Annotated in this window: 55 protein-coding genes (1 of these 55 cut by a window edge); 3 read left to right on the top strand and 52 right to left on the bottom strand. The window is 45.3% G+C overall.

Annotated features, from left to right (window positions below):
- The 9 genes from rapZ to B9A22_RS03255 form a co-directional block, all read right to left on the bottom strand.
- Positions 1-137 carry the beginning of an RNase adapter RapZ gene (gene rapZ, locus B9A22_RS03295; RefSeq protein WP_084574361.1) on the bottom strand. It extends 739 nt beyond the left edge of the window, so the window shows 137 of its 876 coding nt (coding positions 1-137); its start codon is at positions 135-137; the stop codon falls past the left edge of the window.
- Positions 138-312: 175 nt separating this feature from the next.
- Positions 313-927: a hypothetical protein gene (locus B9A22_RS03290; RefSeq protein ID WP_139796142.1), complete on the bottom strand. Its 615-nt coding sequence runs from the start codon at positions 925-927 to the stop codon at positions 313-315.
- Between the two features lie 72 nt (positions 928-999).
- On the bottom strand, positions 1,000-2,736 hold the full coding sequence (locus tag B9A22_RS03285) for a methyl-accepting chemotaxis protein (protein WP_084574213.1): 1,737 nt from the start codon (positions 2,734-2,736) through the stop codon (positions 1,000-1,002).
- 219 nt (positions 2,737-2,955) lie between these two features.
- Complete coding sequence (locus B9A22_RS03280; protein WP_176215365.1) at positions 2,956-4,644, bottom strand: putative bifunctional diguanylate cyclase/phosphodiesterase; 1,689 nt, start codon at positions 4,642-4,644, stop codon at positions 2,956-2,958.
- A 15-nt stretch (positions 4,645-4,659) separates the two neighbouring features.
- Positions 4,660-5,085 carry a response regulator gene (locus B9A22_RS03275; protein WP_084574209.1) on the bottom strand — a complete coding sequence of 142 codons (426 nt, stop codon included), beginning with the start codon at positions 5,083-5,085 and terminating at the stop codon, positions 4,660-4,662.
- Between the two features lie 101 nt (positions 5,086-5,186).
- Positions 5,187-5,984: a Cof-type HAD-IIB family hydrolase gene (locus tag B9A22_RS03270; protein WP_084574207.1), complete on the bottom strand. Its 798-nt coding sequence runs from the start codon at positions 5,982-5,984 to the stop codon at positions 5,187-5,189.
- A gap of 65 nt (positions 5,985-6,049) precedes the next feature.
- Complete coding sequence (locus B9A22_RS03265) at positions 6,050-6,394, bottom strand: phage holin family protein (RefSeq protein WP_084574206.1); 345 nt, start codon at positions 6,392-6,394, stop codon at positions 6,050-6,052.
- Positions 6,395-6,496: 102 nt separating this feature from the next.
- Positions 6,497-7,018, bottom strand: coding sequence for a methylated-DNA--[protein]-cysteine S-methyltransferase (locus B9A22_RS03260; protein WP_084574204.1), 522 nt, complete (start codon positions 7,016-7,018; stop codon positions 6,497-6,499).
- A complete protein-coding gene (locus tag B9A22_RS03255) occupies positions 7,012-8,025 on the bottom strand; it encodes an alpha-hydroxy-acid oxidizing protein (RefSeq protein WP_084574202.1) in 1,014 nt (337 codons plus the stop codon). The genes B9A22_RS03260 and B9A22_RS03255 overlap by 7 nt, the downstream gene beginning before the upstream one ends.
- A 153-nt stretch (positions 8,026-8,178) precedes the next feature.
- Between B9A22_RS03255 and B9A22_RS03250 the strand changes: the two genes are divergently transcribed.
- Complete coding sequence (locus B9A22_RS03250; RefSeq protein ID WP_084574200.1) at positions 8,179-8,718, top strand: DUF3231 family protein; 540 nt, start codon at positions 8,179-8,181, stop codon at positions 8,716-8,718.
- Between the two features lie 95 nt (positions 8,719-8,813).
- Here B9A22_RS03250 and rd read toward each other — a convergent pair whose 3' ends face one another.
- The 21 genes from rd to B9A22_RS03145 form a co-directional block, all read right to left on the bottom strand.
- Positions 8,814-8,972: a rubredoxin gene (rd, locus tag B9A22_RS03245; RefSeq protein ID WP_084574198.1), complete on the bottom strand. Its 159-nt coding sequence runs from the start codon at positions 8,970-8,972 to the stop codon at positions 8,814-8,816.
- A 287-nt stretch (positions 8,973-9,259) separates the two neighbouring features.
- Positions 9,260-11,074 carry an excinuclease ABC subunit UvrC gene (gene uvrC, locus B9A22_RS03240; protein WP_084574196.1) on the bottom strand — a complete coding sequence of 605 codons (1,815 nt, stop codon included), beginning with the start codon at positions 11,072-11,074 and terminating at the stop codon, positions 9,260-9,262.
- A 15-nt stretch (positions 11,075-11,089) separates the two neighbouring features.
- Positions 11,090-13,924 (bottom strand): excinuclease ABC subunit UvrA, encoded by a 2,835-nt coding sequence (gene uvrA, locus B9A22_RS03235; RefSeq protein ID WP_084574194.1) that lies wholly within the window; start codon positions 13,922-13,924, stop codon positions 11,090-11,092.
- A 142-nt stretch (positions 13,925-14,066) separates the two neighbouring features.
- The gene (uvrB, locus tag B9A22_RS03230; protein ID WP_084574192.1) at positions 14,067-16,145 is read right to left on the bottom strand and encodes an excinuclease ABC subunit UvrB; all 2,079 of its coding nucleotides are present in this window, start codon (positions 16,143-16,145) and stop codon (positions 14,067-14,069) included.
- A 24-nt stretch (positions 16,146-16,169) separates the two neighbouring features.
- Positions 16,170-17,411, bottom strand: a complete 1,242-nt coding sequence (locus B9A22_RS03225; protein ID WP_084574190.1) for a PDZ domain-containing protein — start codon at positions 17,409-17,411, stop codon at positions 16,170-16,172.
- A gap of 77 nt (positions 17,412-17,488) precedes the next feature.
- Positions 17,489-18,625, bottom strand: a complete 1,137-nt coding sequence (locus B9A22_RS03220; RefSeq protein WP_084574188.1) for a S41 family peptidase — start codon at positions 18,623-18,625, stop codon at positions 17,489-17,491.
- Positions 18,626-18,726: 101 nt separating this feature from the next.
- The gene (locus B9A22_RS03215) at positions 18,727-19,863 is read right to left on the bottom strand and encodes a murein hydrolase activator EnvC family protein (RefSeq protein WP_084574186.1); all 1,137 of its coding nucleotides are present in this window, start codon (positions 19,861-19,863) and stop codon (positions 18,727-18,729) included.
- Positions 19,864-19,878: 15 nt separating this feature from the next.
- Complete coding sequence (gene ftsX, locus B9A22_RS03210; protein ID WP_084574184.1) at positions 19,879-20,766, bottom strand: permease-like cell division protein FtsX; 888 nt, start codon at positions 20,764-20,766, stop codon at positions 19,879-19,881.
- On the bottom strand, positions 20,756-21,442 hold the full coding sequence (gene ftsE, locus B9A22_RS03205) for a cell division ATP-binding protein FtsE (RefSeq protein WP_084574182.1): 687 nt from the start codon (positions 21,440-21,442) through the stop codon (positions 20,756-20,758). The genes ftsX and ftsE overlap by 11 nt, the downstream gene beginning before the upstream one ends.
- 127 nt (positions 21,443-21,569) lie before the next feature.
- The gene (locus tag B9A22_RS03200; RefSeq protein WP_084574181.1) at positions 21,570-22,310 is read right to left on the bottom strand and encodes a site-2 protease family protein; all 741 of its coding nucleotides are present in this window, start codon (positions 22,308-22,310) and stop codon (positions 21,570-21,572) included.
- 84 nt (positions 22,311-22,394) lie between these two features.
- Entirely contained in the window at positions 22,395-23,384 is a 990-nt protein-coding gene (locus tag B9A22_RS03195) for a transketolase family protein (protein ID WP_084574179.1), read from the bottom strand.
- 134 nt (positions 23,385-23,518) lie between these two features.
- Complete coding sequence (locus tag B9A22_RS03190) at positions 23,519-24,364, bottom strand: transketolase (RefSeq protein WP_084574177.1); 846 nt, start codon at positions 24,362-24,364, stop codon at positions 23,519-23,521.
- Positions 24,365-24,553: 189 nt separating this feature from the next.
- The gene (locus B9A22_RS03185; protein ID WP_084574175.1) at positions 24,554-25,399 is read right to left on the bottom strand and encodes a YitT family protein; all 846 of its coding nucleotides are present in this window, start codon (positions 25,397-25,399) and stop codon (positions 24,554-24,556) included.
- 10 nt (positions 25,400-25,409) lie between these two features.
- Positions 25,410-26,501, bottom strand: a complete 1,092-nt coding sequence (csaB, locus tag B9A22_RS03180; protein WP_084574173.1) for a polysaccharide pyruvyl transferase CsaB — start codon at positions 26,499-26,501, stop codon at positions 25,410-25,412.
- Positions 26,494-28,563 (bottom strand): DUF5693 family protein, encoded by a 2,070-nt coding sequence (locus tag B9A22_RS03175; RefSeq protein WP_084574171.1) that lies wholly within the window; start codon positions 28,561-28,563, stop codon positions 26,494-26,496. The genes csaB and B9A22_RS03175 overlap by 8 nt, the downstream gene beginning before the upstream one ends.
- A gap of 253 nt (positions 28,564-28,816) precedes the next feature.
- Positions 28,817-29,509, bottom strand: a complete 693-nt coding sequence (locus tag B9A22_RS03170) for an LmeA family phospholipid-binding protein (RefSeq protein ID WP_084574169.1) — start codon at positions 29,507-29,509, stop codon at positions 28,817-28,819.
- 13 nt (positions 29,510-29,522) lie between these two features.
- Positions 29,523-30,627 (bottom strand): peptide chain release factor 2 gene (gene prfB, locus B9A22_RS03165; protein ID WP_217805865.1). Its coding sequence is split into 2 segments (ribosomal slippage): positions 29,523-30,554 and positions 30,556-30,627, totalling 1,104 coding nucleotides; the frame shifts between segments, so codons are not numbered across the junction.
- 11 nt (positions 30,628-30,638) lie between these two features.
- Complete coding sequence (secA, locus tag B9A22_RS03160; RefSeq protein ID WP_084574166.1) at positions 30,639-33,161, bottom strand: preprotein translocase subunit SecA; 2,523 nt, start codon at positions 33,159-33,161, stop codon at positions 30,639-30,641.
- A 271-nt stretch (positions 33,162-33,432) separates the two neighbouring features.
- Positions 33,433-34,131 carry a cytochrome b/b6 domain-containing protein gene (locus B9A22_RS03155; RefSeq protein WP_084574164.1) on the bottom strand — a complete coding sequence of 233 codons (699 nt, stop codon included), beginning with the start codon at positions 34,129-34,131 and terminating at the stop codon, positions 33,433-33,435.
- Between the two features lie 14 nt (positions 34,132-34,145).
- The gene (locus tag B9A22_RS03150) at positions 34,146-34,457 is read right to left on the bottom strand and encodes an iron hydrogenase small subunit (protein WP_084574162.1); all 312 of its coding nucleotides are present in this window, start codon (positions 34,455-34,457) and stop codon (positions 34,146-34,148) included.
- A gap of 12 nt (positions 34,458-34,469) precedes the next feature.
- A complete protein-coding gene (locus tag B9A22_RS03145) occupies positions 34,470-35,729 on the bottom strand; it encodes a [FeFe] hydrogenase, group A (RefSeq protein ID WP_084574160.1) in 1,260 nt (419 codons plus the stop codon).
- A 284-nt stretch (positions 35,730-36,013) separates the two neighbouring features.
- On the opposite strand from B9A22_RS03145, the gene B9A22_RS03140 reads away from it, so the two are divergent.
- Positions 36,014-36,238 carry a hypothetical protein gene (locus B9A22_RS03140; protein ID WP_245823767.1) on the top strand — a complete coding sequence of 75 codons (225 nt, stop codon included), beginning with the start codon at positions 36,014-36,016 and terminating at the stop codon, positions 36,236-36,238.
- Positions 36,239-36,283: 45 nt separating this feature from the next.
- On the opposite strand, the gene hpf is transcribed toward B9A22_RS03140, so the two are convergent.
- The 7 genes from hpf to fliB all read right to left on the bottom strand — a co-directional run bounded on the left by hpf (position 36,284) and on the right by fliB (position 41,945).
- Positions 36,284-36,829: a ribosome hibernation-promoting factor, HPF/YfiA family gene (hpf, locus tag B9A22_RS03135; protein WP_084574158.1), complete on the bottom strand. Its 546-nt coding sequence runs from the start codon at positions 36,827-36,829 to the stop codon at positions 36,284-36,286.
- Positions 36,830-37,057: 228 nt separating this feature from the next.
- Entirely contained in the window at positions 37,058-37,258 is a 201-nt protein-coding gene (locus B9A22_RS03130; RefSeq protein ID WP_084574156.1) for a cold shock domain-containing protein, read from the bottom strand.
- A gap of 84 nt (positions 37,259-37,342) precedes the next feature.
- Positions 37,343-38,062 carry an amino acid ABC transporter ATP-binding protein gene (locus tag B9A22_RS03125; RefSeq protein ID WP_084574154.1) on the bottom strand — a complete coding sequence of 240 codons (720 nt, stop codon included), beginning with the start codon at positions 38,060-38,062 and terminating at the stop codon, positions 37,343-37,345.
- Positions 38,049-38,714 (bottom strand): amino acid ABC transporter permease, encoded by a 666-nt coding sequence (locus B9A22_RS03120; RefSeq protein ID WP_084574152.1) that lies wholly within the window; start codon positions 38,712-38,714, stop codon positions 38,049-38,051. The genes B9A22_RS03125 and B9A22_RS03120 overlap by 14 nt, the downstream gene beginning before the upstream one ends.
- 197 nt (positions 38,715-38,911) lie before the next feature.
- Positions 38,912-39,700, bottom strand: a complete 789-nt coding sequence (locus tag B9A22_RS03115; protein WP_084574151.1) for a basic amino acid ABC transporter substrate-binding protein — start codon at positions 39,698-39,700, stop codon at positions 38,912-38,914.
- 222 nt (positions 39,701-39,922) lie between these two features.
- Positions 39,923-40,216 (bottom strand): zinc-ribbon domain containing protein, encoded by a 294-nt coding sequence (locus tag B9A22_RS03110; RefSeq protein WP_084574149.1) that lies wholly within the window; start codon positions 40,214-40,216, stop codon positions 39,923-39,925.
- Positions 40,217-40,697: 481 nt separating this feature from the next.
- Positions 40,698-41,945 (bottom strand): flagellin lysine-N-methylase, encoded by a 1,248-nt coding sequence (gene fliB, locus B9A22_RS03105; RefSeq protein ID WP_084574147.1) that lies wholly within the window; start codon positions 41,943-41,945, stop codon positions 40,698-40,700.
- A gap of 174 nt (positions 41,946-42,119) precedes the next feature.
- On the opposite strand from fliB, the gene B9A22_RS03100 reads away from it, so the two are divergent.
- Positions 42,120-43,169, top strand: a complete 1,050-nt coding sequence (locus tag B9A22_RS03100; protein WP_084574146.1) for a glycosyltransferase — start codon at positions 42,120-42,122, stop codon at positions 43,167-43,169.
- Positions 43,170-43,291: 122 nt separating this feature from the next.
- Here the strand turns inward: B9A22_RS03100 and B9A22_RS03095 are convergent, their stop codons facing one another.
- From B9A22_RS03095 to B9A22_RS03025, 15 genes are all read right to left on the bottom strand, one after another.
- On the bottom strand, positions 43,292-44,239 hold the full coding sequence (locus tag B9A22_RS03095) for a dTDP-glucose 4,6-dehydratase (RefSeq protein WP_084574144.1): 948 nt from the start codon (positions 44,237-44,239) through the stop codon (positions 43,292-43,294).
- A 2-nt stretch (positions 44,240-44,241) separates the two neighbouring features.
- Positions 44,242-45,399, bottom strand: coding sequence for a UDP-4-amino-4,6-dideoxy-N-acetyl-beta-L-altrosamine transaminase (gene pseC, locus B9A22_RS03090; RefSeq protein ID WP_084574142.1), 1,158 nt, complete (start codon positions 45,397-45,399; stop codon positions 44,242-44,244).
- Between the two features lie 21 nt (positions 45,400-45,420).
- Positions 45,421-46,545, bottom strand: coding sequence for a UDP-2,4-diacetamido-2,4,6-trideoxy-beta-L-altropyranose hydrolase (gene pseG / locus B9A22_RS03085; RefSeq protein WP_084574140.1), 1,125 nt, complete (start codon positions 46,543-46,545; stop codon positions 45,421-45,423).
- The gene (gene pseI, locus B9A22_RS03080; protein WP_084574138.1) at positions 46,542-47,591 is read right to left on the bottom strand and encodes a pseudaminic acid synthase; all 1,050 of its coding nucleotides are present in this window, start codon (positions 47,589-47,591) and stop codon (positions 46,542-46,544) included. The genes pseG and pseI overlap by 4 nt, the downstream gene beginning before the upstream one ends.
- A 17-nt stretch (positions 47,592-47,608) precedes the next feature.
- Positions 47,609-48,376, bottom strand: coding sequence for a class I SAM-dependent methyltransferase (locus B9A22_RS03075; protein WP_084574136.1), 768 nt, complete (start codon positions 48,374-48,376; stop codon positions 47,609-47,611).
- Between the two features lie 36 nt (positions 48,377-48,412).
- Entirely contained in the window at positions 48,413-49,156 is a 744-nt protein-coding gene (locus B9A22_RS03070; RefSeq protein WP_084574135.1) for a cytidylyltransferase domain-containing protein, read from the bottom strand.
- A 16-nt stretch (positions 49,157-49,172) separates the two neighbouring features.
- Positions 49,173-49,775, bottom strand: a complete 603-nt coding sequence (locus B9A22_RS03065) for a hypothetical protein (RefSeq protein WP_176215364.1) — start codon at positions 49,773-49,775, stop codon at positions 49,173-49,175.
- A 77-nt stretch (positions 49,776-49,852) separates the two neighbouring features.
- Positions 49,853-50,863, bottom strand: coding sequence for a polysaccharide biosynthesis protein (locus B9A22_RS03060; protein ID WP_084574133.1), 1,011 nt, complete (start codon positions 50,861-50,863; stop codon positions 49,853-49,855).
- A gap of 13 nt (positions 50,864-50,876) precedes the next feature.
- Positions 50,877-51,614 carry a cytidylyltransferase domain-containing protein gene (locus tag B9A22_RS03055; RefSeq protein WP_084574132.1) on the bottom strand — a complete coding sequence of 246 codons (738 nt, stop codon included), beginning with the start codon at positions 51,612-51,614 and terminating at the stop codon, positions 50,877-50,879.
- On the bottom strand, positions 51,611-52,615 hold the full coding sequence (locus B9A22_RS03050; protein ID WP_084574131.1) for a hypothetical protein: 1,005 nt from the start codon (positions 52,613-52,615) through the stop codon (positions 51,611-51,613). The genes B9A22_RS03055 and B9A22_RS03050 overlap by 4 nt, the downstream gene beginning before the upstream one ends.
- Positions 52,587-53,885, bottom strand: a complete 1,299-nt coding sequence (locus tag B9A22_RS03045; RefSeq protein WP_084574130.1) for a DegT/DnrJ/EryC1/StrS family aminotransferase — start codon at positions 53,883-53,885, stop codon at positions 52,587-52,589. Before B9A22_RS03045 ends, B9A22_RS03050 begins: the two co-directional genes overlap by 29 nt.
- Positions 53,885-54,895: a Gfo/Idh/MocA family protein gene (locus B9A22_RS03040; RefSeq protein WP_084574129.1), complete on the bottom strand. Its 1,011-nt coding sequence runs from the start codon at positions 54,893-54,895 to the stop codon at positions 53,885-53,887. The genes B9A22_RS03045 and B9A22_RS03040 overlap by 1 nt, the downstream gene beginning before the upstream one ends.
- Positions 54,882-55,442 (bottom strand): GNAT family N-acetyltransferase, encoded by a 561-nt coding sequence (locus B9A22_RS03035; protein ID WP_084574128.1) that lies wholly within the window; start codon positions 55,440-55,442, stop codon positions 54,882-54,884. Before B9A22_RS03035 ends, B9A22_RS03040 begins: the two co-directional genes overlap by 14 nt.
- Positions 55,443-55,453: 11 nt before the next feature.
- On the bottom strand, positions 55,454-57,346 hold the full coding sequence (locus tag B9A22_RS03030) for a motility associated factor glycosyltransferase family protein (protein WP_084574127.1): 1,893 nt from the start codon (positions 57,344-57,346) through the stop codon (positions 55,454-55,456).
- Between the two features lie 202 nt (positions 57,347-57,548).
- Positions 57,549-57,671, bottom strand: a 123-nt coding sequence (locus tag B9A22_RS03025; RefSeq protein ID WP_281252341.1) for a flagellin, incomplete at its 5' end; no start/stop codon positions are given.

Here is a 57,671-nt window from a genome sequence, read left to right as displayed (position 1 = left end):
AACTCAGCAAATTTAGGGATTAACATCGGCGGCAGGTTATCAACACAAAAGTATCCCAAGTCCTCCATGGCCCGTATAACCTGTGACTTACCGGCGCCTGACATACCGGTAATAATTACCAGGCGAAAGTTATCTATCGTCATTGTGAACACCTCAACTTTTCCTAGCCTTATCTTACTAATAGCCTGTTACAGTCAAAAGCGAGATTGCTTCGCGCTGCTCGCAATGACAATCGCACAGACTATATATATATATTGCTTATTATAACTTAATTATAGGGTAGTATGGGAAAAAAAGCAAAAACAGTTCCCGTCATTTAGAGATCGGGAACTGGATGCCGCCGGCTGCCTTTTTTTTGTCGCCGTATACCCACCATGACACATTTTTGAAAAATGGGCCGTTCATCTGGACAGCCGGACCGTCTTTACTCCAGCCCACGCCCAGGTTAAGCGCCGGTTTTGGGGCAGTAATATTAATGCGCATTTCGCTTTGTTCGGTAACCATCAGCTTGCCGTTTTCAAACTTGCTTTCTTCCTTTACTTCAGCTGGGACAGCAAATTCTTTGCCATTTACTTTGACGAAGATAAGTCCCTGCTTCCGTTCTATTTCCACATCTGTCTTTTCTTGTTCTTTTTTTATCGTCCCGTCAGGCTGCTTTGTCTCAATTGTTTCTTTGGGAATATACACAATTTCTTTAGTGTGTGTATTCTCGCCTTTGACATAGACCACCTGTGTCTCACCAGATTTGGAGGGTTGACCGTTAGTATTTACCGTAATATTGGGGACTGCTGCGATAGGTTGGATATGCGTTATTTTTATGTATTGACGATATTCATAATAGGCAACGCCTAGAGCAACCACCAATACTGACAGCATTATGAAAAACTTCCATTCATGAAGAAAAAAGTCTGTGATTCTCCGTAGCATAGAGTCACCGCCCTTTGGTTTAACATAATTTTGTACTAATACATTATATGTAGAACCAAAGTTAAACGGCACCTATAGCTTAAACTTACTTACAGAGGTATGCAGTTCTTGTGACATCTGCTGGAGACCTTGGCCAGATGCCGCGATTTCCTGCATGGAGGCTGCCTGTTCCTGGCTGGCTGAGGCTACAGTCTGCGTCTGGCCGGCAATATCTTTACTACTGGCTGAGAACGACTCTACCGCAGTCACAATCCGCTGGCTGCCGCCTGCCATCTCCGATATAGCAGCTGATATTTCACGTACCTCTGCCGACATCTTATCAATATGGGTGCTAATTTCAGCAAAAACGCCGCCGGCCGTGCTTACCACCTCGGCTCCCAGCTTTACTTCCCGTGTTCCCGATTCCATAGCCTTAACTGCCAAACTAGTCTCTGCCTGTATCTCGCCGATCAGCCCAGCAATCTGCTTTGCAGACTGGCTGGCTTGTTCGGCAAGTCTGCGCACTTCCTCAGCAACAACGGCAAAACCCCGTCCCTGCTCCCCAGCCCGGGCTGCTTCAATAGCGGCATTCAGCGCTAATAGATTGGTTTGGCTGGCAATCCCGGAAATAGCGTTGACGATTTCACCAATCTGATTAGAGTGCCCGCTTAAATTGGTTATTACGTCGGCCAAACTGTTTACAGTTGCTTCAATATTTTCCATTTGGGTAACAGCCTTGCCAACTGCCTGACTACCAGACTCAGCAGCAGAAGCTGTATTCTGCGATGCGGCCACCACCGCACCGGCGTTGGCGGCTATCTGCTGAATCCCGGCTGCCATTTGTCCGGCAACAGCCAGCGCATCATTAGCCGCCGATAATTGAATCTCTGCGTCTGAGGCGACATGTGCAACTGACTCATCCACTTGACTGGCGGCACGAGCCGAATTTTCCACAACAGCAGCCAAGGTATCTGATGCCGCAGCCACCTGGCTGGCAGAGCCCAGGATTTCCCGAATGGCTGTTTTAAAACGATGCTGCATTGTGTTAAGCGCCGCCGCCAGCTTACTTAATTCATCACCATCATCTACCCGTTTGACGGGAATGCTCAAATCACCTTCGGCTAAACTATTCGCAACTGTCAGCATATTTTCAATTGGCCGGCAAACCATACGGGTGAGCAGTACGCTTAACCCAGCACCAGCAATGATGGCAAACAGAGCAACCAGGGCAGTGATGCCCAAACTTCTGTCCATACCTATATAAGAGCCGTTTACATGCTCATCAACAATGTCTTTATTATCTTGGACCACTTTTGTCAAGATACCGGCAATCTGCTCAGAATAAGGCATAATCCGGCCGGCAATGGCATAAGCTTCGGTCTTCAACAGTTGCGCCTCTACGGCATTTCCCGCAGCCAGCTGCTTATGATAGGCACGAACCACTGGTGCTAAATCGTTGACAATACCATCAGCATGTTTACTTGTCAACTGAATAAGCTTCTGCACATCTGGACGGGAGTTTTCGTCCACAACATCGATAAGCTGGTGTTCCAGCACTACAGTATTACTCATGGACTGCTCCTGCTGCTTGGCAAATTTCTCGTCCCCGTAAGCAATGAAACCACGGGTAGCAGCAACTCCGGTAACAAAGCTTCCCTCGATTTGCATAGCCAGCTGTAACCGCTTATTGGCAGCATCAATTGAGGCCAGGGTTTTACTGAGTGAGTTCAGGGACACGTAAGCTATGCCCCCCAACATAATAATCAAGCCAAGCATGATAGCAAACCCTAGGCTGATTTTAGTACCTATTCGCAATTTTCTAAGCATCATGTGACATCTCCCCCCCAGCCTGACATATACGTATATAAAAAAGACGCTTTTAAGCGAGCATTGCTGCTGCTATACAAAAAGCGTCTTTGCTATACGTATATGTGTTTATTATTTATATTACCAGGTTGTCTGTCACTTGACAAGATACACTTTAGAAATTAATGTCATTATTTTAATCTATTTGTACTATTATCGGATAAAGCAGACCGCCATATAAGTTCACCAACGGCGATCAAGCATATTTTCTACCTGGGCCGCTGGCAACGGACGACTGAATAAAAAACCCTGCATCATATTACAGTGCCTTTCCCGTAAAAACAGCCGTTGTTCAGCTGTTTCTACACCTTCTGCAATAACTTTCAGATTAAGGTTATGCGCTAAAATGATAATGGCTGATACAATTGCTGCATCCTGGGCATCTTGGGTAGCATCCTTAACAAAGATCCTGTCTATTTTGAGTGTGGTAATAGGAAAACGTTTCAAATAACTCAGCGACGAATACCCTGTACCAAAATCATCGATAGCGATCTTGATCCCCATTGCCCCCAGCTCTTTGAGAATAGCAATGGTGTAATCAACATCCTCCAGAGCAATGGTCTCGGTTATTTCCAGTTCTAAATACTCAGGAGCCAATCCAGTATCTATGAGCACTTGACTAACCATACCAGTAAAATTCGGCTGGCGAAATTGACGGCCGGACAGATTCACAGACACCACTACAGGCGGATAGCCGGCATCCTGCCACGCTTTATTCTGGGCGCATGCCGTCCTCAGCACCCACTCCCCAATCGGCACAATCAGACCGGTTTCCTCGGCCAGAGGAATGAAATCTAGTGGCGGCACCAGACCGCGCTTAGGGTGCTGCCAGCGTACAAGCGCCTCGATCCCGGCTGTGCAGCCAACAGTACCATCAATGAGCGGCTGATAATACACTACCAGCTCATTATGGCTAAGCGCCTGCCGCAGGCTGCTTTCCAGCATCATGCGTTCAAGCACGTTCGCGTTCATGCTTTTTGTGTAAAACTGATAACTGGCGCCCCCCTGTTCCTTTGACCGGTACATGGCAGACTCGGCATTTTTCAGCAGCATATCGGCATCCTGTCCATCATCGGGATAGACAGCAATACCTACACTGGCTGCAGGGTGCCAGCTATAGCCATCTAAATCAACAGGCTGACGAATTTCCTCAATCATGCTTTCGGCAATACTGGCAGCTGTTTTGGAACCAGCTAAACCAGGCAGCAGAATGCCAAAAACATCGCCGCCAACCCGCGTAACCACAGTTTGTTCGCCTACACACTTAGTTAGCCTTTCAGCAACAACACGGATAAGCTTATCTCCCAAGCTATGGCCTAATGTGTCATTTACCATTTTAAAGCGGTCAACGCCAACAAATAGCAGCGCCAACATACGGCTGCCCTGCTCGGCTGCCGACAGTGCCATAACAAGACGGTCAATCAATAGCAGCCTGTTAGGTAAACCAGTTGCCGCATCATAATAGGACAAATACTCAATCATTGCTTCGGCACGACCTAACCGGATGGCTGCCCGCAAACCCTGAGATAGGATTTCTGGCGTTAATTTACCTTTTACCAGATAATCGGTGGCACCAGCTTTCATTGAGTCAACAGCCAGTTGTTCGTCTCCCTGGCCTGTTAGAATAATAACAGGCGTTTTAACCCCTGCCGTACGGATAGCCGACAGCACGGCTAATCCACTGTCGCCCGGCAAGCAGTGATCAAGAAAAATGCAGGCATAATCACTTGACAGTGCCTTGCAGAGTCCCTCACAGCCATTGTCTGTTTCGTCAACAAAAATCTCAGCATGTGCAGCTTTAAGCGCTCGCCTGACCATAATCCGGTCAACTTCATCGTCATCTATTAAGAGTATCCGGAGGTCTTCAGCCATCCCCAACATCTCCCCTTATGGCATTTCGCTCAATGTCCAATAGTGATCAAGCGCAGCCATGGTTTCGACAAATTGTTCGAATGATACCGGTTTAATAATATAGCCAGCCACATTAAGCTGGTAAGCAGCAACAACATCGCGTTCTTCATTTGATGTTGTCAGAACAACAACGGTAATCATCTTACACTCCGGATCCTGTCTGATCTCATGCAAGAATTCAATCCCATTCATGCGCGGCATATTAATATCAAGGAGGATTAACCCAGGCCACGGCCTGCTTGACTGGCCGCTCTGCCCGCGCAGCATAGCTAACGCCTCAACACCATCACGGGCTATGTATAAAGGATTACTTAGGTTAATTCTTTTAAAGGCTCGTTTAACATTCATGATATCTACTTCATCATCTTCAACCAACAATATACTCATGGTTTTATCCCGCATAATGAGCCTCCATACCCTTTTGGTATTGAATTCTCAGCGGCGCGAGCAATTTCCTGCTGTATAGTATCGAATTATGCAAATTTAATTTTAGAAACTTCGGATTATCCTAGTACATATTTTTCAATGGCTTCAGCTACGCCATCCGCATCATTTGACAATGTTTCCAGCCGGGCAGCGGCCTTAACCGCAGCACTGGCGTTACCCATAGCAACACCCCAGCCTGCATATTTGACCATATCCAAATCATTGCCACTATCTCCCAGAGCCATGATTTCTTCTTGCTTTATTCTCAGTTTGTCAGCTAAAAATGCCAATGCCCGGCCCTTATTTGCCGCCGGGTCAGTAATTTCCATAAAAGTCGGTTTAGATATCGCTAAATTGAGTTTATTGCCAAATACAGCTTTAAAAGTGTTATATATTTCAATGATGCCTTCCTGCGTCGACATAGTCAGCATCTTTGTCGGCCGTTCTCCACCAGTAAAAAAGGCGTCACCAAGGGCTATAGCAGGAGCACCCGACAGTCTCGAATAGTAGTCAGCATATTGATCGATTTCTTTCACATAGAGTTCGTCGTTCACATATGTCTGGATATACCAGCCATGTTCCCGGCATAATTCAAGCGCCTGCCTGGCAAGTTCCTTGTCAACCGGCTGATGCAGTAGTGTCTCTCCAGATATACTGGATTTAATCAGCGCTCCGTTATAGGTAATAAGCGGTACATCAAGCCCCAGTTGTCTGGCATAAGGGAGGGCCGAGCAATACATCCGCCCTGTGGCGATGGTCACAGTTACCCCCTGCGCCACTGCCTTGCGGATGGCCTCACAGGCCCGTGGTGAAACGGCCAGCTTGCTATCTAATAAGGTATCGTCCAAATCCAAGGCTACCAGTTTTATCGTCATATGATTATCTCCTTTTCCTATAATTAAAAAGGGAATTTTGCTGTTTGCAAAATTCCCACAATTATTTACCTGTCATGTATCACTTTCGATAAAGTGAAACTGCATAACGTCATCAGCAAGATGCCTGTTAACAAGGTTACCGCACCAGAGATTTGAAAACCGGGCAGTGCCTTGACGACCATGAGCGGTGTAAAGATATTGGTCATGACAGTAATACTGCCCAGTGTCAGCATATCAAACGGTAGAGCAGCAATAGCTAACATCGGCCTGATGGCCGCATTAGCCAAGCCGACAATGGCCGCCCCGAGTAATGTCCCTCCCAAGGTATCCACAAAAACCCCTGGAAGTTCAGTTACCACCACAATCAAAATAACTGCATTGATTATAATCCTAAGCAAAAAACCACTCACTGAGTTTACTCCTCCTGCCGCCCTAGACAGTTTTCTAGCCTACAGCCGATAGTATTTATTATATCCCACAGGACAAAATTCCGGCAAGATTTTTTTTATCACTCACTCCGAAGACTCTAACAACAGCAGCGCCTTCTTCATCTCCACCCCGCCCCCAAAGCCAGTAAGACTGCCATTTGAGCCCACAACCCGGTGGCATGGTACAACCAGCGGCGTACGGTTGCTGTGCATGGCACCACCGACCGCCCTGGCGGCCTTGGGACTACCGACAGCCTGAGCAACAGCCTGATAGCTGACAGTGGTTCCATAAGGAATAGCTGCCGTATACTTAAGAACTGATGTCTGAAACAGGCTATAAAACCGCCAGTCGATAGGCACAGCAAAAGACGCAGGGAATCCCTGAAAATATAGTTTGAGTTCGTCAGCTAGTTGCTCTGACCACAGACAGGCGTCATGACCTGCCTCCAGTCGGGCAAACTCTTTAGCGCGAATGTCGGCAAAGGCCAGTTCCTCATCAGGTCGGGGAAAACCCAGCTCCCACAGACCAACATCAGACCATACGGCAGCCACCGGTCCCCATCCGGTAGTAATGATATTGCTATAAAGATTTATCGCTTTTACCATAGAATCTCCACAGGCACATCGTTCACCTGGGCTGTGCCTGTCAACGTCATGGCAGCGCTAAGTTCAGCCTTAAATTTATTTATAATAAACTCCACGCCGTCAATCCCACCGCCTACTGCCCCAATAGCCAGCGGCCGGCCAAGCAGCACGGCGTCAGCGCCCAGGGCTAACATTTTAAGAACGTCAGCACCACTGCGAATACCGCCATCAACCAGCACAGTCATTTTGCCTTTGACCGCCTCGGCAATATAGGGCAGCACTTCAGCCGTGCCAGGTGTATGATCAAGCGCCCGTCCGCCGTGATTGGAGACGACAATCGCGTCCACCCCTGCCTGCCAGCAGGATTCGGCATCGTCTGGGGTCATAATACCTTTGACAATAAACGGAATGGTTGTATTGTTTTTAATATATTCGAGCTCTTGAATCGTTTTGGGACCCACTGGCTGTCCGGCATTGGTCATATTGACAAGCGCAGCAGCGTCAATGTCCATGCCAAAGGCCGGAGCACCAGCAGCAGCAGCCTGTTTGGCCAGTTCAATGACCTTGTCAGTCTCTCGCGGCTTAACAATAGGTATACCCCAGCCCTGCTCACGGACGACAGCAGTCATGCCTGAGTCAAAAATCAAAGGCTTCGGACCGTCACCTGTCATGCCAATAGTACCTGCTTTGCGGCAGCCGCTAATGATGGCCTCGGTATATTCCTCTTCTGTCATGGCACCATTCATATTCATAGCAATGCCGCCGATGGCTGCGCCAATAACCGGCAGTGCCAAATCCAAGCCTAAGATACGACAGGATAAATCAGGATTTTTTACACTATGGACTGTTCTTAAGTTCAGCCGGCACTCAGCCAAGGCTTGTACATTGTGACGAAAGGCAGCACCTGTCCCCAAGCCGCCCATCCCTGGCACTTCACCGGCACAGGCCACTCCGTTACACACAGGACAAAGTCGGCATGCGCCGCAAAACTTTACTTTTGCTGCACCCTTAATGCTATTTATATCCACATTGAGTCCCTCCTGAGTTAGACATTCCTTACCTTTGTTGAATTCCTTTTTTTTATGCTAAAATCCTGCTGTCAGTGTCATAAGTCGAGTATAAAATTTGTCAACTTGCTCATATTACATCTATGCGATTTACTAAATACAGGAGGTAACAAGATGACGGTAATGGATAAAGTCAGCTCACAAACCCGCAACATTATGAATATGATGTTTGACAAAGAACCGCTTAATTACATTGAAGCAGCCGGATTATACGGCATGATCGCACAAGGGCGTTTTAATGTAGCTTTACTCCAGGTTTTGTATAATCATGCCAACGATCCTGAACTCAAAGGCCTCATCAAAGAAGCCATTAACGAGCACACCAAAATGACTGTCAATGAAGCCGAAGATAAGCTGACTGACAGCGACGGTCATACCCCTTCTCTACGTTTTGTCAAACGAAATCTGCATAGTCACCCGCTTACGATTCCTGACGACGCCCACCTGACTGACCAAGAGATAGCCATAGCAGTTGGTACTATGGCTAAAGGCTCGCAAATGGCCCTTCTAACCGCCCTGCACCAATCCTATCAGCTTGACGTAGCCCTGATGTTCCGTAAAGCCTTAGATGACGGCCTGGATTGGGACTACCGCCTCCTTCAACTTATGCTTAACCGCGGCTGGCTGCCACACCTCAAAAAAATAACCCATTAAAAAAAGTCGCGCTTAATCAATTACCCCCTCTTGTTAGTCAGCATGATCTACTGCAACTAACAAGAGGGGGGTAATTAACTGCGCGACTTTTTAGCTTATATCTTCTCGAACTGATCTTTGCCTACACCGCAGACTGGGCATTGCCAATCTTCTGATACAGCCTCAAATGGCGTTCCTGGCTTAACATCATGATCCATGTCGCCCTGATCTGGATCATATACATAACCGCATACCATACACTTGTATTTTTCCATTGACAATCACTCCTTTTTGATAATTGGACTGGATGTTTATATTTTACTATTTATGGAACAACAATGCAAACTAAAAAAATATCAATACTTAGAGACATAAATCATAACTTTAATGTAAAATAAAATTGAGCAGAGATCGCACGCTCTGCTCAATAACCGAATAGGGAGGTGAGATCCATGTGGATTTCCACTATTCTTAAACAAACGCTCTTGTTACCAGCAAGGGCGTTTGTCATGTAAAGCTTACTTTCATTATAACCGCTTTATACTTATTTTAACAATAGTATTTATATATTTTTGTTGCGGAAGAAACTGTACACGGCTTCAGCCGACGGCATATTCATACCTTCAACCTTGGCCAGCTCCGCCACTTCGGCGGCTTTTATTTTAGCCAAACTACCGAAGTGATCCCATAGCGCTTTGCGGCGTTTGGCACCAATGCCCGGAATATGGTCAAGCACTGAGACCAGGTTACGCTTGGAGCGCAGTTTGCGGTGATAGGTGATAGCAAAACGGTGGGCCTCATCACGAATGCGCTGGACCAGATAGAGTGACTGGGAGTGGCGCGGCAGGATGAGTGGTTCGCTGATCCCTTCGCGGAAAATGTGTTCAAATTCTTTGGCAAGGCCGACAACAGTCACATCACTGAGCCCGGCAGCCCGGATAATAGGCAGTGCCGAGCTAAGCTGGCCTTTGCCACCATCAATGATGATTAAGTCAGGGATCGGACCTTTTTCGATAGCTTCGCGGTAACGCCGCCCCACTACCTCCTGCATGGATTTAAAGTCGTCAGGCTTGCCCTCTACTGTCTTGAGCTTATAACGGCGATACTCATTTTTATTAGGCTGACCGCCCTCAAATACGACCATGGAAGCTACCGTTTCCGAGCCCTGAATATGTGAGATATCAAAACACTCAATCCGTTCAGGCGCAGCCGGCAAACCTAAATACTGCCCCAGCTCAGCAGCTGCGCCAGCTGTCTTACCGGCATCAGCCTCCAGCCGCGTAGCCTGCTCTTGTAGCACAGTAGCGGCATTACCTGCCGCCATATTCACTAAATCCTTTTTGGTGCCGCGTTTCGGTGTTTCAACCTGTACCCGGCCGCCTTTAATACTGCTCAGCCAATCGGCTAGCAGATACTGTTCCTCAAGTTCAAGCGGCAGCAGGATTTCCCGGGGAATAAAAGCTGCTTGGCTGTAGTACTGTTTGACAAACGCCTCCAGGATACTCTGATCAATCTCATCCTCACCACCTGTCAGCATAAAGTGGTCACGCCCCACCATTTTGCCGCTGCGGATGAAAAATACCTGGGCACAAATACCGGCAGCTGACCGGGCCAGACCGATGGCATCCTGGTCGCCGCTGCCTGTCACAATATTTTGCTTTTCGATGATCTTCTCAACAGCGGTGAGCTGGTCACGCAGCCTGGCCGCCTGCTCAAACTCCAGCTCCTCAGCCGCATCAGCCATGAGCCGCTTGAGATTTTTAACAACCGCATCGCTGCGTCCTTCGAGAAACAGACCTACAGCTTTAATCATCTCATCGTAGGTTTCTTTATCGATTTTGCCGGCACAAGGCGCCAAACACCGTTTGATATGGTGTTCGAGGCAAGGGCGCTTGGCATCAAGATTCCGGCAGGAACGCAGCGGAAACAGTGTTTTCAGCAGGCGCAATGTCTCGTGTACTGCCCCAGCGCTAGTGTAAGGCCCAAAGTAACGGGCGCCGTCTTTTATTACCTTACGGGTGGCATACACCCGGGGAAAGTCTTCATAGGTTACTTTAATATATGGATAGGTTTTATCGTCCCTGAGGCTGATATTGTACTTAGGTCGATGCTTTTTTATTAGGTTGCACTCTAATATCAGTGCCTCAATCTCAGATGCCGTAATGATATATTCTAAATCGGCAATCCGCGCCACCAATGCCTGAACTTTGGGCGAATGATTGCGGCTGGATTGAAAATATGAGCGTACGCGATTCTTTAGATTGATGGCTTTGCCAACATAGATAATCCGGCCTTTGTCATCTTTCATCAAATAGACGCCAGGCTTATCAGGCAAGAGTGCCAGTTTTTCCTCTATTTCAGGAGATAGTACAGACATGACCGGACACCTCCTTTATTGCCGCGGTCCGCGCGCTAAAATCGGAGCCAAATATTGTCCAGTGTATGACTCAGGTATGGTGACAACTTGTTCTGGTGTGCCTTGGGCAACGATTGTCCCGCCCCTGTGCCCGCCTTCAGGCCCTAAGTCGATAATATGGTCGGCTGTCTTAATGACGTCCAGGTTGTGTTCAATCACCACAACGGTATCGCCGCCATCAACCAGACGCTGCAATACCTCCAGCAGCCGGTGAATATCAGCCGTGTGCAGGCCGGTGGTGGGCTCATCCAGGATATACAGTGTCTTACCGGTGCTGCGGCGGGCCAACTCTGTCGCCAGTTTAATCCGCTGTGCCTCGCCACCTGACAATTGGGTAGCAGGTTGGCCAAGTTTGATATAGCCTAAACCCACATCCTGTAAGACTTGCAGCTTACGGTGAATCTTGGGGATATTCTGGAAAAACTCAACAGCCTCATCAACCACCATATCAAGCACATTGGCAATACTTTTCCCTTTGTAGCGAACCTCTAATGTCTCACGGTTGTACCGGGCGCCTTTGCATACCTCGCAGGGCACATATACGTCAGGTAAAAAATGCATCTCAATCTTGATAATACCGTCGCCTTTACAGGCTTCACAACGGCCGCCCTTGACATTAAAGCTAAACCGTCCAGGTTTATAGCCACGCATCTTGGATTCAGGTGTCTGGCTGAACACCTCCCTGATGTTGTCAAACAAGCTGGTATAGGTAGCCGGGTTAGAGCGCGGCGTGCGGCCAATGGGTGACTGGTCAATATCAATAATCTTATCAATATATTCAAGGCCGCGAAGACCGTCATGCGCTCCTGGCCGGGCGTGGCTGCCACGATACAGCTGACTGGCCAGACCTTTGTATAAAATTTCGTTGACCAAGGTACTTTTGCCTGAACCGGATACACCGGTGACAGCAGTAAATACCCCCAGCGGGAAACGGGCATTCAGCTTTTTGAGGTTGTTTTCCTTAGCCCCAATGACCTCCAGCCATTTGCCGTTAGGCTGACGACGCACAGCCGGTACCGGGATGGCTTTACGCCCGCTCAAATACTGTCCGGTCACTGAATCTTCACTGGCTTTAATTTCTTCCACTGTACCCTGGGCGACAATGGTTCCGCCGCCTGCACCGGCCACTGGGCCAATGTCAATAATATGGTCAGCCGCATACATAGTATCTTCGTCATGCTCAACCACTAAGAGCGTATTGCCAAGGTCTCTCATATGCTTTAGGGTATCTAAGAGCCGGTTGTTATCACGCTGATGGAGACCAATACTGGGCTCGTCCAGGATATAGAGCACCCCTACCAGGCCGGAGCCAATCTGGGTAGCCAGACGGATACGCTGGGCCTCGCCGCCAGAGAGTGTGCCGGCTGCCCGGTCCAGTGTCAGGTAATCTAGGCCGACATTGAGCAAGAAGCCCAGGCGGGCATTGATCTCCTTTAATATTTGATTGGCAATCACAGTCTCGCGCTCGGTAAGCTCAAGGCTGCTAAAGAATTCTTGGGAATCTGCCACAGTCATGCGAGTTACTTCATTAATGTTCTTACCGCCGATCTTAACAGCCAGCGCCTCTGGCTTAAGACGCGCTCCCTTACATGCTGGACATGGCTTTGAACTCATGTATTCTTCGATCTCTTCCCTGGACCAGTCAGAGGTGGATTCACGGTGCCGGCGGGAAAGCATGGGAATAACACCTTCAAAGGTCGAATGATAGGTCTTAGACTCGCCATACATATTTTCATAGCGGAAGGTAAATTTATCCTGGCCTGCGCCCCCGAGAATGATCTCTTTAAGGTTATCAGGCGTCTTTTCCCAGGTATCATACAGCGTGTGGCCATAGTGTTCGAGTACAGCCTCTAATTGACACATAAAATAGGTGTTTGAACTCTTGCTAAGCGGCGCGATTACGCCGTCAATGAAGGACTTGCCTGGATCTGGAATAACCAGTGCCGGGTCAAGCTCCAGATTATTGCCCAGACCGGTGCAGTCAGGGCATGCACCAAAGGGGCTATTAAACGAAAACATCCGTGGCGCAATCTCAGGCAGGCTGATGCCGCAATCAACACAGGCAAAGTTTTGGCTGAACATCATTTCCTTTGTGCCGCCAACATCCACAGTGAGAATGCCGCCGCCGAGATTGAGTGCTGTCTCGATTGAATCTGCCATACGGGCGGCTACGCCCTCACGCACCACAATCCGGTCAACAACTACCTCGATGGTGTGTTTTTTATTTTTCTCAAGCTTAATCTCATCGGTAATATCACGGATTTCGCCGTCCACCCGCACCCGGACATAGCCGTTCTTACGAATGTCTTCCAGAACCTTCTGATGCTCGCCTTTCTTACCCCGCACAACAGGAGCCATGATGCTCAATCGAGCACCATCACCTAAGGCCATTAGTTGGTCAACCATCTGTTCCACTGTCTGCTGACTGATCGGCTTGCCGCACTTCGGGCAAAATGGGCGGCCTGCGCGGGCAAATAATAGGCGAAGGTAGTCATAAATCTCAGTGACTGTACCTACCGTCGAACGTGGATTGCGGCTGGTCGTCTTCTGATCAATCGATATGGCAGGTGACAAGCCTTCGATATAGTCAACATCCGGTTTGTCCATCTGGCCCAAAAATTGGCGGGCATAGGCTGACAGTGACTCAACATAGCGGCGCTGCCCTTCGGCGTAAATGGTATCAAAGGCCAGCGAGGACTTGCCTGAACCGCTCAGACCGGTAATAACGACAAGCTGATCGCGCGGAATCGTTATGTCAATGTTTTTTAAATTGTGCTGTCTGGCACCTTTAACAATAATGCTATCTGTCATTTTTCGGTTCCCTTTCTCGAGGCTACTATATATTAATTGATATTGATTATTCGACTTTTATATTATACCAGTATTTATATTTCAGTGGTAGCATTTCACCGCAATAAAATTATACCCCTTGTCCTTCTCCATCTCAGGCACACTATTTCTTCTGCCGTTTGGCAGACTTGCTGCCTGAAGACGCTTTGGCCTTTGCCGGTCCGGTCCCGGCTTTCTGGCGGAGTTCGACAACCATGTCCCTTAACTCAGCAGCCCGCTCAAACTCAAGCAGTTTGGAGGCCTGACGCATTTCTTTCTCCAGGTTGGCTGCCAGTTCAAGCATGTCGTCGCGGCCCATGTTGCCAATGCGGTCGGCCTTGTAGGCAGCTGGAGTCTCAGCGACTTTGGTGGTTTCGATGAGTTCTTTCACCCGTTTTTCAATTGTCTTAGGGGTTATGCCATGTTTAGCATTATAGGCCATCTGTATCTCACGGCGGCGGTCAGTCTCGCTCATGGCCCGGCGCATAGAATCGGTGATTCTATCGGCATACATAATGACTTTGCCATGCGCGTTACGGGCAGCGCGGCCAATGGTCTGAATGAGCGATGTTTCCGAACGCAGGAAGCCTTCTTTATCTGCATCCAATATGGCCACAAGTGACACCTCTGGCATATCAAGCCCTTCCCGCAGCAGGTTTATACCAATAAGCACATCATGCACCCCAGCGCGCAAATCCCGGATAATCTCTACCCGTTCAATTGTCGCGATATCAGAGTGAAGATAGTTCACCTTGATCCCCATACCCTTCAGGTATTCTGTTAGGTTTTCAGCCATTTTCTTCGTCAGGGTGGTCACAAGCACCCGTTCATTCACTGCTGAACGAAGTTTGATCTCATCAAGCAAGTCATCCATCTGGCCTTTGATGGGTCGGATTTCAATCTCTGGATCGATCAGCCCTGTCGGCCGGATGACCTGCTGTGCTACCTGGTTGGCTAATTTTAACTCATAGGCGGACGGTGTAGCTGATACATAAACAATCTGATTGATCCTGCCATTAAATTCATCAAAGGTCAGCGGACGGTTATCAAACGCCGACGGCAAACGAAAACCATTTCCCACAAGTGATTCCTTGCGTGACCGGTCGCCAGCGTACATGGCTCTAACCTGAGGCAGCGTAACATGGGACTCATCAACTACAATAAGAAAGTCTTCGGGAAAGTAGTCAATTAGCGTAAATGGCGACTCGCCTGGCTGACGCTGAGTGAGATGCCTGGAATAGTTTTCAATGCCTGAGCAGTAGCCCATTTCCAGCATCATTTCCAAATCATATCTGGTGCGCTGGTCTAGGCGCTGCGCCTCCAAGAGCTTACCGTTATCCCTGAGATAAGCCAATCGCTCATCAAGCTCGGCTTCAATATCCTGCACAGCCCGCAGCATGTTTTCCCGTGAGGTGACATAGTGGGAGGCCGGATAAACAGCAATATGTTTGCGCTCGGCAAGAATCTCACCTGTCAGCGTATCGATTTCTAAGATTCGCTCCACTTCATCACCAAATAACTCGACCCTCAGCGCCTTTTCCCCATAGGCTGCCGGAAAAATCTCAACAATATCGCCCCGTACCCGAAAGGTGCCCCGGGTAAAGTTATAGTCATTGCGCTCATACTGGATATCGACAAGCTTGCGCAATATGTCATCCCTGTCTTTTACCTGACCTTGCCTGAGTGACAGCACCAAGCCCCGGTATTCATCCGGCGAGCCCAAACCATAAATGCAGGAAACACTGGCAACAATAATGACATCACGCCGCTCAAACAGCGAGCTGGTAGCCGAATGGCGCAGTTTGTCTATTTCATCATTAATGGAAGCGTCTTTTTCAATATAAGTGTCAGTCTGAGCAATATAGGCTTCAGGCTGGTAGTAGTCATAGTAGCTAACAAAATACTCAACAGCATTATTGGGGAAAAATTCTTTAAACTCGCTGGCCAACTGAGCGGCCAGCGTTTTATTGTGAGCAATGACCAGGGTTGGTTTTTGCACAGCCTCAATGACTTTGGCCATGGTAAAGGTCTTGCCAGTACCGGTGGCGCCCAGCAGTACCTGGGCCATATCGCCACGCTCAATACCCTCAACCAATTGGACAATGGCTGAGGGTTGATCACCTGTGGGCGTAAACGGTGCTTCGACTTTGAAAGGGATACCACCTTCCTGGTGGACGGTATTGAGTTTTGGTACAGTTGCCATAGTTATCTCACCTACGATCTATTCTTATTGCTTCTTAAACTTATCTATAATCCAATCAATGAGTCCATAACGCTCACTTGTCATCTCAGCATAAAACTGCTCATCCCCATCAGGAACCAAAATAACACCCAACCGCCGTTCACCCTGCTTAAACTTGAACTCCTTATGCAGCGCCTTGCCATTTCGTTCAAAAGCTACGCTGAACCGTTCAGGAGCGTGACTAATGGCAGCCGCCAAATCATCGCGGCTGCTAAGCGGCAGGCCAGCCAGGTTTGTAATGATATCCCCTGGTTTGAGTACTTTAGCTGCCGGTGTATCAACAACAGTGTCAAGAACCATTATGCCGTACGACGGCGGAACAAACCGGGGCGGTGCTTCCATTTCGCGGCGGTTATCCAATTGGATGAGCAGTTCATGTCCTACCGGCGATAGTATGGCTGCAAACACTTTCAGCCAGGAGTACTTTGCCGAAAGCAGTGCCAGCGCTAATAGAATGATGCTATATACTGCCAGATTCAGCGCTGACTGCCATCGCCGCTGCTGTGGCAAACTGGCTATAGCCATGTCGGTATAGCCAAGGGCGGCTACAACCGGAGCCATCAGATAAATCCAGGTTGAACCAGCTTGCGGTTCCAAGGCTAATGGCAGCAAGGGCCACCATTCCGGCATTTTAATAATGCCACCAGGCACAGTTTCTGAGGGCACAGCCACAGCCGCCAGGATCATAAGCGGCAGAGGCCAGAAGTTCTGAAGGCTGAACGCACCGACTAAGCGGCCATCTCCCTTTTTGACAATCATTGGCATTGCGCTGTAGCCACCGCTAATGGCAATTAACAGGCTCTCGGTAATATGAAGTACGGCAACAAGCGACAGCACTTGCGGCACATCGACCTCAGGCCAGCCAAATAAGACATTAGCTAAAGCCACCAGGCCACCAGCATAGGCGAAGCACAAAAAGCGCATATTGATCAGCATAAGTGCCAGTGCCACCGGCCAGATGTAACCGAGGCCGAGCTGGTTAAGTTTGACACCAACAAGTGTCAGCAAAAAGCTGCCGACAATACCGCCAATAAGTCCATAAAACCCAGCCATCAGAATCTGCTGAGTCAGGGTATAATTGCAGACGCCAAACATTTGGCGCTGGCGTTTCTGCATCTGCCAGTACTGGTACCCGACCAGAGCAAGAATTAGCCAGAAATTAAAATCAAATACAAGACCTAATGCCCCGCGGATAATGAGTAAAGTAATATCAGACCATGGAAACAAGTTGTCCTCACCTCAAATGAAGATTAGGTTGGTTTATATAGTTATAAACCAACCTAAGACTGTTATACAATACTAACCTACAGTTTAGTTTTTAAAACCTCAAGTGCTTTATCAAGCTGTACATCTTTATCTTTGGTTTCAGGCAATTCAACCTTAATATCAGGTTCAATGCCTACCCCATTGATCGACCTGTCTTTAGGAGTCAAATACTTAGCTATTGTTAGCTTAATGCCTGAACCCTCGTCAAGACGGACGACTGTTTGAACTGAGCCTTTACCATACGTCTTGGTACCAATCAGCGTACCCACGCCAGTATCTTGCGCCGCCCCGGCTACAATCTCAGAGGCGCTGGCGCTGCCGCCGTTAACCAAAATGGCTACCGGATATTTCGGCGTTTCCAGGTTGGAAGAGTGCGTTTCGCGCCGCCCATCCCGGGTAACTACCGAGACGACTGGTCCTTTGGGTACAAACTGACTGGCAACTTTAACACTTTCATCCAAGAGTCCACCGGGGTTATCCCTAAGGTCAAGCACCATGGCTTTCATACCTTGTTTTTCAAGTTCCTGTAATTTACGAACAAAGTCATTACCCGTGTTTTCGTTAAACATAGAGATTCGAATATAGCCGATATGATTATCCAACATTTTACCGGCCACTGTCTTAATCTGAATGTTAGAGCGGGTAAGAGTATAATCTTTCATCTCCTGGCCCCGCTTAACAGTCAGCACAACTTTGCTGCCTTCCGGGCCGCGGATTTTGTTGACAGCTTCATCAAGCGCAAGGTCCTTGGTGTCCTGACCGTCTATCTTGATAATCTGGTCACCACTTTTGATACCAGCCTTTTCGCCGGGAGTTCCTTCAATGGGAGCAACAACTGTGAGTAGTTTATCTTTGGTGCCAATAACAATACCAACACCACCAAAGGAACCCTCGGTTTCAATCATAAACTCTTTAAACATCTTGGCATCCATATATACTGAATGGGGATCATTCAGAGAGTTAACCATGCCTTTAATTGATCCAGCCATCAGCGTTTCAACCGGAACCTCTTCGACATAGCGGGACTTGACCACCTGCAGTGCCCGCAGCACTCTCAGCGTGCTGACAACATCAGACGACCAGGCATTCATCAGATAGAGGAATCCGGCCGATGTAGTCAAAAATGTCACTAAAACTAATAGCACTGCGCCAAAAATTATTTTACGGCGGCTCAATCAATACACCTCGCAGAAGTCGCGGGTTCGAAACCGGACTTATCCCTTTTTCATTTTATCCTTTTAACTATATGTCAAATTGCTTGTAAATATTCTAGGCTCTACGGCAGATACCCCATCGGGCTGACTGGTGAACCGTTCTCACGCACTTCAAAATGCAGGTGCGGGCCGGTCGAGTAGCCAGTCGAGCCGCAACGGGAGATGGTCTGCCCTTTTTGCACCCGGTAGCCTTCTTCCACTAGCAGCTCTGAATTATGAGCGTACAGGGTTGAGATACCGCCACCATGATCGACGATAACCGCCTTACCATAGCCCCCCATCCAGCCGCTGAAGATAACAGTTCCACTGTCAGCTGCCATAATTGAATCACCATAATCAGCACCAATGTCAATACCACTGTGGAACCGCTGGGTACCAAATATAGGGTGTGTCCGCCAACCAAACGGCGAGGTAATCGGGCCAGAGGCCGGCCACATGAGTGCACCGCTGCCACCTGCAGGCCCTGATGCTGTTCCGCCAGACTGGATATTCCTGATCATTTGTTCAATCTGCCGCGAGGTATCCATCAGTTCCTGATAGGCACGCTCAGCCGTATCACGTTCACTTACTGCTGAATCCAATACTTTTTCCCGCTCATTTTTCCGGGCCTCAATTACAGCCTTTTTTGCAGTTGCCTGCTGCTTAAGGTCAACAATGGCAACCTTGTCACGCTCAAGTTCTGCCCGTTTTTGGACAACAAGCTCACGCTCTGCCTTTACCTGAGCAACAAGCGTCAGATCCTGGTTAACAACCCGTTTTAGCAAGTCGGCCCTTGTGGTAAAATCCGCAAAGTCAGCAGCACCAAACAGCACATCTACATAGTTCACCTGACCGTTTTTATAGATGTCGCGCATCCGCTTGTTGAGAATCTGGCTGCGCTCTGCCAGATTTTTTTCCACTTTGGCCAACAATTCCGTGTTAGCCTCGATCTGCTGCTCGGTAGCTGCCAGCTTTGATAAAATAGCGTTATATTCGCCAGCTGCAGTATCAAGATCGCCTTGAATCGTCCGCAGTTGGTCTGATACACTGTTAACCTGTTGTTGGGCCTGCGCTGCCCTATTTTGCTGGGCTTCCATCTGTTGTTGAATACTTTGCAGTTGGCGCTGTTTCTGGTCGATTTCGTCAGCCAGCGCTGTACTGAGTACAGTGACGGTAAGCGAGACAGCCAAGCCTAAAGATAAAATTCGTTTAATTACCAACGGTTCTCCCTCCTGTTACACCCTCATGAAGCGGCGAAGTGAAATAGTACTGCCCAACGCGCCGATTGCCGTGCCCACCACCAGCAGCACGATGCTAATATGGGTTAAAAATGGATTTTTAGGAATCAGCGGTAAAAACGCCAGTGATTCATAGACTTTTTCGGTAATCGTGCTGTAGGTCTGGCCCAAGATAAGCACAGCGATGAGGGCTCCGCCAAAGCCTAATATCATTCCTTCAATCATGAAGGGCAATCTGATAAACCAGTCAGTTGCACCAACATACTTCATAATCCCGATTTCCTTACGACGGGCAAATACGGTAATTCTGATGGTATTGGCAATAATGAACAAAGCGGCCAGTGCCAGGAAGACTATTAGGATAAGCCCAAAGATCCGGATCATCTTGGTCAGGCTAAACAGCTGTTCAATGACCTCCTGACCGTATTTGGCAGTTTCCACGCCCTTGAGCTGACCAATAGCCTGAGCCGCAGGTTTAACATATTCGGGCTTGTCTACCTTAACTTCAAAAGAGTTCGGCAGCGGATTAGTATCACCCAAGGCAGTAAGTAAGCCTTGTTGTTCGCCCAGCCGTTCTTTAAACTTAACCATTGCCTGCTCTTTATCAATAAACATAACCTGCGTAACACCATTCAACTTGGTTATTCTTGTTCCAATTTCCCGCATGTCCCGGTCAGACAGGCCATCTTCCATATATACGGTAATCTGCACTTGGGTTTCCAGGGTTGAGGCCATATGGTTCAGATTGAGCACCATAACTAAGAACATACCCAAAATTAAGAGTGACAGCGCTACCGTGCTTACTGACGCAATGCTCATAAGCCCATTATGTCTGAGCGAAGAAACGGCCTCACGCACAAAATATTCAATTGTCCTAATCTTCATAGCCGTATACTCCTTTTACCTGATCTCGGACGATACGGCCCTTTTCAATGGCAATAACGCGTTTTTTCATGGCATCAACCACTGTTTTGTCATGTGTAGCCATAACAATAGTGGTGCCTGCCTTGTTGATTGTGTCAAACACTTTCATGATTTCCCACGAGGTATCTGGATCCAGGTTGCCTGTTGGTTCATCGGCAATCACAACAACCGGATTATTAACAATCGCCCTGGCAATGGCTACCCGCTGCTGTTCGCCACCTGACAGTTCTGAAGGATATGTGCGCACTTTGTGCCTGAGACCGACTAAGTCAAGCACATTATGAACTCTTTTTTGCATCTCACGACGCGATGATTCAATCACCTGCATGGCAAAAGCCACATTGTCATATACCGTTTTATTAGGCAGCAGGCGATAATCCTGGAATACAATCCCCAGTCCCCGCCGTAAATATGGCACTTCCTTTGGCATCATATCCACAACGTTGCGCCCATTAACGACAAGACGCCCGCTAGTAGGCAATTCTTCTCTAAAAATCAGTTTAATGAATGTCGATTTGCCAGCGCCACTCGGACCCACTACAAAAATAAAATCCCCTTTGCCGATTTCCACTGTAACGTCTGCTAGAGCAACCGAACCGTTGCTATACACTTTCGACACATCACTCATGTAAATCAAAACTAAAGTACCTCCATTGCTAAGTCAAAGACTAAAGTATTGTTGCTATTCGACATGAGTCACGAAAAACCTCCTTTTTCGTCTATTGCTAAATTTACATATTGCTATTTTTTTCCAGATAATGACTCTATTTTAATAAATCCATCGTATACAATGTAGTAACCCCCAACACGCTTAACAAACCGAAATACCACCAGGCCACATTAAGACGCTGGGTGGCTGTCAACCGATAGTAACTGCTCGCCTGTTGATCGTCTCCCCGCCATAGCTCAAACAAGGAAAATAGGAAAATAATGAAAACTAATATGTTATATGTATACAAAAATACAATGCCAATAACAAAACTGCCAATCCACCAAAGTCGCGGCGAGATGGCAGCGGCAATGCGTTCACCGTCAAGCGGTGCGCAGGGAATCAGATTAAAAAGATTCAACAGGCATGAGGTGTACGCCAGCACCAACATGAGCGTACTGTCACTCCACAGGTATAACGCCAAACACCCCAGAGCGCTGAGTGTTCCGGCCGCTGGACCGCCAATGGCGATATTGGCCGTCATCTTGGCGTTGATCGGCGCACGATTTAAACTAATAACTGCACCGATGAAAGGGATGAAGGTCGGCCCACTGGCGCGGAGTCCGACAATGCGTGAAGCTGCCACATGCCCCAATTCATGTACCAGTAAGAGAAAAATAAACCCCAGCGCAAATCTGCTGCCGAAAGCTAAGGCATAAAACGCTAGCGATACCAGCATCGACACGGCCGTTGAGAAGGCCCCGCCCATCTGCACCAATGCAAACAAGCCAATAATCCCGATTCCGGCCCGCCTGAGCACCCGCCGGCCAAGGTTTATCACTCGCCAGGAGTTCACACAATCCCTCCTTTTAAAACGAATAAAAGCCCGCACATACATAATAGATATGCATGTGCGGGCTTTTTTAATGCTTCAACAGTTCTATGCTTTTTTGCGGCTAACAACCTTCTTGGCGGCAGCGACAATAGCCTCTTCAGTCAGATTATATTTTTTCAGCAGCTCGTTTGGTGTACCTGACTCGCCAAACGTGTCCATGACGCCGACCCGCTCAAGCGGTACAGGGAAGTTTTCACCAAGCACTTCGGCTACTGCACCGCCGAGACCGCCGATAATGCTATGTTCTTCGCAGGTAACAATAGCACCGGTATCACGTGCAGCGGCAATAATTGCCTCTTTATCAATCGGCTTAATGGTAGCCATATCAAGTACCCTGGCACTAATTCCCTGGGAAATAAGTTGCTCAGCTGCGTGACGGGCAGGTGCTACCATAACGCCGCAGGCGATAAGGGTCACATCAGTTCCATCAGTTAAAAGTGCTGCTTTCCCCAGACGAAACTCATAGGATTCACCAAATATATTCGGCACAGCCGCGCGCCCCAGCCGGATATAGACAGGACCTTGAAACTCGGCCGCAAAGTCGATAGCTTGCTTGGTCTCAGCCGGATCGGCTGGCACAATGATCGTCATATTAGGCAGTGCCCGCATAATCGCGATATCCTCAATCGACTGATGGGAAGCGCCGTCCTCACCAACAGTCAGACCTGCATGAGTGGCAGCAATCTTCACATTGAGCTGAGGATAACAAATAGAGTTACGGATTTGTTCAAATGCCCGGCCTGTGGCAAACATAGCAAAGGTAGATACAAAAGGAATCTTCCCTGCGGCAGCTAAGCCGGCAGCCACACCCATCAGGTTCTGCTCGGCAATACCGACATTGAAGAACCGGTCAGGATGGGCTTTGGCGAATACATTGGTCTTAGTGGACTTGGACAAGTCGGCGTCCAAGACTACGACATTTTTATTACGGTCGCCTAATTCTTTAAGGGCTGTGCCATAGGCTTCGCGGGTGGCAAGTTGATTAGCCAATTTACTTTGCACCTCTTTCGTAGGCGAGTGACTCTGAACGCCCATCTGCGTTGTTGCTCCTGCGATCCGTTGCTCAGCGTACCACGTGTACGCCTCCGCTACGGTTCTCGTCGCGCCTAGCATCTGGACATTCATAGCCACCCGCGTGTAAATTCATAATTTTTAATAACGAGAGAGAATTATTGACTTTCCATCTCGTTTAATTCAGCTAAGAACAGTGAGCATTCTTCGCGGCTGGGGGCTTTGCCGTGCCAGTCGACGATGTTTTCCATTTGGCAGACACCCTTGCCTTTTACGGTTTTAGCCACAATCATGGTTGGTTTACCTTTTACAGTTTTGGCTTCTTGGATGGCGTCATAGATGGCGTTATAGTCGTGACCGTCGATGACAAGTACATTCCAGCCGAAGGCCTGCCACTTTTCTGGGATCGGCAACGGCGACATGACTTCGGTCACAGGGCCGTCAATTTGCAGGCCATTAAAATCAACAAAAGCTGTGAGGTTGTCCAATTTGTAATGAGCAGCAAACATAGCCGCTTCCCAAACCTGTCCTTCTTCCAATTCGCCGTCACCTAACAGGGCATACACCCTGTAGTCTCTAGCGTCAAGCTTGCCTGCCAGCGCCATACCATTGGCAGCACTCAGACCTTGTCCCAAAGAACCTGTTGACATATCGACACCAGGGATGCCTTTCATCTCAGGGTGTCCCTGCAGACGACTGTTAACCTTGCGCAGTGTTAAGAGCTCCTCCACCGGCAAGTAGCCTTTTTCGGCAAGCGTAGCGTAGAGTACCGGCGCAGCGTGACCTTTAGACAACACAAAGCGGTCGCGTTCAGGGTCTTTGGCCTTGGCAGGTGCAACATTCATCTCGGCAAAATACAGCACAGACAAAATATCGGCAGACGACAGCGAACCGCCTGGATGGCCTGATTTCGCTTCAGTAACCATGCTTACAATATTGCGCCTGATGGATGTAGCCCGGCCAGCAAGCTCTTTCAGCTGTTCCGGAGATAACTTATTTACCATATCTTTCATAACCTCCCATGATCTTCTTAACTATATTACATTAAATTTATTATCAATGAACAGGCCTGAAACTGGCTAGAAATGCCCAGGTGCTAGGCGCGCCGAGGACGTGACCGTAGTCGTACTGGGAAGTACGTCGGAGAGAACGCCCGCAGAAGCAACAACGCAGATGGGCGTTTATAGCCAGTTTCAGCGGAGTGTATTGAAGCCTTCGCCTAAAACTTCATGAGCATCGGCGACAATAACAAAGGCCTCACGGTCAATGCGATATACCAATTCTTTCAGGTGGGATACTTCGCGGGTACTGACCACACAGAACACCACATCGCGGTTGGTCTGAGTATAAGCGCCTCGTCCATTTAAAAAAGTAACCCCTCGGCCAAGTTCAGCCATGATGGCATCAGCCACCTTATCAGATGAATTGGACATGATAAAAAAGGCTTTCGCCGCGCTGGGGCCTTCCTGCACCAGGTCGATGATCTGCGTAGTGACAAATAAAGAGATAAGTCCATAGAGTGATAATTCAGCACTGCCAAAGACAATACCTGCCAGGGCAATAACGAAAAAGTCGACGCCTAGGAGCGCCTGCCCAATGCTAATGCCTGTCAATTTATTAATAATGGCTGCTGCCAAATCAGTACCGGCGGTTGTTCCTTTAAACTTGAACACAATCCCCATGCCAACACCGGCAAGTACACCGCCATATAATGAATTCAGCAGCAAATCACGGGTTAGAACAGGTACAAACGGGGCGGTCAGGTCAATACTTGCCGCCAGTATGCCGGCACCAAGTAAGGTATTGAGGCCAAAGCGTGTGCCCAATACTTTGACACTAACTAAAAACATCGGTATATCAAACGCCAACATGGTCATGCCTACAGGCAACCCAAAGGTATGGTGGAGTACTGTGGCCAAGCCGCTAATGCCGCCAGCCGCAACTTTGTTAGGGATCAAAAACATATTAAGCGCCAGTGCGGTGATTACCGTACCCAGCACAATGCCTAAATAGTCACGCAGCCCCTTCCACTTCACCATCGCTACCTCCTCACTTTTTCACCAGGCTGAGCGCGAGTTCGGCGTTTTGAAAAGCTTTGTTACGTAAAATGTTGATATGTTGTTCCCGCTCCCGGTTAGGCTGTTTGCGTTCATCCCACAGCCCGCGTATTCTGTCCATCAGGCTATCAGCTGTCACGGACTTGAGTGTGCCGGCATGCCTTTCACCAATGGTTTCGAGAAACCGGTCAATTTTGGGGTCATAGGATATGCCAGCCATAGGCACATGCATAACGGCCGCAAAAATGAGCGCGTGCAAACGAATACCGATTAATAGATCCAGGTTGCCGACAAGAGAAAGTAATTCACTGGTAGTATATTCTCCCGGCAGCACTCCACTCTTATTTTTCATACGACTGGCAATTTTTTTTGATACACTGAGATCATCAGGCCACTGCATAGGTATGAACACAATCCTGGCGCCTAGTTCCTCAATCATCCGGTCTGCTGCATGGGCCAAAACCTGTTTAAAATGGCTCCAGTCTTTCCACTCCCGTACCGAAATGCCGATTAACGGGGCCACGCCTTCCTGGCCGTGTTTTCTCAAGATAGAGCGGCCAATCTGTTTATCAACAGGATGCATAGCCAGCACAGGGTCGGCTGTGATATAGATAGGTGGTGCGGTTATGTTTAACCGTTTTAGCTCTTCATAAGAGCCATCGTCGCGGACAGTAATAAGGTCAACCATATTACCGATATAGCGCATAGCTCCTTGGGCCAGTGAACCTTGTACCGGACCAATCCCCTGGGCATAAAGCATGACAGGCTTACCCAGCTTCTTAGCCAGCATCATAATACTTAGATAATAGTACAGACTGCGGTCACTTGTTACATCCTGGAGCAAACTGCCGCCGCCACTGATTAACAGATCACTTTTCGACATTACGCGAGCAATTTCCGGATAATTAAGCCGGTAGACAGCCGCTACGCCGTGCCGCCGCCTGGTATCGTCCGGATCGCCAGAAATAACAGTAATATTAATATTAGGCTCGATGTCGGTCAGGGCCTCAATCATGGCCGCCAACATGGCTTCATCGCCGGCATTGGCGAAACCGTAATAGCCTGAAACAACAATATCACTCATGGGCTGCCGGACTCCTTCCCAAACGGGCGATTACGACTTGAACCGCATACACGCCAATCACTATAGCCGCGCCGATTATTGCGCCCAGTACCAAACCATCTAAGCCCCGGATGATTGACATAAATATCGGTGTTCTCAGATGTGCGAAGGTCTCAACAAGCGAGCCCTGGGCGATCGTTGCGGTTATAATCAGCAGGTATTGAACAAGCCGCGGCCACTGATGAAAGACAGCCATAACAGCCAACATAAAGGCCGGATGGCCGATTAAAAACTCTTTTCCCCGCGGCCGCGCATACATAGCCTGCTCTAAGAGTGACCTGAGCTTAAGCTCAGCCGCCGGTACAGGTACACCAGCCGTATGTCCGGAACGACCAACAAATACCCAAGCTGCAAACACAGCCGTCCCACATAATAACAGTGTCTTAATGGTAACAGGATGATTTAAGATACTAATTATCTGACGCCACAAACCTCTGGCATTGACAGACTGAACATTTTCAAATAGATTATAGCGGGTTAAATACACCAGGGTTACAAGCATAAGCGGCGCAACAAAAGTCAGTTTTACGCCCCGGAATATTTCCATCTCAAGGAAAAAGCGCACGTCACTCAGAACAGCCCCTAAATATAGGCCGCCAACCAAGGACAAAAGTGTTGTAACAACAATGGCGCCAAAACCGGCAGCAATAATTCGGCCAATACCGGCAGGATTCCCGTATTGCCCTGCAATCTCTTGTTTTCGCCAGCGGTCAAGCTGCCAGGTCATAGCCAAGGCAGGAAAAATAATAGCACTGGCGAGGCCAGCCATCTGGCGGCTTAGTGTCCCGCCGCCCTTAAGAATAGGGAATATTAGCAGCGCTGCCAGTAATACGGTTAGCACATACTGCCAGCGAACAGGAAACGGATAAACGAGTGACAAGAACAGCACCCCGGCAGCTGTAGCCCCAAGTACAATCAGTGCGAGCAGCCATGGCGCAGGAAAATACGGAATGTATGTAGTCGCCCGCCCAGTGGTAAAACCCGCAGCGACCAACTCTTCTTTTACACCTGTCACATAGGCCAAATTGGTTTCAACCAGTGTTTTTCCAGGCTCAGCTTTATCATACTTACGCATAAGGTTGATACGGATATTACGTTCCTGATCAGTCACTGTCCAGCGCTGAATGGCTTCCGCTATTTTGAGTTTGGGCTGCTCATCTTTGGGAATAGCATATACCCGGGCCGCCTGATAGTTATTGGCAACAGCCAGTTCAGTCAGGCCTTCCTGCTTAAAAAATTGCAGTTGAAGCGGATGTTCAATCATGGCCAGGGTTAGTTTTCGTTCTTTGAAATTGCTGGCAGTAAGGGGTAACAGATCAGGATATCCCAAAACTTCATCCCCGACAAAAATAATGGAACTCAGGTTATTAATCCCTGATAACCTGCCAAATACTGAATTAACATCATCAGCCGTTACCTTGGTATAGTTTGTCGGGCGGGCTACTACGTAAAAACCCAACTTATCTACAGCCGCCAGTTCATCTGACGGGAGACCGAGGTTCCATTTGACCACTTTCTCAAAATTGGCTTTGGCTGCCAGTACCGGACGGTCACCTTCAGCAAGCAGGGTTACCCTGCCTGGCCCCAACCGGCGGTTAAGATCGCCGAATACTTCTGAAAAGACTTTTTTATCCTGGCCAACAACATATACGTCCTCGGCCTTTATTTTCCCCTCGGCAATTAAGCTGCGCCAAAACGGGTCTGCGAGCGTACCGGTGCGATTTTGGTGGAGAATGTCTGCACCAGGCAATGCTGTTACTTTGCCGCTTTTATTGAGCTTTTCCAGGGTGGCTTCATACACAGCCAATGAAGTTATACCTGCTCCCTTAAACTGCGTAAGCAGGCTGTCCGGCTGGGCACCCTCGATTTGCGCCAATTCCACAAGATCTTCATAATCCATGACCAGCTCCACGGTGGAATTAGCTTGTTCTACCGTGTGACGCTGCCTGTCAACCGTAAACGCCGCTAACAGCCCGACAAGTATCAGGCCGATTAGCAGTTTGTTATATCTAAAGGTCGTCAAAATCTCTCCACCCTTATTTGAAACTGCTTGCTAACTGCTGTTTCAAGTGTTCTATGGTATGTGTTACTATTCCCCAAAAAGGAGAAAAACACTAGTACTTCATCTTTCTTAAAACCTATGGAATAGGTTGTGTAGATTTTTTCGCAATGCGAGGCGGAGGAGCCGCGCATATCGGCTATATGTAAGGCGACGACAACAAAGCAGTGCGGAAAAAGATGCGCAAACTATCATTGGTTTTGAGGGAGATGGAGTGCTAATTACGATTATCAGTATAAATAATAACCTGCCCCTGTTCCATGACAATATCGCGCACATTGACGCCAAATGGCAGTTTCTTAAGGTCTAGCAGCGGTACTTCTGTCAGGAGTGAACCGCCGATACTGCCGACCGGGGTGTTGTTAAGCCAAAACCGATCAGTGACAAACTTAATTCTCCGGTTTTCTCTGTCACCGGCAATCCGGCCTTCCAGCTTAACATCCACTCGGGCAAAACCGCCCAGGGTCAAGGCACTACTGATCTCTACCTTACCTGGGGTAATGGCCACAACAGCGTTCTTAACACCTTTGACCGAACTATTTAAAAACGCTGCCAATTCTTCCTGAGTAATGGTGGCAGTAAGATCAACATTGTCTAACTTTTGGAGTACCAACGTCCTGTTTGTAATCAATGAGTGGATATCGACGTCAACACCTGTTAAGGCAATATGCATATTCCTAACAGTTAACTTATCGGTTTTGACATCACTGGCATCTGCTGTCACCCGGTCAAGCTTGCCGCCCAGCATAAGAATGGCTGGGCTTTTATCGACTTTGGCTGTCACCTGTTTACTGCCTGTCAGATCGCGCAGTCCCTGGGCTACAGCATCAGACACTAATTTGGGCAGCACAACTTCGACAGCAGCTAACACCATGGTAAGGAACAGGATTATTGTTGTCAGGCGTTTCATGTCATACGCCCCCTTATTGATTCAAATCACTCTTTAGGTAAGCCTCAACAAACAACTCAATCTCCCCATCCATAACGGCCTGCACATTACCGGTCTCAGCCGCCGTACGGTGGTCTTTCACCAAGTTGTACGGATGGAAAACATAGGAGCGGATTTGGCTGCCCCATTCGATGGCCTGATATTCACCGCCGAGTTCAGCCTTCTTTTCGTCTTGCCTTTGCCGTTCAAGCTCAAACAGTTTAGCACGTAAGAGGCGCATACACTGTTCGCGGTTTTGAATTTGGGAACGTTCACTTTGGCACTGCACAACAACACCTGTGGGCAGGTGAGTCATGCGAACAGCCGAATCGGTTTTATTGATATGCTGCCCACCGGCGCCACTGGCCCGGAAGGTATCAACGCGGAGATCAACCGGATTGATACTTACTTCTACCGAGTCATCAATCTCAGGCATAACGTCTACAGCAGCAAACGAGGTATGGCGGCGGCCGCTTGCATCAAACGGCGAGATCCGGACAAGGCGATGAACGCCTTTCTCGGCTTTTAAGTAGCCATAGGCATTGGTGCCGGCAATCATGAGGGTCACACTTTTGACACCAGCTTCGTCACCAGCTAAAAAGTCCATGGTCTCCACTTTGTAGTTATTCTTTTCAGCCCAACGGACATACATTCTGAGCAGCATCTGCGCCCAGTCCTGCGCCTCAGTGCCGCCAGCACCAGCGTGGAGCGTCAAGATAGCATTATTGCCATCATACTCACCTGACAGCATCCGGGTAAGTTCAAGATGCTCAATATCCTGCTCAAGACCGGCCAGAGCAGCTGTGACTTCAGGATAAACGCTTTCATCACGTTCTTCCATTCCCAGTTCCCATAAGGTGGCCATATCACTATGCCGGGTAATCATGTCATGGTATTGGCTAATACTGTCTTTTAAGCGAGTAACCTCCTGGGCAACCTTCTGGGCCTCCTCAGGGTTATCCCAGAAGGTTGGATCGCTCATTCTATCTTCTAATTCTTCGATACGTTCCGATTTGCCGGCAACGTCAAAGAGAACCCCTCATTTCATCAAGCCGTTTGGCCAGGGTCTCAATCGACCCGCGTAAGTCTTCCAAAAGCACACTCTCATCTCCTATTTAGACCCACAGCAGCGTTTATACTTTTTACCGCTGCCGCAGGGACACAATTCATTGCGGCCTGTTGTATCGGCATTCACCACCGGCTCTACCGGCTGCGCCTGTCCGTCACCCTCTTCACCGCCCCGGCTGGTATGGGCACCCCGCAGATGGTCTTCAGGCTGGGCCTGGGAAATAATATTAACTCTAAACATATAGCGGACAATATCTTCCTGGACATGTTCAATCATTTGCTGGAACATGTCAAAACCTTCAAGTTTATACTCAATCAGCGGGTCCTTTTGTCCATAGGCTCTTAAACCAATGCCTTGCCGCAGCATTTCCATGGCGTCAAGGTGATCCATCCACTTGGCATCCACGGTTTTGAGCATAACGACTTTTTCCAGTTCACGCATATTATCCGAACCGAATAGATCTTCACGTCCGCGATAGGCGGCCTCAGCTGCCCGCATAAGTTCTTCCTTAAGCTCTTCCCGGCTCAGTTTATCAAGGACATCTTGTTTAAGTTCACCTTCAGGTGCAAAAAAGCCTTCACAGTACTCAATCAGACCTGCATAATCCCATTCTTCCGGGTAAATCTTCTCATTGGCATACAAGTCCATCCCATGATCAACGATTTTATCAATCATGTTAAAGATATTTTCCTTGAGGTTTTCACCGATCAGGATTTTCTTGCGCTGACTGTAAATAACCTCACGCTGCTGGTTCATTACATTATCATATTCAAGCACATATTTACGAATGTCAAAGTTACGGGCTTCTACCTTCTTCTGGGCCTGCTCGATGGAACGAGTGATCAATGCATGCTCTATCGGCTCATCTTCTTCCATACCCAGTTTATCCATGATACCGGCAATGTTGTCTGAGCCAAACAGACGCATAAGATCGTCTTCCAGCGACAGGTAAAAACGGGATGAACCTGGGTCACCCTGACGACCGGCCCGGCCGCGCAGCTGGTTATCAATCCGGCGGCTTTCATGCCGTTCGGTACCAATAATGTGGAGTCCACCAAGATCAGCTACACCAGTTCCGAGCACAATGTCAGTACCGCGGCCAGCCATATTGGTCGCAATAGTTACAGCCCCAGCCTGACCAGCCTGAGCGATAATCTGAGCTTCCATTTCATGATATTTTGCATTCAGCACATTGTGAGGCACGCCCTGTTTTTTCAGCATAGCCGACAAATCTTCCGACTGGACGATAGAAGTGGTACCGACAAGAACCGGCTGGCCCTTGCTATGCTTTTCACCAATCTCAGCAATAACTGCCTTGTATTTAGCCCGCTTTGTTTTATAAATGATATCAGCCAAATCCTGGCGCTGCATTCCCCGGTTGGGAGGGATAACGATAACGTCAAGGTTATAAATTTTACGGAATTCAGGTTCTTCAGTCTTGGCTGTACCTGTCATACCGGCTAATTTCTTATACATGCGGAAATAATTCTGGAAGGTGATTGTGGCCAACGTCTGGCTTTCGCGCTCAATTTTGACGCCTTCCTTAGCTTCGATAGCCTGATGAAGACCGTCAGAGTAACGGCGGCCAAACATAAGGCGGCCGGTAAATTCGTCAACAATGATGACCTCGCCGTCTTTAACCACATAGTCGCGATCGCGTTTCATTAGAGCATTAGCTTTAAGTGCCTGGTTAAAGTGATGCGACATCTCTATGTTTTCACTTTCATATAGGTTCTGAACATTAAGCAGCTTCTCAGCCTTGGTTACACCGGCTTCGGTAGGGGCAACAGTATTTGCTTTTTCATCAATGGTGTAGTCTTCGCCCGCTTTTAGTTTTGGCACAATTTTAGCTAATACATAGTAAAGGTCGGTAGACTTCTCACCAGGGCCGGAAATTATGAGCGGTGTCCGCGCTTCATCAACTAAAATACTGTCAACTTCGTCGACAATCGAGTAGTTCAGCGGCCGTTGCACCATCTGTTCCGGGTAAATAACCATGTTATCCCTGAGGTAGTCAAACCCAAATTCGTTGTTGGTTCCGTATGTAACATCAGAGCTATATGCTAGCTTACGCTCGTCAAAATCAAGACCATGCACAATCAGCCCCACTGACAGACCGAGATAGCGGTACAGTTTTCCCATCCACTCACTATCACGACGGGCCAGGTAGTCATTGACGGTAACAACATGCACGCCTTTACCTGTCAGTGCGTTTAAGTATACCGGCAGGGTGGCAACCAGTGTTTTACCTTCACCTGTACGCATCTCTGCAATTTTACCTTCATGCAGTGTTATCCCACCCACCATTTGCACATCAAAATGACGCATGGCAAGTACGCGGCGTGACGCTTCCCGCACTACAGCAAAGGCTTCAGGCAGAATATCATCAAGTGTCTGACCTTTATCAAGACGACGTCTAAATTCACTTGTCTTGGTAGTCAGCGTAGTATCACTCATATTCTGAAGCTCGGGCTCAAACGCATTGATTTTTTCAACCAATTGTAACATGCGTTTAATTTCTTTTTCGTTATCATCACCAAATAAGTTCTTTAGAAACTTAAACAAATTATCAACTCCCCGACAAACAATGAAATATACATTCAACTAGTTTAGACCGTTTATGGACGGTCGTAGGCTTAGTATGTGCCTAATATATGATTTTAACAGAAACCCTGTATAAAGTCAAAAATTGGGTTAGTTGGAAAACAAAAAAGAGACTGCCACGCTAGTGCTCGCAATGACTGTTGGGTGAGCTTTTACCCTTGTCATTGCGAGCCTCGCGAAGCAATCTCGCTTTTAAGTTATTAATCTTTGCAGTCTATCAAAACTTACTGCCTTAACCAGCCTGGTGTTGTCCAGGGGCGCTAATTTGGCCGCCTTTAACCGGCTCAATCTCGTTTTCTACCCAAACTGGGTTATGATGCTTAGCTTCTTCTACCGTTTGAGTACCGTCACCAAACATGCAGAGAAACTCGCCCCAGTTGTAGATACCAAGGAAGATATGAGCGAATACAGCTAGTCCGAGGACTATGCCAATTACCAGATGGAACATATCAAACCAGTACATTGCAGCTTTTGGTGCTACAGGCAGGAACGCGTACAGCGCCCAGCCAGTAACAATAAGGATTATGCCGCCAAATAACATCATAATACCCATCTGCTTCTGACCTGAGTTCATTTTACCCATTGGTGGTACAGGAATGGTTTTGCCTAACAGCATTTTTTGCGGATAGCCGCCGCAAATCATCATCCACTTGATATCCCTATCATCCCAAGTGAATATACGGCGGGTAAAAGCAACAACTCTGTCTAAGGCAAAAATGGTATAGAAGATACAGGATAAAGTAAGAATGCTAGCACCGACAATATGAATTTGCATGACAAGGTTTTGCATATCATCGCCGAACGGCTTAAGCCAGATAAAAAATCCGGTAATTGCCGCCGGCAAAAAGCCTAGAATCAAACCCCAGTGAAATAACCGCGAGATAAGCGGATGTTTCAGCACTCTCGGGCCGTGTTCATCATGATGACTCATCAGTAGTATCCCTCCTAAACCAACTTAGTCCGATTTACATATTTAGTATGAAACAGCTCCTCGGCCAGATGGCTGAGCGGGTTATGAGCAAACCTCTTGTACACGTCAGTTACAGCCTGATTATTATGGCTTTGACGGATTTTTGACTTTTCGTCATCTTTGTAAATGCCTTGTGCCCGCATTTTAATGTATTTTGTACGGTCCTGCACCAAATCTGTGGCCACATACGCACCAGTCCACAAAACGGCGCCAGTCACGCCCATTATTCCTAAGAATTCGCGCCGTGAAACTTTGACGGCCTTTTCTACATAATCATAACGCGCCATAATGTTCCCTCCTTATGACCAAGGCAATACGGCCTTGGCTTTATCCAGCCATGAGGTGCCCATCGGATTGATCGGCTGACCGCCACCGTTGACACAGCCGCCTGGACAGTTCATTATCTCAATGAAATGGTACGGCGATTTACCGGCTTTGACCTCATCCAGAAGCGGTTTTACATTTTCCTTAGTGCCGTGAGCTACAGCTACTTTAAGAGTAACCTCTTTGCCTGTCTTGGCGTCTTTCATGGTAACACTGGCTTCTTTTACGCCTTTTAGACCGCGTACAGGTTTAAACTCAAGTACATCAAGCTCTTTACCAGTGATTACAAAGTAGGCTGTTCTCAAGGCCGCTTCCATTACACCGCCAGTGTTGGCAAAAATCGTACCAGCACCGCTGTATTGGGCGAGCGGATTATCTTTGTCGCTAAATTCAGCAACCGTTTTGATGTCGATGTTCAATTTCTTGAACAGGCGAGCCAAATCTCTCGTAGTGAGAACTACATCAATATCAGGATAGCTGCCTGATTTACCCTGGGTTTGCCAGTAGTGAGCGGCGCTGTTGAACTCAGGACGCGAAGCCTCAAACTTCTTAGCAGTACAAGGCATAACCCCAACCATAAATACGCTTGCAGGATCAACCTTCCAAATTTCTTTTGCACCATAGGTTTTACCCAGCGCACCTGCCATCATCATTGGTGATTTAGCAGAAGACATATTAGGTAACAGTTCAGGGTAGTACAACTCGGCATACCGAACCCAGGCCGGACAGCAGGAAGTAAACTGCGGTAATGGCCCCAAATGATGCTCAGACGGCTCACCCAAAGCGTAGTGCCGGATCTTGGCAATAAGCTCCATGCCTTCTTCCATAATGGTCTGGTCAGCAGTAAAGTTGGTATCAAGAACTTTAAAGCCGGCCTGTTTCATGGCACCATACATCTTCTCAGTAACCAGACTGCCTGGCTCCATCCCAAACTCCTCGCCGATAGCGACACGAACAGCAGGTGCAATTGTGCCAACAACAGTCACTTGCTTGTTCTTGAGCTTGTCAATCACCTTATCCACTACGTCAACAGTGTCTTGGGGAGCGCCAAACGGACAGTTGACAAGGCATTGACCACAAGAGATACACTTTTCGCTGTTGATCTTGTGTATGGCCCCATACTTGCCATCGATAGCGTCTGTTGGGCAAAACGCCTTACACGAATCACAGCCTTTGCATGTCTTGCGGTCAATTTCAATAATACGGGTTAACTCCTGTGATTGGAAACCTTTCAAGACAAAACCTCCTCACCCATGAAAATTAGAATATTAGTGCCTGTGTAACAAATGATATTGTGAAATTTAGAACGTATGGTGCCTATCGAGTACTATAGGATAAATAATACCATGGTCTAACTGTAATTTATATTTGAGGACTTGTCAATAATATTGGAATAGTCTGAACAAGTTATTTATTTCACTATTTGTCAAAATATCCAAATATTGGTTTAGAAAAAGTCACCCTTGTGCATACTAATAGAAATAGGATATGATAGTTTTTACCCTTGGGAGGTATAATCATGAGTCGCGATGTGATGAATATGCTGGATGTGGCCGCTCAACTAGGCGACCTTAAAGATGTCGATTATAAAAACACCCTAGCTATTGCTGTACTTATAGAGCTTTTCATCGAAAAAGGATTATTCACCAGACAGGAATTCGCACAAAAAGCTCAAGAATTGGAATCAGCGTCACTTGCGGAGATTCTTATGAAACGCAGACTAGAAATGCGAACGCCTCGTTAAAATTAAACGAGCCGGGTTAACACCCGGCTCGTTACTTTTGTTGCTCTAGAACTCTGGTTCAATTAGACCGTATTGACCGTCTTTACGCCGGTATACGACATTGACTTCCTCTGTATCAGAATTCATAAATACATAGAAATCATGGTTAATCAGATTCATCTGCATAACAGCCTCATCGGCATTCATCGGTTTGATAGCAAACCGTTTAGTTTTTACGATGCTGAACTCGTCTTCGTTGACGGCTTGCGTTACCAGCGAAGGTGCAGGTATCAACTCAGTTTTGAAGCTGCCGCTTTTTAACTTACGGGCTAATTTGGTCTTATATTTTTCAATTTGTTTTTCCAGTTTTTCAATAACTAAATCGATGGACGCATACATGTCAGTCGTAGCTTCTTCGCCCCGAAGAAGTATTCCATTGATCGGCACGGTAACCTCAACAATATGCCGGCCTTTGTTAACAGTGAGGATTGCGGTAATCTCGCCCATACTAGCACCGTCAAAGTATTTAGTAACTTTGCCAACGCGCTTGGCGACATAGTCTTTTAGTGCTGGTGTAATCTCAATGTTTTTTCCACGTACTGCAATTGCCATACTACCCATCCCCTTTCCTGGATCCTATATATTTAATATTCCCTATTCAATTAAAAATTCCTGTCTAAAAATTCATACTTTTATTTTTTTCTACTGATTTTTTTTACACATTTCCCGAAACTTCGGCTACAGCATAACTTCGAAACGACTTAGAAATGTCCAGATATATATAAAATCAAAACCCGGCGATATTAGATATCGCCGGGTATAGTTTATGTCGTTATATTATTATTGAGCTTTATATACGTTGCTGGCTTGCGGTCCGCGAGCGCCGTCAACGATTTCAAATTCAACTTGTTGGCCTTCATTCAGGGTTTTGAAACCTTGATCTTGAATAGCCGAGAAGTGTACGAATACGTCGCCGCCATCTTCTCTCTCAATGAATCCGTAACCTTTTTCTGCACTAAACCACTTAACTTTACCAATCATGTGAAACTCCTCCTAAGATAAACTACAGACCGCCTTCTTGCAGTCACAAGTGGAAGTATAACATATATTTACAGCAATGTCAATTTACAAGATCTTAGAGAGGAAAGCCTGAGTCCGCTCTTCTTTAGCATGTAAAAAGACTTCATCGGGAGTACCTTCTTCGACGATCCGGCCCTCATCCATAAAGATTACCCGATCGCCTACTTCGCGGGCAAAACCCATCTCATGAGTAACAACCGCCATGGTCATCCCCTCATTAGCTAGTGTTTTCATAACATCCAGAACCTCTTTGATCATCTCTGGATCAAGGGCTGAGGTGGGTTCGTCAAACAGCATTACCTTGGGCCTCATGGCCAGTGCCCGAGCAATAGCCACCCGCTGCTGCTGACCACCGGATAGTTGCTCAGGGTATGCATTCGCTTTGTCAGCAAGACCAACCTTTTCCAATAAATCAAGAGCCACTTTTTCAGCTTCAGCTGGCGGCATTTTCCGAACCTTGCGCGGTGCCAGGGAGATATTTTGTAATACGGTCATATGGGGAAACAGGTTGAAGCGCTGAAAAACCATGCCCACTTCTTCCCGAACTTTATTGATATTAGCTTCATTGGTCAGCGGCAGTCCGTCAACAACAATCTCGCCCTCAGTTGGCTGTTCAAGATAGTTGATGCAGCGAAGCAGCGTGCTCTTGCCTGAGCCGCTGGGGCCGATGATAACAACAACCTCCTGCTCGCTAATATGGGTATCAACCCCTTTTAGCACATGCAGTTTGCCAAATTTTTTATGAAGATTTTTAATGCTTATCATCGGTCTTGTACCTCCGCTCGAGATAATCCACAACGCGGGATATGGTAAAGGTCATCATAAGGTAAATAAAGGCCACTGTGAGCCAAATCTCAAACGAGCCATAGGTACGGGCGATAATAAGCTGTCCGCGCCGGGTGAGCTCCTCAAAGCCGATAACCGACACCAGGGATGAATCCTTGAGCATAGCAATAAACTCATTACCCAAGGGTGGAATAATGCGTTTAAAGGCTTGAGGCAAAATAATATAGCGCATAGTCTGAGCCCAAGTCATGCCCAAAGACCTGCCAGCCTCCATCTGCCCTTTATCAATCGACTGGATACCTGCCCGGAAAATCTCGGCAACATAGGCACCACTATTCACACTGCAAGCCGTAATAGCGGCAATAAAAGGGTCAATCCGTTGTCCGACCACAAGTGGCAAGGCAAAATAAATCAGAAAGATCTGCACAAGCAGCGGCGTTCCCCGGATAACATCCACGTACACCGCAGCCAGCATCTTAACCGGCCATATCACCGACAACCGCGCCATTCCGACAAACATACCAATAAGTAAACCAAAACTTACACTTAACGCCGAAATCTGCACTGTAACACCGGCACCCATAAGGAGCAGCGGAAACGAGCGAATAATTAAATCAAAATCAAAATTCAAATTCCTCACCCTTAATTAAAATGTATAAGGTTCTAAAATCCCATGACAATTATATGCGGACAGGCAGTGAGTGTCAATAATTTTTTTAGATACAAGGGTAGCTGGTGAGCAATGTAAAAACGGCGCGAAATCGCGCCGTTGCATAGTCATTAATCAAACAAAAACCGTCATTACGAGCATAGCGAAGCAATCTCGCCTTATTGGGGAGGCTTTTTGCCAAACCACTTCACGTAGATCTTTTCATACTCGCCGTTCTTCTTAAGTTCTTCCAAGGCTTTATTGATTTTGTCAGCTAACTCGGTGCTTTTCTTGGAAGTAGCAATACCATAATCTTCAGAGGTGAGCGGTTCGCCCACAGTTTTTGCATCTTTGCCGCCAGCCTGAGCGATATAATATTCGTTAACAGGCAGGTCATTCACAACTGCATCTACGCCACCGGCTTTAAGTTCCATAAAGGCTTCGGGAGCAGTATTAAACTCGCGGATTTTAGCATCCTTAATCTTTTTAGCTTCATCAGCACCGGTAGTGCCAATTTGTACAGCAATGCGCTTGCCTTCAAGGTCTTTAAAGGTTTTCAGCGTGTTGTTGTCTGCTTTAACAACCATGGATAAACCAGATTTGTAATACGGCTTGGTGAAGTTGACCTTCTTAGCCCGTTCATCAGTAATGGTCATGGCCGAAATAGTGGCATCAATATTACCTGCTTCAAGCGCAGGAATAAGCCCGTCGAAGTTCATGCTTTGCACTTGAACTTCCATACCCATTTGCTTGCCAATTGCTTTGATCAGATCCATGTCAAAGCCAACATATTCTTTTGATTTTTCATCCTGGAACTCAAACGGAGCAAATGCGGTATCAGAACCAACCTTGAGCACTTTCGGTTTCGGCTGCTCAGCAGGCTTAGCAGACTGCTGACCACAGCCGGCAAGTCCGAAGGCCAGAACAAACATAACGAGAACAGACAACGCAATCAGTTTTTTTGACACGTAGTAACCCCCTTAAAAGTGTTAAAAAGTTCATGTAATAATTATACGAGTCTATGTATAATTAGACAAGTAGTTTAACATGTATACATGAACAAGGCACATTATGTCCTTACACAATATACTTTTCCAGTATTTTGTCCATAAATTCCCTACTCAGGCAAAGTCAAAGCCCGGGATCAACATCCCGGGCATTATCTGGCGCAATTTATTCTATATGTATTATTATCCTTTTTTGGCGGTAAAACAGTCACGGCAATAAATAGGACGATCATTGCGAGGCTTAAATGGAACTTGAGTAGTTACGCCGCACTCAGCACATACTGCTTCATGCATTTCCCGCTGCGTTGACTGAACCTCGCCGCCATCCCGGCTGCGTCTTCTGTTGCCCCGACATTCACGACAACGGGCAGGTTCGTTTTCAAAACCTTTTTCTGCGTAAAACTCCTGCTCTCCTGCTGTGAAAACAAAGTCTACTCCACAGTCCTTGCACTTAAGAGTTCTGTCCTGAAAAGCCATTAACGAAATCCCCTCACCTTATGAATTTAAAAACCACTGCTTAGCCGACCTGGTCTTTGACCCCACACCCGCCTGCTGGGAATTTCGCTAATAGGATTTAACCCCTCACTACAGTTCCTCTCGGTCAAACTTTTACTTTATACACGTCTGTTCCTGGGACCGGCAGGTCTTACCTCTAAGCCGCACCATGCTCAAAGCCGCTTTGGGCTCCTTACGTGGGTCGTTTCGCCTGCGACTGGCATCGACTTTCAACCACAGACCTAAGCAAATTGGTTCTTATATTAAATTATAGGTTTGCCATGCTAAAAAAGCAAGCAAATATTTTGCAAGGGTTTGGAATATTGGTTAAATTTAACAGTAGTCTCGTTAATTTTCTTAAAGTCTCCGGCTCAGTAAACATTTTAGCTTACAGTCCACACAGTTATCGACTAGCCACCTGTCAAAAATGATCTAAGGTAGAAAGTGATCTTTTTTCAGCTATTCAGCTCTTGAGTAAAATGGCCATATATGGCATGGTATTGAAATTATTTTCTTTCAATAATTCTATTACGCCTTTCAAAAAATTTTCATCGTGGGAAATTACTTTAGCAAAAGACTGGATAAGCTTAATGACATGATCTGTATTAAATTTTTCTTTGTGCAAACCAGCCATGCCGATAAGTAGCAGCTTGATCATAGAGTAATTAACGACAAACATAACATAATTGTCGAAAACCTGTTTTCCCCCTTTAAACGGGAACAAGTTGGAGAAAACATCATTAACCAAGTAATTTTCCATAATATACTCACGTGTTTCCATAAATGGGCGATAGTATTTTTCATAGGCTTCAACATAGTTTTTCCCAATATCCTCTACTTTACTTTCACTGATATATTGAATACCTTCAAGAAATTCAGCAAAGCACTCATAATAGCGCAGATTGACGCCGCCTGAAAAAATACGTTGATCTGCCACTTCTTTCATTAATTTCATCTGAATAGTAAATTCATTGGGAATGGTATTGAGTTCATCGCGGAATACACCCGAGTCCAGATGGTCAAGATAAGTACCTATGAGTTTGGGTATAGCCGGAACTTTACCTTCACTAATAAGCTGATCCAAATTTCGGCAAAACAATCCAAGAATAACCATACGCTGCCACAGTTTATAGGCACGGTTTTGCAGTAAAGAGATGACAAAAATGCGCAATTCCCAAAAATAGCGCAACCCAGTATGGGCCAACTTAAAATCATCGGTTTCCATAATTTTGCCGTTGGTGTTGCGAACACTTGCATCTTCTTCAGTTTCGTCAAACGACATGACTTCAGGATTAAGCAGAACTATTCGCGCCGCCTCGGGGCAAGACACAGTCAATGCCTTTTCGGACACACCGTTAACTATGTTGGTTAAGCGTGGATAGGCAGTGCAAGTCAATGATAAAAATTCTTCCCCAAATTTGCGCTGCAGGGAGCAAAGTTTATCACCATCAAGTAGCGGGCAGCTTCCATCATCAGGATTCAATTTGATTTTAGCATAATTCGTATCATCAGCATCGGTGCGAATACGAGTTACATGTTGCTTCAACTGTTTGCGCAAATCCTTATCTGGACATTCCCGATATTTTTGAAAAGTATTTTTGTCGATCACAATCCGCCAGCCACCACAGCAGGTTTCCTCACAGTCAGCCCCGATACAGTGGAATTTCTTCATATACTGTGGCTGAAGAACTTTACGAGTTTTATTTGCCATAAAGAATTATTCCTCCTTATTATTAAACAAAACTTGAATGCTATATTTGAAGCAAGCACAGGATAAACGGACTTACTAAGTATCTAACTCCGTTTTAGGATTGTGCAATACTTTAAAGGTTTTTGTAGATAATTATCGAACAAGAAAGAGAAGAATTATCCGGGAGGAAATCACATGAAGATAAGTTTGTGTATGATAGTAAAAAATGAGGAAGAGTTATTACGTAAATGTTTGGAGCAGATTATTCCTCACGTTAGTGAGTTTATTATTGTTGATACAGGTTCCACTGATAAAACAAAAGAAATCGCCCGTCAGTTCACCAGCCAAATTTACGACTTTGATTGGTGTAATGATTTTTCGAAAGCAAGAAATTTTTCGATATCTAAGGCATCTAATGACTGGATTTTAGTACTGGATGCGGACGAGTTAGTGATCGAATTTGACCAAAATATTTCGGCATCACTTGCACAAATCGGTGAATTGACCGTAGGTAGAATAAAACGAATAAATAGTATTGAAGATAAGTGGGGTCCAGCCTGGAACACCGAAAAAATAAGCCGTTTATTCAACAGGCGCTTTTTCCACTACGAAGGAATGATTCATGAACAGATAGTAGACAAAAATGGCTGCAATTCTTATGAAACCATTTCTGTAGGGATCACTGTAGATCATGTTGGCTATGCCAAAGAAGTCGTCAATAAAAAGGACAAACTAACCCGCAATATCACCATGTTGCTGCAGGCAATTGCCGAAGCTCCTCATGATCCGTATTTACATTATCAACTTGGAAAGTCATACTATATGGCAAAAGACTACCAACAAGCATATGATAGTTTCCAAACCGCTTTATCACTGCCATTAAATTATGCTTACGAATATGTACAAGATCTCGTTGAAAGCTTTGGGTATACACTGATAAACATCGAAAAATATAGCCTGGCACTTAACATTGAGCAATATAGCAAACACTACCAAAACTCTCCTGATTTTAACTTTCTGATGGGTCTCATATATATGAACAACGCCCTCTTCAGCAAAGCAGTGGAAAGTTTTCTAAATTGCACTGGTATGAAAGAAGGAAAGATGAAAGGCGTCAATTCATATTTGGCAAACTATAACATTGCCGTTATATATGAAATCTTAGGTTACAAAAAAGAAGCAACAGCCTATTATAGACGATGTGGCAATTATGAACTGGCAAAAAGACGACTGGCGACTTTGTAATAAGTACATGTTATCAAAAAAGCGGCATTACCTACGGGCAACGCCGCTTTTTTCATGTTCTAGCTACTACTTACAAACTTCACATAGTAGCCTGGACGCCTAAGGCGGGTTGAGTGGCTCATTCATATGAGGTTAGCATTATTTTTAATCCACTCTGTTGTTTTGTCAATCCCCATTTCTAAATCATTCTTTGGCTGCCACTCCAGCAAATTATTCGCTTTCGTAGAATTGCAAAGCAATTTCATGATCTCACTCTGAGGATGAATATGCGGCAAATGTTTAATTCTTGCTTCATCCTTAGCAATGAGCAAAGCCAATTCATTAATTGAAACATCTCTGCCCAGTCCGGCATTGACAATTTCACCATTTACCGCCTCGTTGTATCCACACTGAACCACAAAAGCAGCACAATCCTCTACATAAAGGAAATCCCTGGTTTGCTCACCACTGCCATAGATACCCAAGTCGGCACCTGCAAGAGCATTTTTGATAAAGATAGCGATTACGCCGCCTTCACCGCCGGTCTTTTGGAAAGGACCGTAGGTATTAAAAGGACGAACGACAACGGCGGGCAAACCGTAGGCATACCAATATGACAAAACCATATTCTCGCCGGCGATTTTGCTGCCGGCATAGGGGGAAGCCGGCTTAACAGGGTGCAATTCGGTAATTCCGTTCTTATCATTAGCACGGTCGTATACCATACAAGTACTCATGAAAACAATTTTAGTGTTATTCTTCTTACACTGTTCCAAAACATTAAACGTACCGGTTACATCATTTTCAAAAGTAGTTCGCGGGTCATCAATGCTGTCCTGCACATTGATACTAGCGGCCAGATGATAGCAAATATCAAAACGATTGAGGAACAGCTTATCAAGCATTTCCAAATTCTTAATGTCACCCGCTATAAACTCTTTTAGCCGCGGATGTCTCTTGAACTCCTCAATATTCTCCGTCCGACCGTTAGACAAGTCATCTACGGCCCAAACCTCGTGTCCATCTTCTAACAGTCTTTTTACAACCCATCGCCCAATAAATCCTGCTCCGCCTGTAACTAACACCTTCATATTTACTTTTCATTCCTTTCAAGAATGGTTTTTACGCTAGTTATTACATCATCTATATCTTGATTGGTCATCTTAGGGAAAATAGGCAGACTTATGATTCTTTCATATAGATTTTCGCTATGCAGACATTTTACTTCCCGATAGCCGTTTTGCTGATAATAAGGATGCTTGTATACAGGAAGATAATGCACATTTACACCAATATTTTCTCTATGTATTGCTTCAAAAAATTTTTTCCGGTCAAAACTAAGCCGTTCCAGATTTAATTGGATTACATATAAATGCCAGCTTGAATTACAGCCGTTTTGCTGAAATGGTACTCTCAAAGCAGTTGTATCTTTGAATGCTTCCGTATACATGTCGGCTATTTCGCGGCGTCTGTGCAAAAACTTGTCCGCCTTATTGAGCTGGCTAAGCCCTAAAGCCGCTTGTATATCAGTCATCCTGTAATTATAGCCTAACTCAAGCTGTTCATAATACCATGGTCCTTGCTGATCTAACATCCTATCTTTGTCTCTGGTAATACCATGACTTCTAAACAAAAGCAGCTTTTGGTATATATCTTCATTATTAGTAGTAATCATACCGCCTTCACCGGTAGTGATATGCTTTACAGGGTGGAAACTAAATGTCGTCATATCTGAAATGCCACCAATCAACTTACCCTTATAATCGGCACCTACAGCGTGTGCAGCATCTTCGATTACTATCAAATTATATTCCTTGGCTATTCTTTCTATCTCGTCCATATCACAAGGCTGTCCAGAAAAATGCACTGGAATGATAGCTTTGGTCTTGTCAGTTATCTTCTTACGAATCTCCTGCGGGTCGATATTATATGTAGCAGTATCAATATCGGCAAATACCGGAGTGCCACCGCAGTAGAGTACTGCATTGGCAGAGGCAGCAAAAGTAATGGGACTGGTAATAACCTCATCACCAACTGTGATTCCTGCTGCATAACACGCTGCATGCAGCGCCGCTGTACCATTCGATATAGCTACTGCAAATTTGGCATCAACACACTGGGCAAAAGCCTTTTCAAACTCTGCAATTTTAGGTCCGGTCGTTAGGTAATCAGATTGTAGTACATCTACTACAGCCTTGATATCATCCTCATCAAGCCACTGTTTACCGTAAGGTAAGTAGGTTTCTCTCACTACCAGCTCATCCTCTCTTTCTCAATTAACCTGCAAGCTTTCAATAATACGCTGGACAATTCGTTCTGTACCTTTGCCATCTACCAGACTTTGACCTTTATGGCTCAGCTCTTTACGTCCCTTAAAATCATTCATCATGCCTAACAATATTTCAATAGTTTGACGTGATTCCAAGTTATCGTACCAACCTAAACTCTTTAAGTAGCCTAATGTTTGAAGTGTATCTACAAGGAATTCCTGATTATCTGCCATTATGAAGGCCGCTACAGGAGTACCGGATGCGGCAAATTCATATAGGGTGCTGCCGCCTGCGGAGATGGCCAAATCAGATCGTAGCATGATTGCAGACACCGGAGAATAGGTAATATCCCTCACTCGTTCAGTGATAGCGGAGTTGGCGTAAAGAAATACATTATCATATTGTACACTCATTTCAATAAGAGACACGTAATGGGTAAAACCACTACCAACCAAGACATTAAAACGCAGATGCCTAAATTCTTCTTGTTGCAGGATAATTTCAATAATCTTGCTGGTCAGATTATTAGGGTCACTTCCTCCGGTAGTTATCATAACCTCCGATACCTTCTCCCGGATAGTTCGAAGCGGCATATGTCTAAACTCGTCCCGTATCATATTATATTGCGGACCCAACAAAAACAATTGATTTCCATTGTGTTTATTATATCCTAATGATTCAGCGGTGATATTACCATTAATTAATATATCAACTGGAAAAGACTCGTTATTGTTGTCATCGATATACACCAATTTGCTTACATAAGGCTTTATACCGACAAAAAAATTTCTACTGACGTTATAAGTATCTACTATAAGAATATCAATTACATTTTTTTTAAAAAATGCATTCATTTCAGTTACTTCTTCTGATAAAGGGGAGCTGATTTCGTAAAAAAAACCTTCTGTTTCAAACTCTACAGAAGGCAAACGGGTAACCTCAAAATTCTCACTTCTTACTCTTTCAATACCCTCGGTTAGCTTACTGAGAAAAACTACTTTGTGTCCTTCTCGCCTAAACTCTTTAGCTAACGATAAACAGCGCATAATATGGCCCAAGCCAATATTTTCCCCGCCATCGGCACGAAAGGCAATAGTAAGCCTATTGGGTTTCCTTGGTAGTCTCAATTAATCATCCCCCACTCTAGTGGAGTTCCCCGCTCAATATCTCTTATAGCAACTCTTTTTAAGATACCTTCATACTCTTTGGGTGGTAGTCCATGTGCAGGCCGAATAACACGGATGTTTTCTTCGGTAAAGACTTCTCCTTTCTTTATATCCTTTACTACAAAAATAGAGCGGCGAAAAGTCCTATTAGCCTGCTCCCGTTCGGATAATTGGTACGTTACGCGACCTAGGGCCCGTTCAGCTGTTCTTATATCATCAACCATTTCTTTGAATTCACCTGGCTCCATAGAAAATAGAGCATCTGGGTTTTCTATCTCTCTGCTTAGACAGAAATGTTTTTCAATTACAGTTGCTCCTAAGGCAACAGCCGTTACTGCGCCGATAGACCCCATAGAATGGTCAGATAAACCTACCGGCACACCAAATGTTTCATACAGGTTATTCATAGTTCTAAGATTCATATCTTCAGGTACTGCCGGATATGAACTTGAACACTTTAGGATGCAAAGATTATTATTATTTTGCGATGCAACAGCATTAATCGCCTCTTCAACTTCTCCCAGAGTTCCCATTCCAGTCGACATAATTATTGGCTTCCCTTTTGAGGCAATATACTTTATTAACGGTATATCTGTCAATTCGAAAGATGCTACTTTATAGGCATTTACACCTAAATTTTCCAAAAAATCAACTGATGTTTTATCAAAAGGAGTAGAAAGAAAATCTAGTCCAACCTTGTCTGCTTCTTCTTTTAGCTTACCATGCCATTCCCATGGTGTATATGCTTTCTGATAAAGCTTATACAGACTTTCTCCCTGCCAAGTTCCCTGCGAAATATGAAAATATTCTTTATCACAATCAATGGTCATGGTGTCTGGAGTATATGTCTGTAGTTTTATACAATCTGCACCACTTGCTTTAGCAGCATGAATAATCTCGATAGCCCGTTCGATATGGCCAGCATGATTCGCTGACATTTCAGCGATCACGTAACATCCACAGTTTTCACCAATTTTTCTATCTTTTATCTGAATTATGCGATTCATGGCCCACCTCCAAGATTCTATTTTTGAAGTATAAACAATTTAAGAGGAGCAAATTCACCTAAGGGAGGCAATTTAGAAGCATATTGATTAATATCAGATGTGTAATTAATTTCCCCACTCTGCTTAGCCATCAAAGCATTTAAGGTCCTAGATATCAAAAAGTACGTGCTATTGAAATTGTTTACTTTCACACTAGTAAATTTTGTTTTAACATAATTTAAGATCTTGTCTTCATCTAGGTATTTATTATGCCATCTTTCTTTAATTTCTTCTAGTCCAAATTCCTTTCTTACATTGTTTATGTTGATTAATCCCTGTTGTGTACACTCCAGCATCAAAAACACACCATTTTTCACGAGAGTGTCATATATATTACTAATCGCCTTTATGTGCTGTTCGTCATTTTCCAAATTTATCAAACATCTATTGGTAACTACTACATCATACGTATGTGGTTCTTTTAGTTTTAAAACATCTCCATGTTCAAACTGCAACCGGCCTTTTAATTCATTAGTTATTTTTGACTGTGATTTCGCAATCTCTATCATTTCTTGAGAAAAGTCTATCCCCTTTAGGTCTATATTTCTGTGTCGACAATACTCTATATCTTTAACACCATTGCCGCATCCTATATTTAAAACTGTTTGTCCATCCTTAAGCTCTTTTAAAATTACATTGATCTCCATTTCAAAAGCAATTATGTCCGGAGTTGTTGCTAACGGGCTTTCTTTATATTGGATTGCCTGCTCATTCCAATAGTGCAATATTTCTTCTTTCTTACTCATGCTTATTCCTCCAAATTATCTTGTCAATGGTTTCGATTAGTTGGCTATTAGCTTTTTTTGTTCAATGTGTTGATTTATACCTATTAATTCAGGATGGTCGTTAAAAACATTGATAATATCTAGTAAATAGAAATTATGAGTGCCTCTATATAAATGACTATATATTTCCTTAATTAGTGCAAAATCCTCTTCAGTATCCAGTGTCCATCTGTACATGGAATAATCGACTATATATTTATAATAATAGACCTGTGTACTATTTTCATAAATATATGGGGTCACATGCTCACGTTGATACTGTTTTTCTGCCTGCTTATATGCTTTTTCCAATACATCAAAAGAAAAAACCTCTGTATCCAATCCTCGGGGATATGTTCTTGTACCCAAATCGCTGCTCGCATTGGTCACTATATCATATATATTTTCATTCTTAAAGAAATTAACAATATTGTCGGTTACTAGGGGGTCTATTAACGGGCAATCCGAAGTAATGCGAACAACTACATCTGCACTATTAGCTTTAGCGGCAAAATAATAGCGAGCCAAAACATCAGCTTCACTGCCTCTAAAATATTTGACTCCACACTTTATGGCTTCTTCCACCACCGCATCGTCTTGATCAAGTGTCGTTGTAGCAATCACTATTTCATCAATACTTTTAGCCTGTTGAACCCGTTCGATTACATGCTGTAGAACAGTTTTCCCCATCAAATCTATTAATATCTTTCCTGGCAATCTTGTTGAACCCATTCTGGCCTGAATAATTGCTACTGTTTTCACGTGCAGTCACCTTCACTCATTGTACTTGACCATAATCGTTATTCACAGTTATCTCTTTAATTAGTGCCCTAAACGTAGGGATAATCTCATAAAGTAGAACATCGCTTAATTTAACACGATCCTCATTTTCCATAGCTACTTGCAGCATTACAATTTGCCGCAAAATATCTTGCTTTACAAGCCCCAACTGCGAGGCGTTGTAATACCAATGCTGATTATCACCAATAGTATTTAGGCTATCGATAATGAATTGTAAGCCCTCCAACAACTGGGCAAACTTATCCCAAGTGTTCTGACTGGCTCCCTGATAAAATTCATCCACCATTTTATCAATCTCGGGAATGGCCCTAACTAAGTATTCATTAATTGAACTAAGAGTATCATCCATTAATTCCTTCAGAGTTTTAACATGTATAACAACTATTTTGATATTCTCGATATGCTCAACGATATATTGATCATAATTGGAGTATAATTTTACACCATCTATTTCAAAACTGCTAAGACTAGTATTAGACTGAGTCAGTAGTTGCTGGACCTGATCAAAAATAGCTCCAACCGCAGCAATTTGATTTTCGCATTCATACACCTTATCCAATATTTTAATCTGCATATTCATACTCCCATTAAACAAAATAGGGCGGTTCATCAACCGCCCCCTTATCCGCGGCTACATACCCAAAGAACAAAAAACCATTATATAAGTCCATTTTCTTGCAGCATTTCTCGAAGCTTTTGGCGACTGACCAACATCTCGTCATCCGAACTATAGCTTTTCTGGATGGCCTTCTTGGCCCCAGGATAGGAGAGTTCTCTTTGTAAAAACATATTAGGAATAACGAACATATCAGGCAGTTCGTAAGCATCTTTGGCCTCTTCGATTGTCATTAGTTCCTCGAACATCTTCTCACCCGGACGCAATCCGCCCTCATATATTTCAACATCGGCTGCAGCTATACCCAACTTCTCCGTTGTTTCTTCTATGATAACTTCAGCCAAATCCTTCAAACAGATCACCGGCATCTTCAAAACAAATACTTCACCACCTTGGGCGGTTTGCATCGCTTTGATAGTCAAATCTGTGGCTTGTCCCAAGGTCATCATAAACCGGCTCATAGTAAGATCGGTAACAGTTATCTTGCGTTTCTCCGCAATTTGCGCTTTAAATAAGGGAATTACCGAACCACGTGACCCCATGACATTCCCAAAACGGACAGCTGCAAATATCGTTCCATTATTACCACTGTTACACTGTGCCGAGGCAATCAAGCGTTCTGCCATAAGTTTTGAGGCCCCATAGGTATTGGTCGGGGCAATGGCTTTATCCGTGCTGGTAAAAATGACCTTCTTTACACCTGTATTAAGTGCAGACTTAATAATATTCTGTGTACCAATAATATTAGTTTTTACCGCTTCATACGGATTGTACTCACAAGCAGGAACATGTTTCATCGCCGCCAAATGAAATACATAATCAATATCCTGCATCGCGCGTTCAATACGGTCACAATCCCGAATATCGCCAATCAAATAGCGAATATTTGAGAAGTGGCCCATTTTTTCCCGCAATTCAAACTGTTTATGTTCATCACGGCTAAAAACCCGAACAACCTCAGGATCCTCGTTTAATATGTATCTGAGTACACTCTGACCAATTGTCCCCGTACCCCCGATAATTAGGATTTTTCGTCCTGTAAAAAAGTTCAAATTTACCACCTATCTATCTAGCTTTCTTCTGTGCTATATGAGTGTTCATAGACGCTATCTCGGAATGCTGCTCCAAATAACGGGTAATATCATATAAATCGAATGCTGGCTTAACAGGATACAGCGCCTCATATACACTCCTGATTAGCCGGTAGTCATCTTCGGTATCAAGGGTTAAACGGTAGTTGGGATGGCGCACAAAACAAGGTGCTTCCACATTGGACAAGTGATATAGTTCAGGATGCTCATAAAAATATAAAGACACATGCTCCCGGACAGTGGCATCAGTTATGGTCTGCTCCACTTGGCGTAAAGCTGTAGTACGGAAAACTTCCACACTAAACCCTAAGGGGTATGTCCGCACCAATTGGGTTGCCACATAATCAAGATATGGATGCTCCAGCATCTGCTCAATAACCCGGTCAATTGTTTCATTATCTAACAGCGGACAATCACTGGTTATCTGAACAATAAAATCAGCAGCCGTAGCTTCTGCCGCTTCAACAGTGCGCAGCAGTACATCTTCCTCGCTACCCCGGTAGTACTTGACTCCCTGTGCTTTAGCTGTCTCCATTATTACATTATCACTTGGGTTGATGGTCGTAGCAATGACAATATCATTTAGGTATTTTGATCTTCTGAGTCTTTCTATAAGTCTAACTAAAGCCGGTTGTCCAGCTAAATCCATTAATACTTTCCCCGGCAGTCGGGAAGATGTCATCCGGGCCGCAACTATAGCATTAAACTTCACTTAAATACCTCCCTAATAAATCTGACAACCCGTTCAGTCGAACGCCCGTCAAGCCAGATTAGCCTATGCGACAACTGACTACTATTATTATTAACTTGTCCATCCATTTTTGCAGACAGCAGCAACTGCAGTTCTTGAGGCGAATCGGCTCGTTTAGTCAGGCCCAGCTTATTGGTAATGCACAGATCTTGCTTCCGCAGATTAGGCTGATAACTTATTGTCGGAATTCCCAGGAGGGCAGCGTGCAGTAACCCCATTGTCGACATACCGATAATCAAGTCGTACTCAGGCATGATGTCAATTAAATTTCCCGCCACCGCTAACTCATCATAACGCTGTTGGAAACTGGCCTCATCCTTGGGATGAAATTTAACGTGTAAAATACAGTTGTCCTGGTTGGCAACCACCTTGCAGCAATCGGCTAATGCCTGCTGCTCGGTATAGCCTAAAGTCTCACCATACAAAACTGATAAGGGCTGAGAAAGAAATAATATCTTCTTTCGCTGTTCGTTCAAACCACGTGCTGAACTTTGACAAGCAATATACTTATCCAGACCCGGGTGCCCCAGGACCGAAATAATCGCTGGTGGTACACCGGCCTGAACTGCTTCTGCTTTAGCCAGTTCATCCATCACAATGTAGTAATCTGGGTAAATGACCTCTCCTGCCTGGCTGACAAACCGTATTTGGTAATTTGACCAATAGTCCAAAATCGCAACATTAGGTATTCCGGCTTGCTTACAAGCAGCTATGGCCTGCAATTCCACCGAACTTCCCCAGCTTGTGCCGGTTACAAGTCCAGCTATCTTTCTACTGTCAAGCAGATCTTGTATTGCTTGCAGAGCCTCCTTTGCCACTATACCATGCAAAGGATTCAGTTGTGCGGCAGGGCCTATGCAATAAAACAGTCCAGAAATACCATCATGTTCGCAGGACTTGGCAACTGGAAAAATTACATCATACCCGCCTGGGTCATGAGCCAGAAAAACTATTTTTTTCATATTCATGAAGCTCTTGGCGTGATTGCCATACCTTTTCCACCGCTGCCAGGAAATCATCAATATCCTGCTCGTGATAAGGTACCCGACAAACATCGGCACTTAAGAGCCTTTCTTCATGCAGATTTTCTACCACCGGGCAAGTTCCCTTATGGTAATCTTGTACGGGATTATCGATGAGTGAAAAAGGATATTGCGTCTGGTTATAGACCTTTTTATGTTGGAATATTTTTAATAAATAGAGTGGTTTAACATAACCTTCACCCAGCGGGAACCCTTCGGCTTTCATGGCAGCGGCAAAGGTAGCTCGCTTGATACCCCAAACAGCTTTGTCAAATTGAATAGGATAAACATAGTAAGAATGTTCGTAGCCCGCAGGTACAGTAACACCTTTTAGGCCACCGTATTTGTTTAAACCGCTAGTCAACCGGTCAGCCAACTTGCGACGCATCTTTAAGAATCCATCTAATTTTTTTAGTTGTTCAATACCAATTACCGCGTGCAGCTCAGTCATTCGATAGTTAGACCCCAAAACCACGGTATCAGAGTCATTGAGCTCATCCACAATAAGTTCTCCATGATTACGAATCAATTGACAACGATAGGCCAACTTTTCATTGTCGGTTAAAATAATGCCACCTTCGCCGCTATGAATAACCTTATGGTAATTAAGACTAAAGATACCTAAATCGCCAAATGTCCCTGCCTGCCTACCATTTATCGTGGCGCCAGGCGACTGTGCATTATCCTCGATTACATATAATCCATGTTTTTTGGCAAACCTCATTATTTCCGGCAAATTTGCAGGTAGCCCAAACAAGTTAGTCACAATAATCGCCTTTGACCGAGGAGTTAGCCATTTTTCCAGCTCGTTTGGATTCAAATTATACGTTTCGGAACAAACATCCACAAAAACCGGTACAGCATTATTCATTAAAATGGCAGTGGCCGTAGCAGCCATTGTATAGGGTGTAACCAGAACTTCATCGCCAGGCCCAATTTCACAGGCAGCAATCGCCGTATGCAACGCAGTAGTAGCCGAATTAACAGAAATGCCATGTCTTACACCAAATTTTTCTGCAAATTCATATTCAATTTCTTTTACCTTGGGCCCGCCGAGGAAACCCTCGCCAGCCCGCCCTAGAAATGCCGAAAGGGTACCAGACTCCATAACCTTAATAACGGCAGCTTTTTCCTCTTCCCCCATAGTGTTAGTCCAAGGAATCGCTGTCTGTCTAACCGGAGCCCCCCCCAATAAAGCCAGTTTACTCATTACCGTCCAGCCCTTTCTTGGGAAAAATTATTGTTATATGACCGTAATAATGCATGCACTATATACAAGGGATCTATACTATCATCAATCGTACACCGCGGCTGCTCAATGCCAGCAAGCACATTAACAAGATTGTCAACAGCATTGGCTAAATTGGCGTCCGCTAAAAGCTTACTTTCCTGCCGTTCTAATTTCAGGCTATTAAAACCAGAAAATAGATGATGCTCTCCTACGTAATAGTATGAAACGTCATCGCCACTATTACGAATTGAAATTTTACCTTGTGAAAAATAAAGATCGATTTCGAATAAATAATATTGCTTATCATTAAATGCCTCGGCAAAACCCGTTACATTGTCACCGATTCTGAAGGCAAACGTAAACGAAGGATCATTGTCAGTATCAGCCGATGTAACAACCCTGCCAATGACTTGTACTTGGTCTATCGGTCCCGCCCACCATTGCAATAAATCAAAAATATGTGCTCCCGTATTAAAAATACCTCTGGTGTATCTGACATGCACTTTCTGCAACTCACCATATTTCCCGCTCGACACTTCGTCTTTTACTCGCTGCATCCCATTATTCCAGCGGCGGGAAAGATTCGGCACAAGCAAACAATCAGAATCTGTAAGCTGTTGTTTTAATATAGCGGCTTCTTCCAGCGAGCGTACCAATGGTTTTTCGCAAAAAATAATTTTAGTAGCTGAATTACGTAAGACATATTGGATGGCAGGCAGATGATCAACCGCTGGAGTACAAATACTAATAATATCAATTGCGTGATTTTGCAAAAGTTCAGGCAGACTCTGATAAAACCCAACTTCTGGTACAAGGTTGTTCAGAACCACACCCTGGGCCTTGCTTACATCGGCTGCAGCAACCAATTCAATTTGCGGATGAAGTTCATAAGCTAATGTGTGTGAAGAAGGACGTTCCCTTTTGGGATCCAGATCATAAGTCAAACCGATCTGCCCTAAGCCAACAACAGCCGCTTTATATTGAGCCATGGTCTTTCCCCAACCACTCACTATGCAATAAACTTAGATTCACACAGTCATGATACTGTCCTTCGCAAAAGTAGGCCTGACGCGAAATCCCTTCTCTACTAAATCCGGCCTTTTCAAAAGCTCGTATCGAACCAATATTTTTATCAACAGCGCCTGCTGCCAGACGGTTCATATTTAACCGACTAAAACAATGCTCTGAGAGTAAGGAGATGGCTGCAGCAGCATACCCTTTCCCCCAACAGTCAGTCTCACCAATAATGATACCGATCTCGGCAGAGCGAAATACGTAGTTAATCGAATGAAGGCCGATATTACCAATATGCCGGTCTTGCTCTTTCAATACAATTGCAAAAACAACATCAGTTTTACTCATAGCCTGGCTATCATAAAAATTCTTCATTGATTCGTAGCTATTAGGGAAAATGCCATGCCGCATCCACTTTGTAATGTTCTGGTCATTAAGCCACTGAAAATAGTTGCTTTCCAGATCTTCCTTTTCCAGTCGCCGCAAGTAAAATATGTTGGTATTTAAAAACGGATGATGCAAGACAGCCCCTCCTAATCGGTAATTATGATATCTCTGTTTTTTTCTAAAATGTCTTTAGCGTTGCTGTACTCCTGAATAATCAGGTTTGTACTGTTAGCAATCATATACATCAAATTATGTTGCAGTAAGCGATTCTGTTGTACATTCTCCACAGTTAACTCGTTACCAATCTTTTTTACGTGCATTATAGTCGGCACAATAATTGGTGAATAATAGGATTCAATTGAGTCTGCAGTAACGATGTTGCGGATTACTTTATCGCCAGCCTGCATTTTCAGAACAATCTTCTCCAACTGTTCCTCAGTGCAGTCCTGAGTGATTGTTTCTTCTAGCTTAATTAGCATATTCATATGCGACAAGGCTGCTTTCTGAGTTCTTTTTAATAAATTCAAATCACGTCTAATAGTCTTGAGTAACTCGTCATATTTTTTAAGCCTATCTTTATTGCTTATATGCTTTTCCTGAAGATAGCCCACCAGACGCTTATCCACAGGTGTATGACAGTATTCTGCAATGGCCTCCTGCAGGGTCATGCGGGTCGTACCTTTTATATAAGCACCACCTTCGGTGGCATTGATGACCTGTAAATCACGATTGGTCAGGATCTGCATCTCATACCATTCCTTAAAGATTTTATAAACAATATGAGACTGGAGTAAATTTCCTTCATGGTCTTCCAAATAGACACCAGCAGTGGAATCACGGTCATTATTTTCGCCTTCATATTCGGTATGTGTCAAGTTACTATGCTTTTTGCCGCTGGTGTAAGCCAAATCCTGACCAATGAGAATAATTGGATTGCATCCAGCCTCCCTGGCTGCAGCGAAGGCCACAGTTGCACAAGAATGACCAAGACCGACAAACTTGAATTGCTCGAAGGCTGATAACCACATTTGTTCAAAGCCTAAATCATTGCGCGCCATGATTATTGATTTACCCTCAAATTCATCATAAATATTAGGCCAAATAGAGCCAGGCGCAACCAATACCAGGTCTTGGGGAAACTTTCTGTCTTTATAATAAAAGGTATAAGTAGGTTCATCCCGTTCAATACTGGCTATGGCGTCAGGCTGAACACCCTGCCGTTCACACGCCCGCATACTGGCGTCACAGGCAATAATCAAGGCTTTGCCATTAGCCTCTTTCAGATACTGGATGTTTTTATCCAGCGATGGCCCGGCAGCTACAATAATGGCCGGAACATTCTTATATTTTCCTCTTATATCCTCAATGGAATTGCTTTTCATAATGGCATCAGTATTGTGGCACATATTTGCAAATCCTACAAACTGATCGTCCAACGCATTGCCAAAAGATATGACTGTATTGAGCATGATTTTCGATATATGTTGTAAAGCACTCTTGTTTTGATTTGCATAAACGTAATAATTGGGCAAAGATAATACTTGAATATTATGAACCAAATTATAGAAATTAAGTGCCGGCAGGTATAATGCCATTTTTCCAATCTGCTGATCATCGCCAAAGACCAGCACAAACTGACCGCTCTTAAAAATATCTGACAAATCGAAATGAGTCAATACATATTTTAAAACATCAATATTATGCTCAATAATGACTACTTTTGTATCCTTAGATATTTTTTTCTTCAGTTCCAATAAATGAAATCCAAGCCCCATACCAAACACAACAAATAAAGAATCTTTAGCTTTATCTACATCGCGTACAATCCTTTTGGCTTCTGCAATAGGGTCATAACTGCTGTGCAGCAAATACACCTTCTCACTATGACAGAAATATATGTCACGACTGCCGTTGTTAGCAATTTCTTCAGCTACACCGCCATCTAATTGAGAAAAATCCAGTTGAAGTAGTTCGTTTAATATGAACGGAGTGTATTGTGCAATCGTCTCAAGATTTTTGTGTAATATTTCGTTAGTCATAAATTACCCCTTTTTTTCTGTCTTGGAAATCTTCTCAAGTCATTTCTCATTTCAAAAACCTTCGTAGGCTAAAGGTTGAGTTAGCCTACAAAACCTTTTGAAATAAGAAATAAAAGCATTTTTTTACAATTCGTGGCTATTATTATAAAATGGCTGACCGGTTAAGATCAGCCATTTTATCAATCGTTTACGAATCAGTAATTTACCGGAGTAATTGAAGAACGCCTTGAGGCTGTTGGTTAGCTTGCGCCAACATAGCTTGAGCAGCCTGATTAAGGATGTTGTTCTTCTGGAAGGTGGTCATTTCTTTAGCCATATCTACGTC

Origin of the sequence: Sporomusa malonica, from assembly GCF_900176355.1 — a bacterium.
Taxonomy (GTDB): Bacteria; Bacillota; Negativicutes; order Sporomusales; family Sporomusaceae; genus Sporomusa; species Sporomusa malonica.
Note: the sequence above shows the minus strand (reverse complement) of the source record. Positions and strands in the feature narration are given on the sequence as shown.

Coding starts and splice junctions, on each gene's coding strand:
- B9A22_RS03190 (WP_084574177.1), bottom strand. CDS start 24,364: ATGGTAAATAAGTTATCTCCGGAACAGCTGAAAGAGCTTGCTGGCCGG.
- B9A22_RS03100 (WP_084574146.1), top strand. CDS start 42,120: ATGAAGATAAGTTTGTGTATGATAGTAAAAAATGAGGAAGAGTTATTA.
- B9A22_RS03185 (WP_084574175.1), bottom strand. CDS start 25,399: ATGGTGAAGTGGAAGGGGCTGCGTGACTATTTAGGCATTGTGCTGGGT.
- B9A22_RS03275 (WP_084574209.1), bottom strand. CDS start 5,085: ATGCGGGATAAAACCATGAGTATATTGTTGGTTGAAGATGATGAAGTA.
- fliB (WP_084574147.1), bottom strand. CDS start 41,945: ATGGCAAATAAAACTCGTAAAGTTCTTCAGCCACAGTATATGAAGAAA.
- B9A22_RS03195 (WP_084574179.1), bottom strand. CDS start 23,384: ATGGGCGTTCAGAGTCACTCGCCTACGAAAGAGGTGCAAAGTAAATTG.
- uvrC (WP_084574196.1), bottom strand. CDS start 11,074: ATGTCTGTACTATCTCCTGAAATAGAGGAAAAACTGGCACTCTTGCCT.
- B9A22_RS03140 (WP_245823767.1), top strand. CDS start 36,014: ATGAGTCGCGATGTGATGAATATGCTGGATGTGGCCGCTCAACTAGGC.
- B9A22_RS03130 (WP_084574156.1), bottom strand. CDS start 37,258: ATGATTGGTAAAGTTAAGTGGTTTAGTGCAGAAAAAGGTTACGGATTC.
- uvrB (WP_084574192.1), bottom strand. CDS start 16,145: ATGGCAACTGTACCAAAACTCAATACCGTCCACCAGGAAGGTGGTATC.
- pseI (WP_084574138.1), bottom strand. CDS start 47,591: ATGAATCGCATAATTCAGATAAAAGATAGAAAAATTGGTGAAAACTGT.
- rd (WP_084574198.1), bottom strand. CDS start 8,972: ATGGAAAAATACAAGTGTATGGTATGCGGTTATGTATATGATCCAGAT.
- B9A22_RS03050 (WP_084574131.1), bottom strand. CDS start 52,615: ATGAAAAAAATAGTTTTTCTGGCTCATGACCCAGGCGGGTATGATGTA.
- B9A22_RS03110 (WP_084574149.1), bottom strand. CDS start 40,216: ATGGCTTTTCAGGACAGAACTCTTAAGTGCAAGGACTGTGGAGTAGAC.
- B9A22_RS03270 (WP_084574207.1), bottom strand. CDS start 5,984: ATGACGATAAAACTGGTAGCCTTGGATTTGGACGATACCTTATTAGAT.
- B9A22_RS03155 (WP_084574164.1), bottom strand. CDS start 34,131: ATGAGTCATCATGATGAACACGGCCCGAGAGTGCTGAAACATCCGCTT.
- B9A22_RS03170 (WP_084574169.1), bottom strand. CDS start 29,509: ATGAAACGCCTGACAACAATAATCCTGTTCCTTACCATGGTGTTAGCT.
- B9A22_RS03280 (WP_176215365.1), bottom strand. CDS start 4,644: ATGGCTGAAGACCTCCGGATACTCTTAATAGATGACGATGAAGTTGAC.
- hpf (WP_084574158.1), bottom strand. CDS start 36,829: ATGGCAATTGCAGTACGTGGAAAAAACATTGAGATTACACCAGCACTA.
- B9A22_RS03030 (WP_084574127.1), bottom strand. CDS start 57,346: ATGACTAACGAAATATTACACAAAAATCTTGAGACGATTGCACAATAC.
- B9A22_RS03285 (WP_084574213.1), bottom strand. CDS start 2,736: ATGATGCTTAGAAAATTGCGAATAGGTACTAAAATCAGCCTAGGGTTT.
- csaB (WP_084574173.1), bottom strand. CDS start 26,501: ATGAGTGATATTGTTGTTTCAGGCTATTACGGTTTCGCCAATGCCGGC.
- B9A22_RS03260 (WP_084574204.1), bottom strand. CDS start 7,018: ATGGTAAAAGCGATAAATCTTTATAGCAATATCATTACTACCGGATGG.
- B9A22_RS03290 (WP_139796142.1), bottom strand. CDS start 927: ATGCTACGGAGAATCACAGACTTTTTTCTTCATGAATGGAAGTTTTTC.
- B9A22_RS03250 (WP_084574200.1), top strand. CDS start 8,179: ATGACGGTAATGGATAAAGTCAGCTCACAAACCCGCAACATTATGAAT.
- B9A22_RS03095 (WP_084574144.1), bottom strand. CDS start 44,239: ATGAAGGTGTTAGTTACAGGCGGAGCAGGATTTATTGGGCGATGGGTT.
- B9A22_RS03150 (WP_084574162.1), bottom strand. CDS start 34,457: ATGGCGCGTTATGATTATGTAGAAAAGGCCGTCAAAGTTTCACGGCGC.
- B9A22_RS03065 (WP_176215364.1), bottom strand. CDS start 49,775: ATGAATATGCAGATTAAAATATTGGATAAGGTGTATGAATGCGAAAAT.
- B9A22_RS03040 (WP_084574129.1), bottom strand. CDS start 54,895: ATGGCTCAATATAAAGCGGCTGTTGTTGGCTTAGGGCAGATCGGTTTG.
- B9A22_RS03045 (WP_084574130.1), bottom strand. CDS start 53,885: ATGAGTAAACTGGCTTTATTGGGGGGGGCTCCGGTTAGACAGACAGCG.
- ftsX (WP_084574184.1), bottom strand. CDS start 20,766: ATGAAGATTAGGACAATTGAATATTTTGTGCGTGAGGCCGTTTCTTCG.
- B9A22_RS03125 (WP_084574154.1), bottom strand. CDS start 38,062: ATGATAAGCATTAAAAATCTTCATAAAAAATTTGGCAAACTGCATGTG.
- uvrA (WP_084574194.1), bottom strand. CDS start 13,924: ATGACAGATAGCATTATTGTTAAAGGTGCCAGACAGCACAATTTAAAA.
- B9A22_RS03075 (WP_084574136.1), bottom strand. CDS start 48,376: ATGAGTAAGAAAGAAGAAATATTGCACTATTGGAATGAGCAGGCAATC.